The organism is Flavihumibacter sp. ZG627 (genome assembly GCF_000814325.1).
GTDB lineage: Bacteria > Bacteroidota > Bacteroidia > Chitinophagales > Chitinophagaceae > Flavihumibacter.
The window spans coordinates 115,343-173,013 of the sequence record NZ_JPHF01000005.1 but is presented as its reverse complement, the minus strand read 5'-3'; the positions used below and the strand labels follow the sequence as shown (position 1 = coordinate 173,013).

The 57,671-nt window shown below is 43.6% G+C and carries 46 protein-coding genes (2 of these 46 running past the window's edge); 22 read left to right on the top strand and 24 right to left on the bottom strand.

Annotated elements, in window-relative coordinates; genetic code table 11:
* Window positions 1-195: the end of a histidine phosphatase family protein gene (locus tag HY58_RS12430; protein ID WP_052324092.1), read on the top strand. 318 nt of this gene lie to the left of the window's left edge; the window shows 195 of its 513 coding nt (coding positions 319-513); its start codon lies off the left edge, out of view; the stop codon is at window positions 193-195.
* Window positions 196-207: 12 nt separating this feature from the next.
* Here HY58_RS12430 and HY58_RS12425 read toward each other — a convergent pair whose 3' ends face one another.
* Window positions 208-1,587, bottom strand: a complete 1,380-nt coding sequence (locus HY58_RS12425; RefSeq protein ID WP_039132418.1) for a dihydrolipoamide acetyltransferase family protein — start codon at window positions 1,585-1,587, stop codon at window positions 208-210.
* A 64-nt stretch (window positions 1,588-1,651) separates the two neighbouring features.
* A complete protein-coding gene (locus tag HY58_RS12420) occupies window positions 1,652-2,914 on the bottom strand; it encodes a competence/damage-inducible protein A (protein ID WP_039132417.1) in 1,263 nt (420 codons plus the stop codon).
* 75 nt (window positions 2,915-2,989) lie between these two features.
* Here HY58_RS12420 and dacB point away from each other — a divergent pair, with 75 nt between their 5' ends.
* The gene (gene dacB / locus HY58_RS12415) at window positions 2,990-4,384 is read left to right on the top strand and encodes a D-alanyl-D-alanine carboxypeptidase/D-alanyl-D-alanine-endopeptidase (protein ID WP_039132415.1); all 1,395 of its coding nucleotides are present in this window, start codon (window positions 2,990-2,992) and stop codon (window positions 4,382-4,384) included.
* Here the strand turns inward: dacB and HY58_RS12410 are convergent.
* Together HY58_RS12410 and HY58_RS12405 are read right to left on the bottom strand one after the other, a co-directional pair.
* Window positions 4,372-4,782 (bottom strand): thioesterase family protein, encoded by a 411-nt coding sequence (locus tag HY58_RS12410; protein WP_039132413.1) that lies wholly within the window; start codon window positions 4,780-4,782, stop codon window positions 4,372-4,374. The genes dacB and HY58_RS12410 overlap by 13 nt on opposite strands.
* Before the next feature lie 9 nt (window positions 4,783-4,791).
* Window positions 4,792-5,199: a DoxX family protein gene (locus HY58_RS12405; RefSeq protein ID WP_039132412.1), complete on the bottom strand. Its 408-nt coding sequence runs from the start codon at window positions 5,197-5,199 to the stop codon at window positions 4,792-4,794.
* 153 nt (window positions 5,200-5,352) lie between these two features.
* Between HY58_RS12405 and HY58_RS12400 the strand changes: the two genes are divergently transcribed.
* From HY58_RS12400 to HY58_RS12385, 4 genes are all read left to right on the top strand, one after another.
* Window positions 5,353-8,388 (top strand): tetratricopeptide repeat protein, encoded by a 3,036-nt coding sequence (locus tag HY58_RS12400; RefSeq protein WP_052324091.1) that lies wholly within the window; start codon window positions 5,353-5,355, stop codon window positions 8,386-8,388.
* A gap of 22 nt (window positions 8,389-8,410) precedes the next feature.
* Window positions 8,411-10,063, top strand: coding sequence for a hypothetical protein (locus HY58_RS12395; RefSeq protein WP_156123678.1), 1,653 nt, complete (start codon window positions 8,411-8,413; stop codon window positions 10,061-10,063).
* A 63-nt stretch (window positions 10,064-10,126) separates the two neighbouring features.
* Window positions 10,127-10,759, top strand: coding sequence for a hypothetical protein (locus tag HY58_RS12390; protein ID WP_039132408.1), 633 nt, complete (start codon window positions 10,127-10,129; stop codon window positions 10,757-10,759).
* A 14-nt stretch (window positions 10,760-10,773) separates the two neighbouring features.
* Complete coding sequence (locus HY58_RS12385) at window positions 10,774-11,667, top strand: class I SAM-dependent methyltransferase (protein WP_039132406.1); 894 nt, start codon at window positions 10,774-10,776, stop codon at window positions 11,665-11,667.
* Window position 11,668: 1 nt separating this feature from the next.
* Here the strand turns inward: HY58_RS12385 and HY58_RS12380 are convergent, their stop codons facing one another.
* Window positions 11,669-12,517: a glutaminyl-peptide cyclotransferase gene (locus HY58_RS12380; RefSeq protein WP_072037621.1), complete on the bottom strand. Its 849-nt coding sequence runs from the start codon at window positions 12,515-12,517 to the stop codon at window positions 11,669-11,671.
* A 208-nt stretch (window positions 12,518-12,725) separates the two neighbouring features.
* Here HY58_RS12380 and HY58_RS18925 point away from each other — a divergent pair, with 208 nt between their 5' ends.
* Window positions 12,726-13,958, top strand: coding sequence for a M43 family zinc metalloprotease (locus HY58_RS18925; protein WP_172644659.1), 1,233 nt, complete (start codon window positions 12,726-12,728; stop codon window positions 13,956-13,958).
* Window positions 13,959-13,961: 3 nt separating this feature from the next.
* On the opposite strand, the gene HY58_RS12370 is transcribed toward HY58_RS18925, so the two are convergent.
* The 3 genes from HY58_RS12370 to HY58_RS12360 all read right to left on the bottom strand — a co-directional run bounded on the left by HY58_RS12370 (window position 13,962) and on the right by HY58_RS12360 (window position 17,913).
* Window positions 13,962-14,702: a DUF3575 domain-containing protein gene (locus HY58_RS12370; RefSeq protein ID WP_039132404.1), complete on the bottom strand. Its 741-nt coding sequence runs from the start codon at window positions 14,700-14,702 to the stop codon at window positions 13,962-13,964.
* Between the two features lie 71 nt (window positions 14,703-14,773).
* Entirely contained in the window at window positions 14,774-16,177 is a 1,404-nt protein-coding gene (gene lpdA, locus HY58_RS12365) for a dihydrolipoyl dehydrogenase (protein WP_039132403.1), read from the bottom strand.
* Window positions 16,178-16,248: 71 nt separating this feature from the next.
* On the bottom strand, window positions 16,249-17,913 hold the full coding sequence (locus tag HY58_RS12360; RefSeq protein ID WP_039132401.1) for a DEAD/DEAH box helicase: 1,665 nt from the start codon (window positions 17,911-17,913) through the stop codon (window positions 16,249-16,251).
* Window positions 17,914-17,965: 52 nt separating this feature from the next.
* On the opposite strand from HY58_RS12360, the gene bshB1 reads away from it, so the two are divergent.
* From bshB1 to HY58_RS12340, 4 genes are all read left to right on the top strand, one after another.
* Window positions 17,966-18,703: a bacillithiol biosynthesis deacetylase BshB1 gene (gene bshB1 / locus HY58_RS12355; protein ID WP_039132399.1), complete on the top strand. Its 738-nt coding sequence runs from the start codon at window positions 17,966-17,968 to the stop codon at window positions 18,701-18,703.
* 106 nt (window positions 18,704-18,809) lie between these two features.
* A complete protein-coding gene (locus tag HY58_RS12350) occupies window positions 18,810-19,877 on the top strand; it encodes an acyl-CoA desaturase (RefSeq protein WP_039132397.1) in 1,068 nt (355 codons plus the stop codon).
* Window positions 19,878-19,934: 57 nt separating this feature from the next.
* Window positions 19,935-20,810 (top strand): carbon-nitrogen hydrolase, encoded by an 876-nt coding sequence (locus HY58_RS12345; protein ID WP_039132395.1) that lies wholly within the window; start codon window positions 19,935-19,937, stop codon window positions 20,808-20,810.
* On the top strand, window positions 20,800-21,870 hold the full coding sequence (locus tag HY58_RS12340) for an agmatine/peptidylarginine deiminase (protein ID WP_052324088.1): 1,071 nt from the start codon (window positions 20,800-20,802) through the stop codon (window positions 21,868-21,870). The genes HY58_RS12345 and HY58_RS12340 overlap by 11 nt, the downstream gene beginning before the upstream one ends.
* Here the strand turns inward: HY58_RS12340 and HY58_RS12335 are convergent.
* Together HY58_RS12335 and HY58_RS12330 are read right to left on the bottom strand one after the other, a co-directional pair.
* Entirely contained in the window at window positions 21,849-22,202 is a 354-nt protein-coding gene (locus HY58_RS12335) for a hypothetical protein (protein WP_039132393.1), read from the bottom strand. The two genes, HY58_RS12340 and HY58_RS12335, sit on opposite strands and share 22 nt — an antisense overlap.
* Complete coding sequence (locus HY58_RS12330; RefSeq protein WP_253271560.1) at window positions 22,186-22,797, bottom strand: methyltransferase domain-containing protein; 612 nt, start codon at window positions 22,795-22,797, stop codon at window positions 22,186-22,188. The genes HY58_RS12335 and HY58_RS12330 overlap by 17 nt, the downstream gene beginning before the upstream one ends.
* A 138-nt stretch (window positions 22,798-22,935) precedes the next feature.
* Between HY58_RS12330 and HY58_RS12325 the strand changes: the two genes are divergently transcribed.
* From HY58_RS12325 to HY58_RS12305, 3 genes are all read left to right on the top strand, one after another.
* Entirely contained in the window at window positions 22,936-24,090 is a 1,155-nt protein-coding gene (locus tag HY58_RS12325; protein WP_039132391.1) for an acyl-CoA dehydrogenase, read from the top strand.
* 838 nt (window positions 24,091-24,928) lie between these two features.
* On the top strand, window positions 24,929-25,600 hold the full coding sequence (locus tag HY58_RS12310) for a YggS family pyridoxal phosphate-dependent enzyme (RefSeq protein ID WP_039132385.1): 672 nt from the start codon (window positions 24,929-24,931) through the stop codon (window positions 25,598-25,600).
* A 67-nt stretch (window positions 25,601-25,667) separates the two neighbouring features.
* On the top strand, window positions 25,668-27,347 hold the full coding sequence (locus tag HY58_RS12305) for a glutamine--tRNA ligase/YqeY domain fusion protein (protein ID WP_039132383.1): 1,680 nt from the start codon (window positions 25,668-25,670) through the stop codon (window positions 27,345-27,347).
* On the opposite strand, the gene HY58_RS12300 is transcribed toward HY58_RS12305, so the two are convergent.
* From HY58_RS12300 to HY58_RS12285, 4 genes are read right to left on the bottom strand one after another with little or no spacing between them, the layout of a single operon-like run.
* Window positions 27,344-27,904, bottom strand: a complete 561-nt coding sequence (locus HY58_RS12300; protein WP_039132381.1) for a GNAT family N-acetyltransferase — start codon at window positions 27,902-27,904, stop codon at window positions 27,344-27,346. The genes HY58_RS12305 and HY58_RS12300 overlap by 4 nt on opposite strands.
* Window positions 27,905-27,906: 2 nt before the next feature.
* Entirely contained in the window at window positions 27,907-29,247 is a 1,341-nt protein-coding gene (locus tag HY58_RS12295; RefSeq protein ID WP_039132379.1) for an amidohydrolase, read from the bottom strand.
* A gap of 34 nt (window positions 29,248-29,281) precedes the next feature.
* The gene (locus HY58_RS12290) at window positions 29,282-30,847 is read right to left on the bottom strand and encodes a methylmalonyl-CoA mutase (protein ID WP_039132377.1); all 1,566 of its coding nucleotides are present in this window, start codon (window positions 30,845-30,847) and stop codon (window positions 29,282-29,284) included.
* Window positions 30,848-30,875: 28 nt separating this feature from the next.
* On the bottom strand, window positions 30,876-31,400 hold the full coding sequence (locus tag HY58_RS12285; protein WP_039132375.1) for a hypothetical protein: 525 nt from the start codon (window positions 31,398-31,400) through the stop codon (window positions 30,876-30,878).
* A 144-nt stretch (window positions 31,401-31,544) separates the two neighbouring features.
* On the opposite strand from HY58_RS12285, the gene HY58_RS12280 reads away from it, so the two are divergent.
* Window positions 31,545-31,889, top strand: a complete 345-nt coding sequence (locus tag HY58_RS12280) for an iron-sulfur cluster assembly accessory protein (RefSeq protein ID WP_039132373.1) — start codon at window positions 31,545-31,547, stop codon at window positions 31,887-31,889.
* Here the strand turns inward: HY58_RS12280 and HY58_RS18920 are convergent.
* On the bottom strand, window positions 31,886-36,691 hold the full coding sequence (locus HY58_RS18920) for a kelch repeat-containing protein (protein ID WP_082022157.1): 4,806 nt from the start codon (window positions 36,689-36,691) through the stop codon (window positions 31,886-31,888). The genes HY58_RS12280 and HY58_RS18920 overlap by 4 nt on opposite strands.
* Before the next feature lie 174 nt (window positions 36,692-36,865).
* A complete protein-coding gene (secDF, locus tag HY58_RS12270; RefSeq protein WP_039132371.1) occupies window positions 36,866-39,988 on the bottom strand; it encodes a protein translocase subunit SecDF in 3,123 nt (1,040 codons plus the stop codon).
* 266 nt (window positions 39,989-40,254) lie between these two features.
* Between secDF and HY58_RS12265 the strand changes: the two genes are divergently transcribed.
* Entirely contained in the window at window positions 40,255-40,977 is a 723-nt protein-coding gene (locus HY58_RS12265; RefSeq protein ID WP_039132369.1) for a DUF4397 domain-containing protein, read from the top strand.
* A 57-nt stretch (window positions 40,978-41,034) separates the two neighbouring features.
* On the top strand, window positions 41,035-42,225 hold the full coding sequence (locus HY58_RS12260; RefSeq protein WP_039132368.1) for a pyridoxal phosphate-dependent aminotransferase: 1,191 nt from the start codon (window positions 41,035-41,037) through the stop codon (window positions 42,223-42,225).
* A 6-nt stretch (window positions 42,226-42,231) separates the two neighbouring features.
* Here the strand turns inward: HY58_RS12260 and coaE are convergent, their stop codons facing one another.
* From coaE to HY58_RS12235, 5 genes are all read right to left on the bottom strand, one after another.
* Window positions 42,232-42,834 (bottom strand): dephospho-CoA kinase, encoded by a 603-nt coding sequence (gene coaE / locus HY58_RS12255; protein ID WP_039132366.1) that lies wholly within the window; start codon window positions 42,832-42,834, stop codon window positions 42,232-42,234.
* A complete protein-coding gene (gene yajC, locus HY58_RS12250; protein ID WP_039132364.1) occupies window positions 42,834-43,172 on the bottom strand; it encodes a preprotein translocase subunit YajC in 339 nt (112 codons plus the stop codon). The genes coaE and yajC overlap by 1 nt, the downstream gene beginning before the upstream one ends.
* A gap of 43 nt (window positions 43,173-43,215) precedes the next feature.
* Entirely contained in the window at window positions 43,216-43,671 is a 456-nt protein-coding gene (locus HY58_RS12245) for a DUF1573 domain-containing protein (RefSeq protein ID WP_039132513.1), read from the bottom strand.
* A 23-nt stretch (window positions 43,672-43,694) separates the two neighbouring features.
* Complete coding sequence (nusB, locus tag HY58_RS12240; RefSeq protein WP_039132362.1) at window positions 43,695-44,618, bottom strand: transcription antitermination factor NusB; 924 nt, start codon at window positions 44,616-44,618, stop codon at window positions 43,695-43,697.
* Between the two features lie 72 nt (window positions 44,619-44,690).
* Entirely contained in the window at window positions 44,691-44,999 is a 309-nt protein-coding gene (locus HY58_RS12235; RefSeq protein ID WP_172644658.1) for a hypothetical protein, read from the bottom strand.
* A gap of 263 nt (window positions 45,000-45,262) precedes the next feature.
* Here HY58_RS12235 and groES point away from each other — a divergent pair, with 263 nt between their 5' ends.
* From groES to HY58_RS12210, 5 genes are all read left to right on the top strand, one after another.
* Window positions 45,263-45,544, top strand: a complete 282-nt coding sequence (gene groES, locus HY58_RS12230) for a co-chaperone GroES (protein WP_039132358.1) — start codon at window positions 45,263-45,265, stop codon at window positions 45,542-45,544.
* A 48-nt stretch (window positions 45,545-45,592) separates the two neighbouring features.
* Window positions 45,593-47,224, top strand: a complete 1,632-nt coding sequence (gene groL, locus HY58_RS12225; protein ID WP_039132356.1) for a chaperonin GroEL — start codon at window positions 45,593-45,595, stop codon at window positions 47,222-47,224.
* Window positions 47,225-47,340: 116 nt separating this feature from the next.
* Window positions 47,341-48,054 (top strand): glycosyltransferase family 2 protein, encoded by a 714-nt coding sequence (locus HY58_RS12220; protein WP_039132354.1) that lies wholly within the window; start codon window positions 47,341-47,343, stop codon window positions 48,052-48,054.
* Between the two features lie 13 nt (window positions 48,055-48,067).
* A complete protein-coding gene (locus HY58_RS12215) occupies window positions 48,068-49,375 on the top strand; it encodes a hypothetical protein (protein WP_039132352.1) in 1,308 nt (435 codons plus the stop codon).
* A 233-nt stretch (window positions 49,376-49,608) separates the two neighbouring features.
* Window positions 49,609-51,810 (top strand): sialate O-acetylesterase, encoded by a 2,202-nt coding sequence (locus HY58_RS12210; protein ID WP_039132350.1) that lies wholly within the window; start codon window positions 49,609-49,611, stop codon window positions 51,808-51,810.
* A gap of 86 nt (window positions 51,811-51,896) precedes the next feature.
* On the opposite strand, the gene HY58_RS12205 is transcribed toward HY58_RS12210, so the two are convergent.
* From HY58_RS12205 to HY58_RS12195, 3 genes are all read right to left on the bottom strand, one after another.
* Entirely contained in the window at window positions 51,897-52,481 is a 585-nt protein-coding gene (locus HY58_RS12205; RefSeq protein WP_039132347.1) for a hypothetical protein, read from the bottom strand.
* Between the two features lie 305 nt (window positions 52,482-52,786).
* Entirely contained in the window at window positions 52,787-55,834 is a 3,048-nt protein-coding gene (locus HY58_RS12200) for a PKD domain-containing protein (RefSeq protein ID WP_039132345.1), read from the bottom strand.
* A gap of 275 nt (window positions 55,835-56,109) precedes the next feature.
* Window positions 56,110-57,671, bottom strand: partial view of a PKD domain-containing protein gene (locus HY58_RS12195; RefSeq protein ID WP_039132342.1) — the 3' portion only. The gene runs 802 nt beyond the window's last position; 1,562 of the gene's 2,364 nt are visible here — the last part of the coding sequence; the start codon falls outside the window, past its right edge; its stop codon occupies window positions 56,110-56,112.

The following is a 57,671-nucleotide window of genomic DNA, read 5'->3' as shown; positions in this document are numbered from 1 at the left end:
AAGTTAAGATCACAAAAAGGCAATGTACTTATTGTAGGACATAGCAATACTGTGGATGATCTTGTTAATGGTCTAATGGGAAAAGAAGAGTTTAAGGATCTGCCCGATACTGCCTATGATAACCTTTTTATCGTTTTGGTAAAAGGAAAAAGGCTGACCTTTCTCCGGGAGAAATTTGGTCAGCCTTCACAATAATTATTATATCAATCATATACTCCTGTTGGGGTCGAAATTTTCGAGCTCTCTTGCTACCGCGGTAAGAAAAGTAGCACCCAAACTACCGTCAATGATCCTGTGATCATAACTCATGCTCAGGTACATCATATGGCGGATAGCAATTGAATCACCCTGTGCTGTTTCAATAACAACCGGCCTCTTCTTAATTGCACCCACGGCAAGGATGGCAACCTGCGGTTGTGGAATAATTGGCGTACCCATCAGGCTGCCAAATGTGCCTACATTGGTGAGGGTGAATGTTCCACCCTGTGTATCATCGGGCCTGAGCCTGTTATTGCGCGCATTCTCGGCCATTCCGTTCACCTGCTTTGCCAATCCCACCAGATTAAGCTGGTCTGCATTTCGGATTACCGGAACTATCAGGTTGCCATTTGGAAGGGCTGTAGCCATTCCTATATTGATATCCTTCTTTACTATGATCCTGTCACCATCAACACTGCTGTTGATCAGTGGATATTTCTTTATGCAACGAACAATGGCTTCTATAAACAGAGGGGTAAAAGTTATTTTGCTTCCTTCCTGTTTTTCAAACTGACTCTTTACTTTATCGCGCCACAATACAAGATTGGTAACATCCGTTTCCGTAAAACTGGTAACATGGGGACTGGTATGTTTGCTTTTGACCATATGGTCAGCAATCAGTTTACGTGTCCTGTCCATTTCAATGATCTCAACATTACCATTAACTGATGAACTCAATGGTGCTTCAGCTCTAACCGATGGTGGCTGAGGTGCTGGCTGTTGTGGTGCAGTAGTGCTGGGTACCTGAGGAGTTGAAATTGCAGGTGTTGCAGGTTGCGCTGCTGCAGGTTGATTACCCGAACGCTTATCCTGAACAAACTGAAGAATATCTTTTTTTGTAACCCTTCCTTCATTGCCAGTACCGGGCATAGCTTCCAACTCCACCATGGAAACACCTTCGCTTGCAGCAATATTCAACACCAGGGGAGAATAGAACCTGTTACCTGCTGCCTGTATTGTATGAGGTGCATCTGCTGGAACTGTTTCAGCATAATCGGGTGTATAGGAGGAGGGTTGTGCAACCTGCTCAACCGGTTGGTTTTCATTGAACACAGGTGTATTGCCGGAAGGCGAAACACTATCTTCAACGTTTGTACGCACCCGTGCAATTACAGTACCCACCGGAACCACATCGTTTACATTATATAATAATTCTTCAATGATCCCTTCGGCTGTGCTGGGAACCTCGCTGTCTACTTTGTCTGTTGCGATCTCCAGAAGGGTTTCGTCCTGTGTGATTTTATCGCCGGGATTTTTGAGCCACTTCAGAATAGTGGCTTCCATGATACTTTCTCCCATTTTTGGCATCAGAAGGTCAACAATCGCCATAAATATCTTATGATTTGTGGCCAAAGGTAAGGATTTGGCACTAATGTTAATGACTGTTAGTTTTTTAGATCTTCACCTGATCTATAATGAATTTTCGAAGGAGGTTTAAGGCATTTGCCGCTGCCATTTCAATATTTCTTTTCCTGTCATAGCGGAAATGGAATTTCTGGGTGATGATTTCATTGGCGTCACCAACGGCTATCCATACAGTACCAACAGGTTTCCCCTCGCTACCTCCCTCAGGCCCCATGATTCCGGAAGTTGCAATTGCAAAGTCGGTCCTCATTATTTCGAGAGCACCAAGCACCATCTGTTTAACTGTTGCTTCGCTTACTGCTCCTTCCTGATCAAGTGTTTCGGCAGGAACATTAAGGATTCGCTTTTTTATATCATTGGAATAACTGATAACAGAGCCGGAATAAAACCTGCTTGATCCAGACATTGATGTTATCAGGTGGGCGATATATCCTCCTGTGCAACTTTCAGCGGTTGCCAGGGTTTTGCCCGATGCAACCAGTTGACGCGCTATCACTTGTTCAAGTGACTCATCCTGATTCGTAACCAATACATCAGCCAGCTGCAATTGTAAATTATGGAATTGCTCATCAATCTCTTTTGTTAACTGAGCTGCATCATAACTGCTTGCACTCAACCGAAGCCTCACCATTCCATAATGTGGAAGGTATGCAAGTTTAATATGATCTGGCAAAGCCTGTTCAAATTCACTTATCCTTTCCGCAAGAAATGATTCTCCTATTCCGGAAGTAAGTAATGTTTTGTGCAGTATAACAGGACGCTTAAATATTTTGATCAGTTCGGGTATTACTTCCTCCGTCATCAGTCCTTTCATTTCATGCGGCACCCCGGGAAGTGAAACAACAATGCAGTTATTTTTTTCGAACCACATGCCTGGTGCAGTTCCCCTGCTGTTATGAAGCACTTTACAAACATCCGGTACTTCTGCCTGCTTAGCATTTCTTTCGATCATTGGTCTTCCCAGAACATTTTCAAACAGGTGGGTAACATGCGCCAGTACCCGCTGATCGGTCATCATTTTCCCCCCAAAGAATTTGCATAACAATGGCTTGGTTATATCATCTGCCGTTGGACCCAGTCCTCCTGTTATTAATATTATTTCAGCCGACCTCATTTCAGTTTCCAGGGTATTCCAGATGGCTTCCCAGTCATCGCCCACCGCTACTCTTCTGCTCACACGAATACCTGCCTTATTGAGTTCCTGGGCCATCCAGGCACTGTTGGTGTCAATTACCTGACCAATCAGTAATTCATCTCCAATAGTTATAATGGTAGCGTTGATATTTTGCATTGTCCTTTATATGGTTTCAAAGTTAATTCCATTTAATGATGCTGCTGCATCCGCAGGAAATACTAATTTCCCGCCATGCAAATAAACCTGTTCAAATACCTGCCTCTGTTCGTGATGGTTCTGACCACTGCCACAAATTCAGTTTATTCACAGCCATCCTCACTCGCGGCAGCGGCCAAAAAGTTTTCTGCCGATCCCCAACTTAAACACGCAACCTGGGCCATGGTTGTTGCAGATGCTTCCACAGGCAAAATAGTTTTTGATCACAATGGGCAGGTGGGATTAATGCCTGCCAGTACCCTCAAGGTTTTGACAAGTGTATCCGCATTTGAAATGCTGGGTAAAACATATCGGTATAAAACAATTTTCGGTTATAGTGGTACAATAGCGAACAAGTTGTTAGATGGCGATCTGATCATCAGGGGCAGTGGCGATCCGAGTTTGGGAAGCTGGCGTTATGAACAAACTAAGCCTGCCCGCATACTGGATATTATCATTGCTGCTCTTAACCGTAATGGCATAAAAAAGATAAAGGGAAACATCATTACGGATACAACGGGATGGAATCATGAAGCCGTTCCGGATGGATGGATCTGGCAGGATATCGCAAATTATTATGGTGCAGGTGCACAAAAAATTAACTGGCATGAGAACCAGTTTGATATTTTTCTCCGCTCTGGAAACCACGTTGGCGCTGCTGTTGAGATCGTATCAACTTCTCCCGCACTTAAAGGGATACATTTATCTTCCATGCTTCGTGCAGGGGCTAAGGGAAGCGGCGATAATGCATATGTTTATTTTATTCCAGGTACCAGTTCCGCTGTAATAAGGGGAACTATTCCCCCAGGCGAGAACCGGTTCTCTATATCAGGTGCGCATCCATTGCCGCCATTACAATTGCGGGAAGAACTGCATACAGCATTGGATCTGGCCTCAATTAAAGTTGAAGAAAGTATGGTGGAACATAATAAAGATCTTAAGGAATTATATATTCATCAATCACCGCCGCTTGACAGCCTGATTTACTGGTTCATGCGGAAAAGTATTAATCTTTATGGGGAAGCATTTGTGAAAACTATTGGGTGGAAGAGCAAAGGAGAGGCATCAACCAGTGCCGGTGTAGAAATTATAAAGTCGTATTGCGAGAAGAAGGGAATTTCCGCGGATGCCATCAATATTGTTGATGGTAGTGGTCTCTCTCCCCAGAACAGAATCACTGCCATGGCCCTGGTTCAAAGTCTGCAATATGCCCGCAAAGCAAACTGGTATTCCTCCTTTTATGAATCACTGCCCGTGTATAATGGCATGAAACTTAAAAGTGGTTCTATCAATGGTGCCAGGGCTTATGCAGGATACCATAAAGCAGCAAACGGTAAAGAATACACGATCTCCATCATGGTGAACAATTATTCCGGCAGCTCAGCTACGGTTGTAAAGAAAATGTTCCAGCTTCTGGATCAGTTAAAATAACCCTCCAGTTTTTCAAAGAGTTTCTTTGGCATGGTAGTTTTCTTCATGGTGCCGGCTTCTACGAAATATAATACGATCCTCCCAATGGTCAATAGTTTCTGATCATGGTTGAATACTTCATGATGAAACTCGATCCTATGATCTTGCGGTAATTCCTTTAACGTTGTTCGAATGGTTAAAAGATCATCATAGTGCGCCGGTCTTAAGTATTTAATATGTAATTCAACCAGCGGCATGATGATCCCCATTTTCTCCATATCCTTATAGGTGAATCCGAGATGTCTTATACTTTCGGCACGCGCCACTTCAAAATACTGGGCATAATTACCATGGTACACCACATTCATCTGGTCTGTTTCTGCGTACCTTACCCGAACCTGCGTTTCTGTTATGTACATATTCTATAATTATTTTCCCATCATACTGTCTATGCTTGCCTTACCCGCTCCGCAAAGTAAAATGGATATAAATCCGGTAAAGAATAATGCCGCCTTTTCTCCTTCATTAAAATCATGATTATGTGCCAGGAAAAAGGCTACGCCCATCGCTATAACAAGAGGGATGGCTGCAAGCCTGGTGAAGAGTCCGGCAATAAGTAAGATGGAGCAAAAAACTTCTGCAAAGATCACCAATAACAACGACCATTGGGAACCTATATTGAACGGATCACTGAATTTGTATTGAAGGTTTGGATATTTGACAAGTTTCTGAAATCCGTGATTTACCAGCATCAGACCGCCGAATGTGAGCCTCATCAGAAACATCATGGTGTGAAATGCCCAGTCCTGGTAGTTAGTGGAAAGTAGTTTCTTCATTAGATCCTTTTTCGCCAAAATTAATGGTTGGAGACAAAGAATTGTTAATCATTTCAATTATCCACAGTTGTTTGGAATGTTATTTGGTCACTATCAAAATAATTAAAATCTTTACTAGGTTCCATTGACCTTTGAAAATTAAATCTAATACAAGTGAGAAGAGTCGTCACAACGATAGTCTGCTGTTCGCTACTTCAGATTGCCCAGGCACAGCAAACAAGTATTTTCACTGATCCCCAGGTGGGGCTCAAACAGGCAAAAGAGTTTTATCAACGCGAGCAGTACAGTTTAGCATACCCCATTTTCAAGGAACTCAGTCAGCAGTTGAGACCTTCTGACAGAAGTGGCCAGGCTTTGAATTACCAGGATATCCGGTATTATACCATCGCATGCGGATTAATGCAGAATGAAAAGGGGGCGGTAGATCAGGCGGTTGAGTTTATTGATCTCGATGATAACCAGAGCCGGGTCGAAATGATGAGCTTCCATTTAGGAGAATATCATTTCAGGCAGAAAGATTATTACCAGGCTGTAACTTATTATGAAAAAACAACGGTTGAACACCTTAGCAATAAAGAAGTAGCTGACCTCAAATTTCACCAGGGATACAGTTATTTCAACCTTCAACGATTTGCGGAGGCTAAACCATTGCTGGATGCGGTGCGACAGATTCCAGATAATCCCAATTACGCAGCTGCAAATTATTATTATGGGTTCATTGCTTTTCAGGATAAGCAGTATAATGAAGCCCTGAAGTCATTCATGGTAGTGGAGAAAGATGAAGAATATGGCAAGGTGGTTCCATATTATATTGCAACCATCTACTATATCAACGGTGATCGGGAAAAAGCACTCAGCTATGCAGAAGACAAACTGAAAACCAGGAGTGGATTATATGATACTGAATTAAGAAAACTTGTGGGCCATGGATGGTTCGAAAAAGGAGATTACCAGCAAGCATTGCCATACCTCGAAGCTTATGCAGCTAAGTCGCCCTCTTTAAGCAGGCAGGACCTTTATGAACTTTCCTATAGTTATTATCATACCGGTAAGTATGAAAAATCTATTGACGGATTTAAGCAGTTGAGTGGTAAAGAAGATTCACTTGCACAAAATGCCATGTACCTCTTGGGTGATGCATATCTCAAAACCGGACAGAAAGCCAATGCCCGGAATGCCTTTTTGTTCTGTGCGCTGAACAGTAGCAATCCAACGCAACAGGAAATTTCAAAATTCAATTATGGAAAACTTTCCTATGAATTAGGATACCATGATATTGCACTTACTGAATTGCAGGATTTTATTCAACGCTACCCGGCTTCTGTTTATCAAAAGGAAGCAAGGGAAGTATTGATCGGGGTAATGACAAAAACAAGTAATTACAAAGACGCCATTGTAATGCTTGAGACCATTAAAAATCCTTCCGAACAGGTAAAGGCCTACTATCCACCTATCCTCTATGGCCGCGCTACAGAACTCATAAATGATGGTATGCTCAACCAGGCGGAGGAGTTATTGGACAAAGCATTAAATGCTCCGCAAAACCAGCAGGTTTTACCCCTGGTACAATTCTGGAAAGGGGAACTGGCCTTCAGGAGGGGAAGGTATGACGAGGCCATACGTTATTATCGCGAGTATCTTAGTTCGGGTACTGTTAATAGTGAAGTGAACCCGGCAAATGCAAATTATAATCTTGGATATGCTTACCTGAAAAAGGAAATGTATGCTCCGGCATTCACAGAATTTGAAAAAGTTGTAAAACTTCCTTCAGCCCGTTCCACTGCAGTTGAGCAGGATGCTTTCCTCCGCTCGGCCGATGCCCAGTATATGCAGCGTAGTTATGGAAAGGCTGATGTTATGTACGACCAGGTTATACGGATGGGCTGGGCCGCCAGCGATTATGCCAGTTTCCAGCGTGCAATGATTGCAGGTATCAAGAACAGTGCTGAAAAGATCAGGTTGCTACAACAAATGCAACGCAACTATGCTTCCTCATCTCTCGTGCCCGATGCAAATCTTGAGATCGCCAATACACTACTTTCCAATGAGCAATTCCGGGAGGCTATCCCATATCTTAATGCAGTGCTCAAAGATTCAAGAAGTGAAGCGCTTAAGCCGGGTGCCTACCTGAAGGCAGGTATAGCACATTATAACCTCGGTAATAATACAGAAGCATTATCGCAATACAATACCCTGCTGCAACAATATCCAAATTCTTCCGAGGCCGAAGAAGCGCTCGACAATGCCCGTTCCATTTATGTGGAAGAGGGCAGGAGCGGAGAGTATGTAGATTTTGCCAAGAAGATGGGACGCGATATTTCTGGTGCACAAGCCGATTCATTGGCTTATGCAGAAGCAGAAGTACAGCTTAGCAATGGCAACTTCACGAATGCTTTGCAGCGCTTTGATTCTTATCTCTCACGTTATCCGCAGGGACGTTATTTCATAGAAGCAAATTATTATAAGGCGGAGATTCATCTCGGTAGAAAAGAATGGCTAAAAGCTGCCGAAGCTTACCAGGCAGTTGCCGACAGGGCCCCCAATCGCTTTGGTGAGAAATCTCTTCTTCAGGCGGCAAGACTTAACTTTTTCGAATTGAAGAATTATGAAAAGGCAGCCACTTATTATACAAAACTCAAAGAGTTTGCAAGCTCTGAGGAGAACAAGCTGGAGGCAGCACGCGGCTTGCTGAGAAGCCAGTATCAATTGGAGCAGTGGGTGGAAGCAACAGCAAATGCTAAGGAACTCCTTTTAATGAAAGGTGCCAATGCTGATGATAAACTTCTTTCCAATATGGTTCTCGGAAGATCAGCTCAGAAAGTAGGGCAATATGATCTTGCAATATCTTATTACAAGGCAGCTGCTGCAGGCAGTAAAGGTGCATTGAGTGCAGAGGCAAGATATGAGATCGCCAACAGCCAGTTTAGTCAGTCGAAATGGAAAGAAGCAGAAAAGAGTGCCTTCGAAGTAATCAATAAAAGCGGCTCCTATGAATTATGGGTCACGAAAGCCTACATCCTGCTGGGCGATATCTATATGAAACAGGAAGATTATTTCAATGCCAAGGCCACATTCCAGAGTGTTGTAGAGAATGCAGCCATTCCTGAGCTGAAGGAAGAAGCGCAAAGAAAACTTAATGAAGCAACAGAGGCAGAACGCACCCAGTCAAAAGTTTCCGGTAATGATTGATCACACAATTGAAATGGTAGCTATGAAAAGCAAAAGATATTTCAGGTATTCATTTGGATTAATATTTTTTATTGGCACCTGTGGTATCACCCAGGCACAGGATACAAGCAAAAGGAAAACAATAGATATCACCTCCACTTATAAACCTGTTCTCAGAGATGCGGTTAAGCTAAATTTCCCGGCAGCATTGCCAAAGCTTGACACCACCAGGCCTTTATTGAATTACGATATTCCAAGGCAACAGGTAAGGGTACCTTATCAACCCGGAACCCTAAAACCGATTGCACTTGAAACAGATTCTATGCTCGCATGGAAAGATAACCAGTACCTCAAGATAGGTGCGGGCAATTATCACCTTCCTTATTTACAGGGTGCTGCAAGCTTTGGTGACGGTAGCCGCGCATTCATGAGCGCCTATGCTGAATATTACAGTTCAAAAGGTAAACTGCCCTTTCAGAAAAACAACCTGGGTGATTTCCAGTTAAGAGGTTCTTACAAAGTAAGTGACGATCATGAACTTTCAGGAAAGCTGGGTTTCAGAGGTGAAGACTATTTTTTATATGGTTACAAGCCTACCACCCTCGAGTTTTCAAAATCAGATCTTAAACAAAGATTTCAAACCGTTGATGGTTATATTGGATTTCGCAATACCAATCCAACAGAATATGGGATCAGCTATTCTCCCACACTAACCTTCGATGCCTTCGCCGGTAAGAATGATGGCAATAAATCAACCGAAAATAATTTTGTTTTCAACCTGCCCCTGCAAAAGACATTCGGCAAAATGTTTGGCTTTAACCTTGGGTTCATGGCCGACCTCACCCGCTATAAACCCGAATCGGGTGATGATATTAAGAACAACCTGATTACGATTTCACCTGCATTGCTTTTGAAGACCCCTAATGTATATATACATACAGGAATACTTCCTTCCTGGGATAACAAGGAATTTACCATGTTACCTAATATCATGGCTGAGCTTACAACCAATGATCAGCGTTTTTCTCTCCAGGGAGGATGGATCGGCTATTTCAATAAAGGATCTTACCAGCGTTTTGCCGGTATCAATCCATGGATTGCAGCACCGGATGAACTTCTTAACCACCGTATCCGGGAAGCATATGTTGGATTCAAAGGGAATCTTGCCAGTGGATTTATTTTCAACGCTAAGGCCGCTTATTCAGAACAGAAAAATGTAAATCTTTTTGTGAACGACCAGGTTGATGGTAAGACATTCTTAACCGTCTATTCTCCCTCAATGGAAGTATTGCAGTTTCATGGTGAGTTGGGATACCTGAGGGGCGAGGAGTTTAGTTTTACCACAGGACTAACCTATAACAACTTCACAAAAATTGGAGGACAAACAAGGGCATGGGGATTGATACCCCTCGAGGTGAAGGCGGCCCTGCGGTGGAAAGTGCTGAAAGATCTAAGCTTTAAAGCCGACCTTTTTGCCTGGGATGGCCCTGCATACAGAACTAAGGAAGGCAATGCCCGCAAGGGGGATAAGGCCTTTGATCTTAATGCGGGACTCGATTTCCGGGTTTCTAAAAAGCTCAATCTCTGGCTGCAGACAAACAATATCTTCAACAATAATTACCAGCGCTGGAACCAATATGAAGTGTTCGGCTTTAACCTGCTGGGAGGTGTCATCTTCCGCTTTGGCCAAAATTAGCCACCTTAATTTTGCCAGTCAGCATAAAATATGGTTCTTTTGCGATGGTCAACCGATTGATAGATGGAGATATTAAATAGTTATTTATTCCAGCACAAAAGTGTGAGCATACCCGGAATGGGTACTCTCCATATGGAGCGTATACCCGCACGTACTGATTTTGTGAACAGGCAATTGCTCCCTCCCGGTTTTACCTTTCGCTTCGATAAATATTTTGATGCCCCTGATAAGGATTTCTTTGGATACCTGGCTTCCCGTAAACGCATAGCTGATCATGAAGCAATGAAATGGTATAACGAGTTCGCTTATGAACTGCGCACTAGAATAAGAAATCGCGAAAAGGCAGAGTGGCCTGGACTGGGATTTTTTCATACGGATGATGATGGCGAAATTTTTTTTGAAGCTGATCAGGCATTGCTAAGGCCATTGAAACCAGTTTCTGCTGTAAGGATCCTAAGGGAGAATACTGAGCACCAGATTCTTGTAGGAGATGTGGAAAGAACCAATACCGAAATGCCCGAGCTTTTAACCGGTGTTCATGTTGAAAGAGAATCGTGGTGGACTTATGCCATCATCATTGCTGCAGTTGCGCTTAGCATTTGTTTCTTCCAGTTTTTTAAAAATGGTTTCAATGCGGCTGCTGCCGGAAATCAAACTGTTGTGCCCGCCAAAAAGATGCCTGAACTGAGTCGTTAATTCTTCCCCGTATTATGTCATTAACTCATTATCAAAATTGCCCTGTTTGCGGGGATGCAGCCATCCAGCCGGTGATGGAAGCAAAAGACCATACAGTGTCAGGAGAAATCTTTTCGATATGGCAATGTAACAACTGCAAGCTTCGCTTTACACAGGATGTTCCGGATGCAGGATCAATTGGTCCTTATTATCAATCGGAGAATTACATTTCACATTCCGATACAAAAAAAGGACTGGTTAATTCTGCCTATCATCTTGTTCGTCAATATACACTTAGGCAGAAGCGTAAGCTTGTTCAGAATACCTGTGGAAAAAATACAGGCAGCATACTTGACCTTGGCGCAGGAACGGGGGCTTTTCTAAACGAGATGAAAGAGCATGGATGGACGGTGACCGGACTGGAACCAGATGCCGGTGCACGAAAGCAGGCCCATGATCGCTATGGATTGAATTTTGCTGATGCAGATAATCTTTTTAATCTAAATGAAAAGAGCTTTGATATCATCAGCATGTGGCACGTGCTGGAACATGTGCATGACCTGCATGCTTATATCAATCAGATCCGCACCCTGCTGGTAGAAGGAGGATTATTTATCCTTGCATTGCCTAACTACACATCCGATGATGCGGCCCATTACAGATCACACTGGGCTGCTTATGATGTTCCCCGGCATCTCTATCATTTTTCCCCGCTTTCTGTAAGAACATTGCTGGCACAGCATGGCCTGGAAATAAGATCGATGCATCCAATGTGGTTCGACAGTTTTTACATCAGCATGCTGAGCGAGCAATATAAAAAAGGGAAACAGGGATATATAAGCGCTTTTGTAGAAGGCATCAGATCCAATAAAAAAGCGCTTTCAAATACTGAAAGCGCAAGCTCCATCATATACTGTGCATTCAAATAAATTACTGCAGCGTGATCTCAAATAGCTTAGGCCATAGTTTGCCTGTTATATAAATTTTACCCGAGGCTGCATCATATGCAATGCCATTCAGTACACCTTCCCCATTATTGTATTTATCTTCTTTTGCATTCTCCTTTGCATACTTTTCAAGAAGGCCTCCCATATCTGCCCTTCCCACCACCTGTCCGTTTGATGGATCAATTTTCAGGATATAATTCGATTGGTATTTATTGGCATAAATGTATCCGTTGATAAACTCCAACTCATTTAAATTATTTACCGGGCCGTTATTATCATTTACTCCCAGAATTTTTATGGTTGAAAAATCAGTTGGATTAAGATAATAAAGATTACTGCTGCCATCAGATACAATAAGATTTGTACTGTCTGTAGTAATACCCCATCCCTCAGTTTTCAGGGGGAATTCCTGGATCTTTTTCATGGTGGCGAGGTCATAAATAAAACCCTTTTTGCTTGTCCACGTAAGCTGGTAAAGTTTATCTCCCAACACCGTTATACCTTCCCCGAAATACTGGTTCTCCAGGGGAACTTTGCCGGTAACCTTGCCCGATTGCAGGTCAACCTTGCCCACCCACGATTTATAATGTGAATACTCCGGACTACCACCGGTTCCTTCATAGAGCTGGCCATTATGAACCATCAGACCCTGTGTGTAGGAGGTAGTATCATGGGGGTACACATTCAGTACATTATATTGAATAGAAGCCGGCGCTGCTACATTACCAAAATTATTGTCGCCCTGTGCTGTATTTCCCTGGTCAACCGTGTTGCAGGCGAGGATCATAAAGGCGGAAATGGCGATAAAAACTGTTTTCAGACTTGACTTCATGCTGATTTTATTAGGGTAAAAATACAATCCCTGGCTCTTGATATGACCAAACAAAATCAAAAATATTGTCAGAAGGCTTTGATTTATAAAGAAAAATATGTTGCTTTACCCTCTATTCACTGCAATATCCTACCGAAAGCGCTGAAATCTACCCAATGAATTACTGTTGATCCAGCTATGAATGGCCGTCCACCAAATGAAAATTTTAATGAGACGGATCATTGCAGTACTCTTTTCGCTTTTCGTACCCATTTTGATGAAGGCTCAAAAAACCTGTCATCAATCTGGCTCAATCCCGTACACTTACAACTCTAACGGAACGAATGCTGTTCCGTCCATCAGCAATACAATTTATTCAGGCAATTCGCAGTCAATTAATGCAAACCGGGAGATCATAATTCCTGTAGTAGTGCATATTCTTACCAACAGCATCACCAGCATTCCGGATGAGCAGGTGCATTCACAGATCGCAGCATTGAACCGCGATTTCGCCGGCCGCAATGCCGACCTCGCCAACGTTCCGGAGCGTTTCAAAGGAGTAGTTGGAAAAAGCCTGATCCGTTTCGAACTCGCCAAAATTGATCCTGCAGGTAATCCAACATCAGGAATTATTCGAAAGAAAACAAATATCTCCATGTTCAGTCTTGATGACCGTATCAAGTATAGCGCTAAAGGTGGTGATGATGCCTGGACAAATGATCATTACCTCAATATCTGGGTAGGCAGTCTTTTAAATAGTGTATTGGGATATGCTAGTGTTCCGGGTTCACCTGCTTCCACTGATGGTGTTGTACTGAATGAAATGGTTTTCGGCACCATCAACAAATTGGGTAGTTATAATATGGGTCGCGTTGCAGTGCATGAGATCGGGCATTGGCTTGGACTTAAGCATATCTGGGGTGATGGATATTGCGGTGATGATGGTATTGATGATACACCTTCCCAGAAAAGTTATAACAGGGGGTGCCCTTCAGGAGTTGTTCAAACTTGCGGTAATGATAAAAAGGGGGATATGTACATGAACTTCATGGACCTGACAGATGATGCTTGTATGTACATGTTCACGGAGGGACAGAAAAGAAAAATGCGCAGTCAGTTTGAATCAGGTGCACCACGCCAGGCATTATTATCTTCAGGTGCGCTGGGTGCGCCTGGAACAGTACTGGATGCTAACTGGAACGGTGCTTCAAAAGTTTCTGAGCTTGCCGTGTCTGCATTTAAAGTATATCCTGTTCCCGCTACAAGTGAGATCATTATTGATGTTTTATCTGGATCAAAAATTACCCGGCTCACTGTTTACAACATGATCGGTCAGGCCATGCTGACTGTGCCGGTTAATAAGGCCCGGGCTGTTGTTGATATTTCGGGATTACGCGCCGGACAATATATGATAAGGGCCGATCAGCCGGGAGCTTCAATTGAAAGATTTGTTAAGTTATGATCTTTAGAAGCGGTAACCAATAGATATTCCCGACCTGATACCCGGTAGCAAACCTTTATATTTTCCTGTTACTGTTTTGGTAGAACCATTCACATCCACTTCAATCTTTTTACCGATCAGCGGAATATCCTGAAGCACATCTTCAATATCAGCTTCTATCTCCGCCGCATCCTGTTCTGACCAGTCACTTGAAGTTATATCGCGGAAATTGCTGTTTATTTTTCCACTGTTCAATTCCGGTCCAAGCAGGAACCAGTCGAGCACAAGCTTCTTTCCAATAATGAACTGAACGCCAAGTTGTGCACCCAGCCCTATTCCATTATAGTCCGAATTATAATCGAGTAAAACAGATTTTGGTCCAAGTGTTCCTTCCAGAACGCCATCACCCTTGTGATTAAGATATTTGATAAAAGGTTCAATATAGAATCCTTTCATGTTCTGCTTTTTAAGATAGTAGCGATAACCTCCCATGATGGAAAATGTTTTTGAACCAACCTTGCTCACATCCTCATCAAAAGAAACATTACCTGTTTTATTGAATGGAACACCCACATAAAAAGTCAGTGATTTCCTTTCACTATAAACATATTCACCACCCAGCGATACTTTGCCGAACATGATTGCAGCAGGCGCTAATTTGATGGCATAGGTGCGCAGGGGAGGGCAGGGTACCCGCTCTACTTCCTGTGCGTAGGAAGCAATTGTTATCATGATCATCAGGGAGAGGAAAAGAATTTTTTTCATATGCTGACTATTATGCCAATAAAAAAGGTTCCATAAAAATATGGAACCTTTTTTCAATGCATATAAATTGTTTACAGGTGGATAGCTTCACCATAGGCAACCTCAATTGCATCTTTGATGCTTTCACTGATGGTTGGGTGCGGATGGATGCTGTTCAACACCTCATGATATGTTGTCTCCAGTTTACGCGCCACTACAGTTTCAGCAATGAGTTCGGTTACATTATAACCGATCATGTGCGTGCCAAGCCATTCGCCATACTTAGCATCGAAGATAACTTTTACAAAACCTTCTGTTGCTCCGGCAGCAGATGCTTTTCCTGATGCACTTAGTGGGAACTTGCCAACCTTGATCTCATAGCCAGCCTCTTTTGCAGCCTTCTCCGTGAAACCAACAGAAGCGATCTCAGGTGTACAATAAGTACATCCCGGCACGTTTCCATAATCAAGCGCTTCTGGCTGATGATTGTATTTCTTCTCATTGTAACCAATGCTCTCAACACAGATGATGCCTTCCTTTGAAGCCACGTGCGCTAGCGCTTGTCCAGGTACACAATCCCCAATGGCATAAATGCCCTGAACACTTGTCTGGTAAAACTTATCTACTACAATACGACCCTTATCAGTTTTTATTCCGGTTTCTTCCAGTCCGATTCCTTCAATATTCGCAGATACGCCAACTGCACTCAGAACAACATCTGCCTCAAGTGTGATCTCTCCCGTTGCTGTCTTCACCTTTGCTTTAACACTATTGCCAGAGCTGTCGAGGCTTTCAACAGATGCATTGGTCATGATCTCAATGCCCTGCTTTTTGTATTGCTTTTCCAGTTCTTTGGAGATGTCATCGTCTTCAACAGGAACTACACGTGGCATAAACTCAACGATAGTAACCTTAGTACCCATGCTGTTATAGAAATAAGCGAACTCAACACCAATGGCACCACTACCAACAACGATCATGCTTTTTGGTTGGGTTGGCAATGACATCGCCTCACGGTAACCAATAACTTTCTTTCCATCCTGCTTAAGGTTGGGAAGCTCACGGCTACGGCCACCCGTAGCGATGATGATATACTTTCCTTCAACAGTTTCCTTATTGCCATCCGCTTTTGTCACTTCAACTTTTCCCTTCGCCTTCACCTTTCCAAAACCCATGACCACGTCGATCTTATTCTTCTTCATCAGGAACTGAACTCCCTTGCTCATTTTATCGGCAACACCCCGGCTGCGCTTTATAACAGCTTCGAAATTGTGGGTGCCCGTGGCTTCAATTCCATAGTCTTTCGCGTGCTTCACATATTCCATAACCTGGGCACTCTTGAGGAGAGCCTTGGTTGGAATACAACCCCAGTTGAGACAAACGCCACCCAGACTTTCCTTTTCTATAATAGCTGTTTTAAAGCCAAGCTGGGATGCACGGATAGCAGCCACATATCCACCCGGACCACTACCTATGACGATAACATCGTATGCCATATTGAATTATTTAGTTATTTATTGATTTGAGTATTTGCGAATCTACTTTACCGACCTCAATTGGCCAAACCTCAACGGCTGCTGGCATCATTCATACGGATCCTGCGACCTTTGTAAGTTTTGCCATCAAGTGCTTTTATCATCTTGTTGGCAGAAGACTTATCTATCTCGATCCAGCTGTTCATTTCCTTCATATCTATCCTGCCAAGTGATTCTTTTTTGATCTCACTTAGGTCGAGGATGTATTGCAGGAAGCTGGCCTTATAGAAACCATCTTTCGTGCCAAGATTCACGAACAGCTTGGTATAATTTCCTGTTCCGGCAAACTCACGGCCACGAGTATCCCTTGTACGGGCCTGGTCGCGGCCAGCACCCTCACGCATTGGAGAAACCCTTGTTCTCTTATCATCACGGATGTTCAGGTCTTCCGCATTATCATAATATTTCAGGAAGCGGTCAAACTCCATCGCGGCAACACGCTTAAGGATATCTTCCTTACTGATGTCAGCAAATTTTTCTTCCAGCATCGGAACATAGGTCTCATAATTACCATGACTGATATCGGTCTGCAATAATTTATCCATGAAATAGAAAAACTGCTTGCGGCAAACATCCTTACCCGTTGGTATTTCCATTTTATGGAATGGTGCCTGGATAAGTCGCTCAATCTGACGGAGGCGGAATGTTTCACGGCTATGTATTATCGACATACAAACGCCTGTCTTACCTGCTCTTCCAGTACGGCCACTTCTGTGGGTATAAACCTCCATATCATCGGGAAGCTCAAAGTTGATGACATGGGTGATACCCTGCACATCAATACCTCTTGCGGCAACATCAGTAGCAATCAGTAACTGGAGGGTCTTATCACGAAACTGTCCCATTACCTTATCACGCTGGGCCTGGGTGAGGTCACCATGCAATGCATCAATATCATAACCTTCCCTGGTAAGCTTCTCGGCAATATCCTGCGCATCCAGCTTGGTACGGGTGAAGATGATTCCATACATACCCGGATTGAAATCGATAAGTCTTTTCAGTGCATCATAACGGTGCTGGGCACTCACAACAAAATACTGATGGTCAATGTCCTTGTTACCGGTGTTCACTTTTCCAACCTGCACTTCTTTCGGATCTTTCATGTACTTCTTGCTAACCTTTTTAATTTCGGTAGGCATAGTAGCACTGAATAACCAGGTGCTCTCACGCAGGGGCGTGTTCTTCAGGATGAATTCAATATCATCCTGGAAACCCATGTTCAGCATCTCATCCGCTTCATCAAGAACAACATATTTGATCTGGTCCAGGTTGATCGCTTTGCGCTCAATCAGGTCGATCAGTCGGCCAGGTGTTGCCACCACTATCTGAACGCCGCGCTTGATTTCGCGGATCTGTCCGCCAATAGGTGTGCCTCCATAAACTGCTACCAGGTTGATACCAGTCATATGCTTTTTAAAAGACTCCATCTCGTTCACGATCTGCATGCAGAGTTCGCGGGTTGGACAAACGATCAGGGCCTGTGGATATTTGTCGGTAGGCTTTATCAGTTGTAATAGGGGAAGTCCGAAGGCCGCCGTTTTACCGGTGCCGGTTTGGGCCAGACCGATAAAATCGGTTGTGCCGCTCAATAATACAGGAATTGCTTTCTCCTGTATGGTAGTAGGGTTAATGTATCCAAGTGCTGAAGTAGCTTTTACCAATCGCTCATCAAGACCTAACCCTTCGAATGTAATCATATATCAAAATTTGCGCAAAGGTAGGATAATAAACTCAGTACATTTGCACCCTATGAAACTAGATATTCTGGCAATAGGCGTACATCCCGATGATGTGGAGCTGGGATGCTCCGGAACCATCATCAATGAAATAAAAAATGGAAAGAAAGTGGGGATCCTCGACCTCACCCAGGGTGAACTTGGAACCCGGGGAACCATCGAAACCCGTTATGCAGAAGCAGCCGCGGCTGCAGGTATAATGGGTATCCATGTTAGGGAGAACCTCAAAATGAGGGATGGCTTTTTTACAAATGATGAAGCACACCAAAGGCACCTGATCCGCGCCATCCGAACTTACCAGCCCGATATAGTATTGGCAAATTCACTGGAAGACCGTCATCCTGATCACGGCAGGGCGGGAAAGCTGATCGCGGATTCCTGTTTTCTTGCGGGACTGGTAAAGATTGAAACCGTTGATCAGGATGGCAAGCCCCAGGAACGGTGGAGGCCCAAAAATATCTTCCATTATATCCAGGACCGCCTCCAGGAGCCTCATTTTCTAGTGGATATCAGCGATGTCTTTGACCAGCGGATGCAGGCTATTGAAGCCTATACCACCCAGTTCTACAATCCTGATATGGAGAATGAAGGTCTCCAGACCTATATCTCAACCCCCGATTTCAGGGATAGTGTGGTAGCGAGGGCAAGAATGCTGGGAAAAAGAATAGGGGTGAAATATGCGGAAGGGTTCAGGACACAAAAGACACTGGGGATCAGCAAGTTAGATGCTATTATCCAGAATGAAACTTAGTGTCCGTTTACCATAATACTGTCATAAATTAATCAAAACAGGGTTTTCTGCCACCATTGCCCTTAATTTCGCATCTTAATATCCAACAAGAACTCATTTAAGTCTAATGGTTACTCCAAAATTCTCCAATTCCGCTCAGTCATTTCATGCGGAGTTAAAAAAGCGTATCAACAATTATTTCGAAGAAAGAGGTAAGTCCACTACCGGAAACATGACACTCTATACCAAGGCCATCATATTACTGATCGCTTTTGTATTCGTGTATGTTCACCTGGTGTTCTTCACCCCTGTGATATGGCTTGCCGTACTTGAGTGTGTGGCACTTGGAGGAATTGTTGCCGCTATCGGATTCAACGTTATGCATGACGGAGCCCATGGAAGCTTCAGTAAATATAAGTGGATCAACAGGCTCGCAGCCCTCTCTCTCAATATCCTCGGAGGTAATCACTTTATGTGGAATGTGAAGCACAATGTTATTCACCATGCCTATACCAATGTGGATGGTATTGATGACGATATCAATATCCAGCCCTGGATGAGGATGAGCACTACCCAGAAGAAATATTCCTTTCATAAATACCAGCACCTTTATTTCTGGTTGCTTTATTCACTGCTTTACATCCTTTGGATATTTGTGCTTGATTATACCAAATATTTCCGCAGCAAGATCGGTAGCATGCCCCTTAAGAAAATGAAAGTTGCTGACCATATTACTTTCTGGTCGTTCAAGGTTGTTAACCTCGCACTCTATGTAGGCATACCAATTTATATGGTTGGGTTCCAGACCTGGCTGATTGGTTTCCTGATTTTCTCAACGCTTGCAGGTTTCATCATCAGTATAGTATTCCAGTTAGCACATACAGTTGAGCATACTGCATTTCCAATGCCGGATGCTGAAACGGGAAGACTTGAAGATGAGTGGGCTGTTCATCAGTTAAAGACAACTGCCAACTTTGCAACCAATAACAAAGTGGTGAACTGGCTGGTGGGTGGACTCAATTTCCAGGTTGAACACCATCTCTTCCCCAAGATATCTCACGTGCATTATCCTGCTATCAGTAAGATCATTCGCAATACCTGCATCGAATATGGTATTCCCTATATAGAATATCCAAAAACACGTTATGCCATCGCATCGCATGTGTCTTTCCTGAAGCAAATGGGCAGGGCCTAGTAAGTAGAGGGCTTACTTCATTCACAAGTCTTACATTTGGTGCTCAATTTGAGCCTTATGTCGAATGTTAAAGTAGGCCTGGTACAGATGAGTTGTACCGCCAATAAAGATGAGAATTTAGCAAAAGCCATCAGCGGAATAAGGGATGCGGCCTCTAAGGGTGCGCAGATCATTTGCCTGCAGGAACTTTTCACCTCTCTCTACTTCTGTGATGTGGAGGATTATGAGAATTTCAAACTGGCAGAGCCCATTCCGGGTCCCTCCACTGAATCACTCAGTACTGTTGCAGAAGAACTGGGCGTGGTAATAATCGCCTCCCTCTTTGAAAAAAGAACACAGGGTATCTATCATAATACGACAGCAGTTCTTGATGCAGATGGATCCTACCTGGGGAAATATCGCAAGATGCATATTCCCGATGATCCTTCTTATTATGAGAAATTTTATTTCACTCCCGGTGATCTTGGCTATAAAGTTTTCAAAACAAAATTTGCCACATTTGGCGTCCTGATCTGCTGGGATCAATGGTATCCGGAAGCAGCGCGGATCACTGCCCTGATGGGTGCTGAGATCCTTTTCTATCCAACGGCCATCGGTTGGGCCACCTCACAGCAAGAAGACACCAATACAGAACAATATAATGCCTGGCAAACAATACAGAGAAGTCATGCTGTTGCCAATGGTATACATGTTGTAAGTGTAAACCGTGTTGGATTTGAACAGGAAGGCGCGATGAAATTCTGGGGAGGATCATTTATTGCCAATCCATTCGGTACCATTCTTTATAAAGCCTCGCATGAGCAGGAGGAAGTGCATGTAATGGAACTTGACCTTGGCAAAACAGACCAGTACCGCACACATTGGCCATTCCTGCGCGACCGTCGGATCGATTCTTACCAACCCATCACTAAAAGATTCATCGATGAAAACTGATCCGTTCAAAGGTCTGCAGCAACCCGCACCCGCTGATGCGGGCTATTATTTTCCGGCTGAGTTCGATCGGCACGAGGCTACCTGGCTGAGCTGGCCGCATAAAGAAGCATCCTGGCCCGGAAAGATCGATACCATTTTTCCCTATTATGCGCAGTTCATAAAGGAACTGACAAAAGGGGAGCGGGTATGCATCAACGTTAATAACGAAAAAATGCAGGCCTTCGCTGTTTCTCATCTCCGGCAGACAGGTGTTGATTTAGATAAGGTTGAGTTTTTTATGCATCCTACCAATGATGCATGGTGCCGTGATCATGGTCCCGCTTTCCTCATTAATCCAACTGCCGATATAAAGAAAGTGATCGTTGACTGGAATTATAATGCTTGGGGAGGAAAATATCCTCCTTATGATTTTGATGATATAATACCAACATTGATTGCAAGGCATTATGATATTCCGGTTTATTATCCGGGAATTATCATGGAGGGAGGCTCGGTAGATTTCAATGGTAAGGGAACGCTTATAACATCTACTGCCTGTTTGCTTAATCCAAACCGAAACCCTGAATTAAAACAGGAAGAGATCGAAGAATACCTCGTTAAGTATTACGGCGTGGAACAGGTGCTATGGGTGGATGATGGTATTGTTGGAGATGACACCGACGGACATATTGATGATACGGTACGTTTTGTAAATGAAGATACCGTACTGGCAGTTGTGGAAGAAAATAAGACCGATGAAAATTATGAGTTGCTGCAAAAGAACCTTAAGCAACTGAATGCGATGCGACTTCTCAGTGGCAAGCAGTTGAATATTGTTGAGCTGCCTATGCCCGACCTCGTTATATACGATGACCAACGCCTTCCTGCATCTTATGCAAACTTCTATATTGCTAATAATTCAGTGATCGTACCAACCTTCCGTTCACCAAAAGATGAGAAGGCCATCAGCATCATAGCCGGTTGTTTTCCCGATAGGGAAGTAGTTGGCATTGATTCAACAGAGATCATCTGGGGACTTGGTTCTTTCCACTGTTTAAGTCAGCAGGAACCACTGGTTTGAAAGAAAAGATAATCAGCACAATGGCTGTCTCTTTTAGTGCCATCGAGGTAAAGACTGTCGTTGGTTTCATTGAACGACCATCTGCCCTTGTCAAATCCAAAAACTGTTGAATCACATCCCGATGTTGAATTGTCTTTGAGATCAAAACTCATCCCGGTATAAAGATGGATAGTTGCATCGTTGATACAAGGTTTCATGATAGAGCTGTCCTGCTCAGGATTCACCGTCCTCTTGGTTGTTAGCGACTGGATCTTCCACACTTTTGAGGAAAGGATTTTTTCATCCGGACTCAGGTTGTCGTTATCATCTGTAAGATCATTTATCCTTTTCAAAAATGATAAATAGTTCAGCACCTTTTCTCGGATCAATAGAGTTGTAACAAGGCTCCATTGATCTTTTATTGAATTCAGCAGAGAACAATTCCTCGTATTCGGCTCTGCTTCCTCCAAATGGTGGCCCCCCCACAAATTCACGATCAAATAATACACCGGCTATCTTCCCCCCAGGCTTAAGAAGGCGGTACATCGTTCTTACATAATCTTTCCTTCGATAAAGGGGAAGGGCACAAAAGAAGGTTTGTTCAAGAATGAGATCATAGCTTCCTGCCAGTTCAAAAAAATCACCGCTAATAATTGTTAGTCTCTTTCCTTCCTCCTCGCTGAATTTTTTACGCAGGCGGTCAGTCAGCAAAGAGGATATATCGATGGCCGTTATATTCCGGAAGCCTTTTTCGAGCAGATAGCCCACTTCATAAGCATTGCCACAGCCGGGTACAAGAATCTTAGTATCGAGGTCATGCAGTTGATCGATATAAGCCTTCATTGGTTCCGTTACCTTCCCGGTATCCCATCCTGTTTCTGCATTGCGGTAACGGGCATCCCAGAAAGCAGCATCCAGTCTGCTCATCTTTTCATCGTTTTCATTCATGCCAGCACATTTTAAATTGAAGCTAACCACAGTGGCTTAGGAATTAGTGCAATTGCACTATTTTTTTAAAATTTCCTGCTAACAGTTGTTAGTTGAATGGTGTTTTCGGTTATTTTTGCTCCACTTTAAAGCAGGCATATGCATTTCCAGTTAAGCGAAGAACATTTGATGATCCAACAGGCGGCGCGTGATTTTGCCCGGAACGAATGTTTGCCGGGGGTGATAGAAAGAGATGATAATCAGAAGTTTCCGCGTGAACAGGTGATGAAGCTTGCTGATCTGGGCTTTATGGGAATGATGGTTGATCCTAAATATGGCGGATCAGGGATGGATACCATCAGTTATGTGCTTGCCATGGAAGAGATCAGTAAGATAGATGCCAGTGTGAGTGTATGTATGAGTGTTAACAACAGTCTTGTTTGCTGGGGACTTGAAGCATACGGATCAGAGGAGCAGAAGCAGCAATACCTCACACCGTTGGCACAGGGCAAAAAGGATGGTGAACTCTATATAGGCGCATTCCTGCTCAGTGAGCCGGAAGCTGGAAGTGATGCAACCTCTCAGCGCACAACAGCCGAAGACAAGGGCGATCATTACCTCCTTAACGGCATAAAAAACTGGATCACCAATGGTTCATCTGCTTCGGTTTATTTAGTAATTGCGCAAACAGATATTAACCAGGGCTCTCACGGAATCAATGCATTCATTGTAGAAAAGAACTGGCCAGGTGTTTCTGTGGGCGTCAAAGAAAATAAAATGGGAATTCGGGGTAGCGATACGCATAGTATTTCTTTCACGGATGTGAAAGTGCCCAAAGAGAACAGGATAGGAGCGGATGGATTTGGATTTAAGTTTGCCATGAAAACACTTGCAGGTGGAAGGATCGGGATTGCAGCACAGGCTCTCGGAATTGCCAGCGGTGCCTATGAACTTTCGTTAGCCTATTCAAAACAGCGGAAAGCTTTTGGCAAGGAGATCATGCATCACCAGGCCATCCAGTTCAAGCTGGCTGATATGGCTACAAAAGTTGAGTCTGCACGTTTGCTATGTCTTAAAGCAGCCTGGGAGAAAGACAACAATATCGATTATACCATCAGTGGCTCTATGGCCAAGGTGTTTGCTTCAGAAGCGGCCATGTGGATATCAACGGAAGCAGTACAGGTTCATGGAGGCTATGGTTATGTAAAAGAATATCATGTTGAACGCCTGATGCGCGATGCCAAGATCACACAGATCTATGAAGGAACTTCAGAAGTGCAGCGCATTGTAATCAGTCGCTCCATATTAAAATAAGTTTTTGGTTTTGCTTGCTTGACTACCTCTCCGAAAGGAGAGGTTTTTTTATTTCATTTTGATAATTTCCTTCTATATTAGTTTCAGAACAAGTAGCAAGAAGTGATTTCTCAATCCTGTTTAAGGTATAAGGCCTGATAGATTTTTTTATTAAAAAAATGGAAGATCCGGACTAAACCGGTTTCAACAAAATGTATCTGGTTCGAAATCTGTCCCTGACGTAGTACAAATTCTTTCGACTTAAAAGTATTGTGCGAAAATGTTGATTCGATAATTTCAACGTCGGCCTCAGATAATTTACAGTAGGTATTGATCTGGTTCACTAAGTTTTCAATGCTCATTTTGGCCAAGGTTTTGTTTCGAACTTTTTTCTCCGCGTATAAAAATATTTGAACGCATTCATTCCATCCAATTTCCACCTGCAGGAAAAACCTCCTGCGCCAGTTTTCATACCTCCCGCGCATCAATTTCTACCTCCCGCGAATTTTATTTGGATCCTTTAAATCATATCCGTATTGTTGTTATAGAAAAACAATTGTTATCTACGCAAAGCCAAAGACCTTAAGGGAGCAAACCCCAAAGCCCTCAACACCAAACCCCGTCAGAATGCCTTGAGAGTGCCTTGATTCCTTAGATAGTGCCTGAAAACCCTGCAAAAACCCTATAAAAACCCCTTGGAAACTACGGTGGGAGTCCTGTAGACTGTCACGAATAACACCCCCCCGTATGGCACGAATCACCTGTTTTTCCCGATTTTTCATCTCTTTTTTCCAGTTCCACCGCGGACATCTGTCACGAATGACCTTCTTCTCAACGGGATTTCGGCCTAAATTGCACCATGTCTGTGAACCTGGCCAACTTCAAAAATATCCTTGACCGCTGCCAGCAATCCAATGCCAAACTGGTTGCCGTGAGTAAGATCAAACCCATTGCTGATATCCTCCACCTGTATAATGCATCGCAAAGAGATTTTGGTGAAAACTATGTGCAGGAACTGATTGATAAACAATCGCGGCTCCCGGCTGATATCCGCTGGCATTTTATCGGCCACCTGCAGAGTAATAAGGTTAAGTATATCGCGCCCTTTGTGCACCTTATCCACGGGGTCGACAGCCTCAAGCTGCTGAAAGAAATTAGCAAACAGGGCCAGAAGAATAGCCGCGTCATTAACTGCCTCCTCCAGGTTTTTATCGCCACTGAAGAAACCAAATTCGGACTCGATGAATCAGAACTGGAGGAGATCATCCAGGCCGTCCACAACCACCCCGGGTCATTCAGCCATGTGCATATCCGCGGACTGATGGGCATGGGCTCTTTCAGTGATGACCTCACCCTGGTTCGGAATGAGTTCAAAAAGCTGAAAGCATTATTCGACCGCAGGAAAGAAAGCATCCCTGCAAAACCATGGGATATTCTATCCATGGGCATGAGTGGTGATTACACCATCGCATTGGAAGAGGGCAGTACTATGATCAGGGTCGGCAGCCTCTTATTTGGTGCGCGTTTATGAGCCCTAACTGTTGCAGGGAAAGTTTTTGAAAAGGTAGTAAATTCGCCATTCCAAAGGATTCAACAGTATGAGCGAACACAAAAAGGAAGAAGAGAAAAGCCTCAATTTTATAGAAGAGATTATAGAAGCCGACCTGGCAGCAGGAAAATATGATCATATCGTAACAAGGTTTCCGCCCGAACCTAACGGTTACCTGCATATAGGACATGCATCCAGTATCTGTCTCAATTTCGGACTTACAAGAAAATACCCCGGATATACCAACCTCCGTTTTGATGATACCAACCCGGTTACGGAAGAAACTGAATATGTTGAGAGTATCAAGGATGATATCCGCTGGCTTGGATTTACCTGGAAGAATGAATTATATGCATCTGATTATTTTGGCAAGCTCTATGATTTTGCTATTGTCCTGATCAACAAGGGACTTGCCTATGTGGATGACTCCACATCAGAGCAGATCGCATCGCTTAAGGGTACACCTACAGAACCCGGGGTTAATAGTCCCTTCCGCGATCGCAGCCGCGAAGAGAACCTCGATCTTTTCATGCGAATGAAGAATGGTGAGTTCCCCGATGGTAGCAGAACATTAAGGGCTAAGGTAGATATGGCGCATCCGAATATGATCATGCGTGATCCGATCCTCTACCGCATTAAACATGCCCATCACCACCGCACCGGCGATGAATGGTGTATTTACCCGATGTATGATTTCGCACATGGACAAAGTGATTCTATTGAAGAGATCACCCATTCCCTTTGTACTATGGAATTCATTCCGCACCGCGAACTCTATGACTGGCTGATCAATAAACTGGAGATATTCCCTTCCCACCAATATGAGTTTGCGCGCCGTAACCTTAACTACACGGTTACCAGTAAACGAAAACTGTTACAGCTTGTAAATGATAAACATGTAACTGGTTGGGACGACCCAAGAATGCCAACCATCACCGGTTTGAGAAGGAGGGGATATACGCCGGAAAGTATTGTTGATTTCTGTGACCGCATAGGCATCGCCAAAAGGGAGAACCTGATCGATGTATCGCTACTTGAATTTTGTATCAGGGAGCATCTGAATAAAATTTCGCACAGAAGGATGGTGGTGTTTGATCCGCTTAAAGTTATCATCACGAATTATCCTGAGGGGCAGGTGGAGATGCTGAAGAGTGAGGACAATCCCGAAGCGGAAAAGGTTGAGTACCGCGATCTTCCTTTTAGTCGGGAGCTCTATATTGAAGCGGACGACTTTATGGAGGTTGCGCCGAAAAAATATTTCAGGCTTGCACCCGGACAAATGGTGCGGCTGAAGAGTGCATATATCATCAGATGCGATGAGGTCATTAAAGATGAAAACGGAAAGATCACCTCATTGCACTGCAGTTATATTCCTGAAAGCAAGAGTGGTGAAGACAGTTCCGGCATCAATGTAAAGGGAACCCTGCACTGGGTTAGTATAGCCCATGCCGTTACTGCCGAAGTAAGATTGTATGACAGGCTATTCAGGGTGGAAGATCCTTCCAGTGAAGACGGCGATTTCAAGGATTATATCAATCCTGATTCATTGAAAGTAGTTGAGACCGTATTTGCTGAACCTTCTTTGAAGAAATCCCGATTTGATGACAGGTACCAGTTTTTACGCAAAGGATATTTCTGCCTCGATAAAGATTCCAATGAGGAGAAATTAATTTTCAACCGGACTGTCACCCTCAAAGACGCCTGGGCTAAAGAGCAGAAAAAAAATTAAGCATTATCATTCCAATCCCATAACACCACTAACCAATCATCCGTTTGGTCGTGGTGTTTATGGAGGGTCCTGAATCCGACCCTTTCATGGGCTCTTATAGATCTTGTATTGTTGACAGATATCTCTGTGATCACAAAATCATAGATTGGTGAGAACAATCTCTTATGCATGTTGTAGAGTCCATCAAAGACGCCCAGACCGCGGTAATTACTGTGTACACAAACCTGTCCCATTACATAATACCTGTAGGAACCCAGCGGCTTGTCTTTATATTCCAATGTATCGAACTGGCTGAACATGGGTTCCAGCATGGGGATCAGTTCTCTCGCTTCAACAGGCATCACCAATGCATAGCCGATTACTTCATCATGTTCTGCAGCTATCACAGAAGGGCAGAGATCATGCATTGCCTGGAGTGTAGCCAGATCATGTTTGATAGTAAGAAATCCTTCCCGGCTTTTAACCTCAGCGGGAAGATTATCTTTTAAATTATTTTCCTGCAAAGCCAGAATACCGTTCAGCTCATCAATATTTGATACTGACCTGTACTCTATCATTTTCAGAATGCTTTCTTTGCTGCCGCGGCAGGTTTCATTTTAGCGTGCTGGCTGGCATAATCTAATACGAGATAACAGAATGCTTTAACACCTACATCAAGCTGGCTGTCGTCGATGGCAAATTCAGGTGTATGATGGCCAGGTGCTTTGGCAGGATCCATTCCTTTGGGCATACCACCGAGGTTAAAGAATAGGGCAGGGGCTTTTTCGCCAAAGAAAGAGAAGTCTTCAGCACCGGTGGTCCAGGGCTGGGTGCTAACATTTGAAGCACCTGCTGCTTTTGCAAATGATGGCGCCATCAGGCTGGTAAGTGTGGAGTCATTTGATGTAACCAGTGTTTTGGTATCGATGGATACTTCTGCAACTGCACCAGAGGCCTCAGCAATGCGCTGTGCAGTATTTTTGATACGCTGGTGCACATCCTTCTGCATATTGCCGTCAAGGGTCCGTATGGTGCCTTCCAGGATGGCTTCTTCCGGAATGATATTATTTCTTACACCACTATGAAACTTACCGACGGTTATTACCACGGGTCCTTTGATGATGTTTGACTGGCGGCTCACAATGGTTTGTAGTCCACCAATGATCTGGGTTCCCACAACAATCGGATCTATACTTCCCCATGGTGAAGATCCATGCGCCTGCTTTCCCTTGATGCGGATAGTAAACCAATCGGACGATGCCATGAATGGTCCGGGCTTATATTTAATGGTACCGCTTTCGGTAGTAGAGTTAATATGCAGTCCGAAGATGGCATCCACACGTGGATTATCCATCACGCCTTCCTTTACCATCAGGGGTGCGCCACCTTCCTCATCACCGGGAGGGCCTTCTTCAGCTGGTTGAAAAATAAATTTGACAGTTCCTTTCAGGTCTTTTTTCATCGACGCCAATACCTCGGCTGTTCCCATCAGGATGGCAACATGACTATCATGGCCACAGGCATGCATAACCGGAACAGTGCCCCCCAGGTATTCTGCTTTAACTGTTGATTTGAAGGGAATATCAACACGTTCCTCCACAGGCAACGCATCCATATCGGCCCTGAGCGCTACAACCGGGCCAGGCTTATCGCCTTTGAGCAGGCCAACAACACCGGTTTTGGCAACATTGGTCTGAACCTCCAGTCCAAGCTTGCGAAGATGCGCGGCGATAAATTCCATCGTTTTAGTTTCCCGGTTGCTTAGCTCGGGATTTTGATGAATATGCCTCCGCCACTCGATTACACTGGGGAGAATAGCTTTTGCCTTCGATTCAATTAATGGATTGGAAGCGGTTTGGGCCACGGCTATGCCATGGAAACTGGCGAGGAGCACCAGCATATAAACCAGACGATATAGCATATAAAAATGTTTGTAGCAGGAAATTAACTAAAATCTAGCGATGCTCACCATAAACACTTCGTAGTTCATCTGCAATTTCTCCCAGGGTGCATTTATTTTCAACGGCTTCAATAACAACCGGCATGATATTTTCGTCGCTCGATGCCCTGTCGTTAAGGGTTTGAAGCACCCTGTCAATGATGGCCGGATCACGCCGGTTTCGGAGCGATGCCAGTTTTGCCGTTTGTACCTGCCTCAATGAATCATCTATACGGAACACAGGGATCTTCGCTTCATTGTTAACCTGGAACCTGTTAACACCCACAATGATCTTTTCTTCCCGTTCTATCTGCCGTTGGTAATCAAATGCGCTTCTTGCTATCTCGTCCTGTATAAAACCTGCTTCAATAGCACTTACACTTCCTCCCATGCCATCTATACGCGCCATGAGTGCCAGTGCCTGCTTTTCTATCTCTGCGGTAAGTGATTCTATAAAGTAAGATCCTGCCAACGGATCTACTGTTTCTGCAACGCCACTTTCGAATGCTACGATCTGCTGGGTGCGCAGTGCGATTCTCGCGGCTTCTTCGGTAGGCAGACCCAATGCTTCATCATAACCATTGGTATGCAGTGATTGAGTTCCTCCTAATACTGCTGCCAGCGTTTGTACGGTAACCCGACTAATATTATTCAGGGGCTGTTGTGCTGTGAGGGTGCTTCCTCCCGTTTGGGTATGAAAACGGAGCATCATAGCCTTTGGATCTGTGGCGCCTAACGACTTCATGATCTTCGCCCACATACGCCGCGCAGCCCTGAATTTGGCAACTTCTTCAAAGAGGTTGTTATGGGCGTTGAAGAAGAATGAAAGCCTTCGGCCAAATTGATTGATATCCAATCCACGTTCCAGCGCGGCCTGCACATAGGCCTTACCGTTACTAAGCGTGAATGCAACTTCCTGCACCGCCGTTGACCCGGCTTCCCTGATATGATAACCTGATATGCTTATTGTATTCCATTTGGGAAGTTCAGCACCGCACCATTCAAAGATGTCGGTGATAATGCGCATGGAAGGTTTTGGTGGATAGATATAAGTACCCCGGGCAGCATACTCTTTAAGAATATCATTCTGAATGGTGCCGGTTAATTTCTTAAGGTCAGCTCCTTGTTGTTTTGCCAGCGCCACATAAAGACTAAGCAGTATAAAGCCCGTGGCATTAATGGTCATGGAAGTGCTGACCTCATCCAGTTTTATGCCCTTGAACAGTTCCTGCATATCCTCGATGCTGTCAATGGCCACCCCAACTTTTCCCACTTCCCCTTCTGCAAGTTCATGGTCGCTGTCGTACCCGATCTGCGTGGGAAGGTCAAATGCCACACTCAGTCCGGTTACGCCCTGCGACAATAAATAGTGATATCGCTTATTACTTTCTTCTGCCGTGCTGAAGCCCGCATACTGCCGCATGGTCCAGGGTTTTCCCCGATACATATCTGGTTGCACCCCACGGGTAAAAGGAAATTCGCCGGGTTCCTCCTGCTCATTGTATGATGCGGGAAGGTTCTCCTTTTTATAAAGTCGCTTGATCTCTATACCACTGTCGGTAAAACATTTTTTCTCAGACATGACAATCGTTTTGCAATGAACCCGGCGATCAGTTCATTAGTTTTCGGGCCTCATAACTGAGGGCTTCCTGTACCATGGTATGCATGGAACCCTGCGGCTGATTCATGATGAACTCAACGATCTTCTTATTCATTTCTATGCCCGATATATCTTCCGGTAGTATAGTAGCTACCTGGTTGATGATATGGATGTTTTGTTCTTTCAGGTTGCGGATGGCTTCCCAGGCTTCGGGACTAACATAGATCTGCTGCGAAAGATTATAATCAAACTCCTGCTTAATGGCAGCAGTTAGCAGTTGCTGCATATCCCTTTTACCGAGAGAGGGTTCATTATTCCTGCTGATAACACTTGGGAGCGAGATTCTTTCTGCCAGTATCACCAGTCTTTCATAAGCTTGCAGACGGAGTTGCTTTGAATGAAGATTTTCATTTTCGGCGCCACCTGTAGCTACAGGCAGACTCTCCTTTTTATCCTTATTGTAATAATAATAATAAAGTCCACCGATAAGGCCAAGAAGTCCGGCTGCTACTAAGATCATGGTAGTTGTATCCATTCTGGTAAGATTAGGTCAGCAAATTTAACGGCTACTGATTCTTAACAAATTTTTTTATTGATTATAGCGCCATAATTACTGCCACCAACCCACCATTAAACCCTTTTGGTGGGGAATTGTTATTTTTGCATAAATCAGGAATCAATGGAAACTACTATATCTGCTCCCGTTCAATTAACTGAAACCGCTATCGCTGAAGTTCGCCGGTTGATCCAGGAACCTGGATTTGACAGCACACAACTCCTGCGCTTTGGGGTAAAGGGTGGGGGATGCTCCGGATTGAGCTATGTACTCGGCTTCGATACCCCAACTGCAGATGATGAGCATTTTGAAATTGATGGTATCTCCTGCATCATGAATAAATCACATGGTATCTATCTCGCAGGAATGCAAATAGACTGGCAGGATGGATTGAATAGTCGCGGCTTCACCTTCACCAATCCCAATGCAAGCAAGACCTGCGGCTGCGGAACTTCCTTTGCTGTTTAATTTATCAATATAGCTTTCGTGTATTGTTTACCGTTGATATCAACTACTATATAATATTGCCCGCTAATTAGTCCGGCTGGCTTCTGCATGGTGATCCTGCGTCCATTTACCATAGGTGATGAATTTGCCTGGATGATTCTTCCCGAAATATCAGTAAGTGCTATAGATACTTTATCGGCGCTATTATAACTTCCTAATTCGATATAATAAGTGCTTTCAAAAACAGGATTGGGATATACCTTCAGAAACTGCGTATTAGGCAAATTGAAATTGATTGGTACAAAAGCTGAATAACCAACCTGTCCATCTTTCTCTATCCATTTAAGTCTGTAATAGCTCTTCCCTGCTAACGGTTGCGGATCAATGGCAACATATTTATTTCCGCTACCATTTCCCTTTGATGGAATGTTCGCAACTGTTTCATAACTGCGGTTATCAACTGACCTTTCCAGCAGGAAATAATCTATATTTTCTTCTCTTTGCGTATCCCAGTTTGCAATCACTTTATCTCCTGATTGTCTTGCTGTGAATGATCCCAGGAATAAGGGAAGGGCAGAAAAATCTGTTTCTGATATTATCTCCATTCCGGAAATCTTGGCATTGTTTTCCAGCCTCTCCAGCGTAATGGTCATAAACCCATCGGTTACTGTAATGCCAGTATATTCAACCGTGTCGGCCAGTAAGCGGCCCCCACGTTTGGCTACTATATCATAGTTCAGTAAAGCCGCCTGGCCATTTTCTATATTCACATTAAAGATCCGCTGGCCTGGATTCTGGAAAGTAAATATCTCAGCAAAATGTAATCTTACTTTATAGAGGCCGTTTATCACGGGAACATTATAACTGAAATTACCCCATCTCTCTGATTGGTATAAAAGATCATTCAGGGTGTTATTGATAGGTTGACTTACTGAATAGGTGCTGCCCCCGGCAGTAAAGAACTGGTCGGCCAGCCAGTTCTGCCCATTAAAATTAATGGCCCCGCCACCGCTGTTGATCCTGGAAACCCTTATCAGGTTTACGATAATATCATAGCTGGTAGCATTACCATCTTCATCTGTTGCAACTATCGTTAGTACACTATAGCCAGCCTGTGAAGTTGCAAAGGAGAGGTTGAGTTTTTTATCGGTGATGGTGGCAGACGTTACCAGGGCGGGATTAGAGTTATTAGCAAGGGAGAGGCTAATATTGGAAGGGCCTTTATCATCAGCAAAAAGATTTGCGATATCAATTGATCTTCCGCCAGTATTAATTTCAATATCCTGTATAGAAAGAGGATTCACTACAATCGGTGCTCTTGATTCAAGAATGTTCAGATAGTCCCACGCCGCTGAAAATGAATTGATAGCTAGGCCTTTGCTGGCGATGATACCAACCGCCATCGCCTGCGGACCCTGCAGGGTGGCAAGTAAATTACCCTGGAGTTGAACCGGGTTACCGATATCCTGCAATTCAGCATTTATATCAGTTATATATTTCGGTTGTACTAAGCCGGTAGCCGGATCAACATCTATATAAATATAAATGCCTGATGCGGATAGAAGATTCGCTACCGGGTATACTTGTTCTGTAACAATGCCATTATTCTCCATTCTTACTACAAAACCAGGGTTACCATTATTGGCAGCCAGTGCTATCATGATATAATTATCCTGGTCACCATTTCCGATATAGACACCATGTGTCTGGTTTTGTAATTGTTGTAAAGGAAGTGCGCCAAAGAATGGTGAAAGAAGACTTGTTTGTATTGTAAATCGTGGTGTTGAAGAATTGATGTTCACGCCAAACTGGAATGCATATTCCTGGTTATTGGTAAGCGCAGAACCACTGGAAGCAGGGATGCTTGCCAGGCCAACTGCTCCGCCCATGATCAATCCTGAATTTTCAGCTTCATAAGCATTGTCGGGGTCTGTATTTCCATTAGACATGAGGCCGGTAAACCCAAGGCCGAATAGTCCCGTTCCCGGATCGGCATTGAGGAAAGGATATATTACCGGTAAGGTTTTCGTAGTTCCATTTGATGCATCGAGGTGGAAAACATCAGTGATATCGGGGATGCCGTCATTGTCATCATCCGGGTCGATCTTGTCTGATAATTTATCTCCATCAAAATCTGCCGGCTTACTCGATACCAGGCATCGGTTCGACTGGTTAAGTGTTTCATCACCGTTACTATAGCCGTCGGCATCATCATCAATGGTGAAACTATTGGGGTCGCCGGTACAACTGATGGATGCAAGATATGTTTCCATCGTAGCCAGTTCATTGCTTCCTCCCTGGGTACCATTACCTGATGCTATATAAATGGATGCATTATAAACCAATGCCTGTGTGCCATGCCTTCCTGTAATCAGGTTTTCTTTTTGCTCCCAGGTATTGGTAATGGGATCAAGCACTTCTGTTTCATTATGGGCCAGGCTCTGCTGGCTTTCTCCACCAATCACCCATACACGATTATCCAGTACAACGGTACTGGTGCCTGCCCTTGGTGTTGGAAGGTTTGCGGATGCCGGCAACGTTGACCATGTATTGGTTGTAATATCGAATACGTCAACAGTGGGTTCTGTATTACCAAAAAGGGTTCCGTCAAAATTTGTTCTTCTTCCTCCTGCGGCAAAGATTTTTCCATTTGTAACAGCAGCCTGGAAATGATCCCTTGCATGTGGCGCATCGGGTAAGCTGGTCCACTGTAATGTTGCCGGATCAAATACATCCAGCCAGTTTACCCAACCGTTAGTATGGCCATTGGTGATTCCTCCTACTATATAAATTTTATCATTATAAACAACAGCTCCTGTTGAGCCCCGTCTCCTGCCGGTGGGAATAGCATTTGGCAGTACCGTCCAGCTATTGGTTTCGGAATCAAATACATAAATATCTGCCACTGGTGTTTCAGTTGGATAGCCTCCTGTAAACGCTCCGATGATATAGATCTTTTTCTGGTAGGCAACTGCCTGGAAATGGTTGATCTCAATATTTCCAGGGAGTGGCGCAGCGGTGGTCCATGTACTTGTTTGCGGATTATAAACATTCACCGGCCTGCTGCCCCTGCCGCCAATTAAATAAAATTTGTCGGAAACTTCTGCAAAAGCACATTCATGCCGCGCCACAGGTACTGATGCATCAGCGCTCACCACTGACTGCCATGTATCCAGGTTTTCTGCCGGCTCAAAAATGAAAATATTGTTGGCAATGAAGTCTGCCACCCAGATACTGCCATCAAATATTTCGTTGTTACCCTGGGCGGTAACATCAAGGGGGATCTGACCAAAATTGGATGCCAGGATCTCTTTTTTTGTCACCTCTGTACCGGCATCATTCAGTTGCATTCTCCAGAGAATTCCATCAAATGAAACGGCCAGCAGATCACCTGCCATCTGGCCACCAAAAGCATTGGTGGAAGTATATTCTTTCATCCCGTTGGTGGATGCTGTAAAGGTGGTTAATGCCCCATCATTTACACCTGGGTTTCTATAATCCCCCTCAACCGGATTGGCCATTGAGAGGGGCAGGGGAGGCCAGTCGGTGGTTGGCGACAAACTAAAATTGGCCGTGCCGGTTATATTATCAAACCAATAGAGTCCGGCCCCTGAAGGATTTGCCCTCACAGGGTTTGGATGACCTCCATAAATAGGCGGTAATCCTGGCGCTGATACAAGATGCAGGTTATCGAGATTATTGACCTGTGCATCAGATACCCCCGGACCACTTGATCCCGGTTCTCCCGGAACATAATTATTTGTGACTGATGTTGTGAGCGGGTTTCCGGATGCTCCTTCATTTTGCGGATAGCCGCCCCAGCCAAGGTTGGGGCCATTATCGATGGTATACATCCTGCCTGCTTTACCCAGGGTTCTTGTAATTACAAGGTCATATGGATTCCTGTAACCGGGTGAATAGATCTGTACCGGCCCATCGGGAATAAGCCTTGCCTGGTTAAGTCCGTCATTTCCCCCGAAAGGGTCATTGATATCCATTGTGGGCGACGATCCCGGGAGGGCCGCATTATAATCGGGATTGGCAATATCAGCGCGGGCTGGATCATTTAAGGTTGGCAGGTCATATTTATATTTTGTATTACCTGATCCGCGGGTTGGTAATGATTCGATGAGATCAAGGTCAATGGAAATGATCGCCGCTGATAAAGTATATTCTGTTATGAAGGCAAAATTGGTGGATGGTGATCCAGCATTTGTATTGCCACCAATTGCCAGGTAGATTGTATTAGTGGCAGCATCAAGCTCCATTCCATTATTGGAATGGTTTTCCTCCGAGCGCGGCAATCCTCTTACCAGATCAGTTTTATCCCAGCTGCTGCCATTCCTGGTTATTTTTGATACAATACCCGAATTCGTATCCAGGTTAATATCGCCGGTAGTTGCACCGCCACCTATTCTTGGGTCACTTGAGCTGACATAGATTATTGGATTGGTGGCTGTTCCGGAAATAAGTATTCCTGTGATCTGCCGGTTGCTGGTAGCAGGTGCCGCTGAGCCGTTATCATTCCGGTTAGAAAGTTGCTGAACAAGAGTGATCACTTCCTTTGCAGTGACAGTATAATTTCCCGGAGAGGTTTTCTGAATAGTGAATATGTAGATGAGGCCAAATTGATTGGCCACATAGAGCCGGCCATCAGGTCCGAACTGAAGCGTGGTTGGGTTTATGAAATCATCTCCCACGCCGGAGAGTGTGCTCGTGTTGAATACCACCTGCGCCTTTACGTCATTAAGCCTAAACAATAATAACGAGAGTAAGAGGCAAAAAATTCCTCTATACTTTTTAAGTATAACATACCTGTTCATAACCCATTTTCGGATTGGTGAGTAATCTGCTAAAACGAAAGCCTGGATGGGTTATCCGTAGAGGAATTGAATAGTAAAACGATCAGATATGTTCGTGGTAAACGGGTTATGCAATATATAAAAAAAATGCAATCCTTTTTAGGGGATTGCATTTTTTAATCTGTAAAAACAGGTTTATGTTTTTGCCACTACAGGCTTAGCAAGTTTGCTGTCTTTTACATCGTCAATTTCGTGGGACTCACCCAGTGGTTTGTCTTTTGCAAAATCCATGAGTACCGGGGTAGCCACAAATATGGTTGAATAAGCACCTGTGATAACACCTATCAGCATGGCGAATGCAAATCCTTTTGTAACCTCACCGCCTACCAGGAACAATATCAGCAGGGTAAGGAATACCGTTACAGAAGTCATGATAGTTCTGCTCAGTGTATCGTTGATGGATTTGTTGATGATGGTTGCTTTGCTGGCGCCTTTCATCAGGTGACTGTTTTCACGGATTCGGTCAAATACGATAACGGTATCATTCATAGAGAAACCAATTACCGTCAGGATCGCCGCAATGAAGTGCTGGTCTATTTCCAGTGGGAAAGGAACAACATTTTTCAGGTAAGAGAAAACGATGAGTGTTACCAATGTATCGTGCAGCAAGGCGAAGATGGTACCGATAGAGAATCTCCAGTCGCGAAAACGGATGAAGATATACAATGAGATCACAAGCAGCGACCAGAATGTAGCCCACTTGGCACCTGTCTTCAGGTCATCAGAAATGGTAGCATCTACTTTCTTTGAACCAAGCATATGCTTCGTATCAAAATCCTCTGCGGAGATGCCTGCGGGAAGGAAAGGTTTCAATCCCTCGAATAATTTAACCTGCACTTCATCATCCACTTCCACGCCTGATTTTTCAATCAGGTAATCGGTAGTGATATCAAGTTGGTTGTTACTGCCGTAAGTCTTGATGATAGGTGATTTACCAAAGGTTTTATCAAGCGCATTCCTGATCTCTTCAATAGGTGCGGGCTTATCGAATTTCACGATATAGCTGCGACCGCCACTGAATTCAACACCCTGGTTAAAGCCGTTGAAGAAAGTGCCAATACCCAGCAACAGTATTACTGCAGAAAGCATGTAAGCATACTTGCGATACCTGATGAAATCGTACTTCGCGTTCTTGAAAATGTTGCGGCTTACGCTTGTGAAATAATTAAAGTGACGCTTCTTGTTGGTCCAGAAATCAGTAACCATGCGGCTGAGCAGGATACCGGTGAAGAGGCTCAACAAGAGACCGAGTATTTGAGTGGTAGCGAATCCAAGAACAGGACCGAGACCAAAATAAAACAATATGATAGCGGTAAGTAAACTGGTGATGTGACCATCCATAACAGGTGCAAGCGATCGGCTGTAACCATCGTTAACTGCCTGCTGGTAGGTTTTACCACGGTTGAGTTCATCTTTGATCCTTTCAAAGATCACGACGTTTGTATCTACCGCCATACCGATGGTAAGTACAAGACCCGCAATACCTGCTGCAGTAAGGGTTGCATTGAGTGCACTTAATACACCGAGCGTAAACAGGAGGTTGAGGGATAATGCAATATTGGCAACCCATCCCGCTGTATTATAATATATCAGCATCAGGATGAAGATCACTGCAAATGAGATCAGGAATGCAAGGGTACCGCCCTTGATGGCTTCATTACCCAGTGTTGGTCCAACTACCTGCTCCTGAACAATTTTAGCCGGAGCATCCAGCTTACCACTTTTCAGGATATTGGAAAGATCCTGTCCTTCCTGAACAGAGAAAGATCCTGATATCTGGGAGTTACCACCGCTGATTGGTTCGTTCACATTAGGAGCGGAATAAACGATATCATCCAGCACGATAGCGATGGCCCTTCCAACGTTATCGCCGGTCATTTTAGCCCAGATCTTCTCACCCTGCTTGTTCATGGTCATATTAACCGTAACCTGGTTGGTAACCGGGTTGAAGTCCTGGTAAGCATCAGTGATATACTCACCTTCAAGTTTAGCCTTATCAGTTCCCGGAACTTTTTTGATTGCATAAAGGGGGACAAAATCAAGCACTTTACCATCCTTATCTTTTTCAGCCATTCCATACAGGAATTTCACATCACCGGGCATATTGCCGATAACTGCAGGGTTGTTGAGATAAGATGATACAAGCGAAGTATCTTTTGTTGGAACATAACCAAGGTTGGGTGCATATTCCGGACGACCATCCTTATTAGCATCCTGGGGAGGAATGAACTGGATGACGCTTAATAGCGGGTTTGCATTTTGAGCAGCAGTAGGTGTTTGGCCAAGTGTTTTACTTGTATCAGAACCTTTGAGAACGTCGGCAAGTGATTTGTTGGCAGTGTCGGCAGGTGTCTTCGCTGATGTTGTGTCAACAGGAGATGGCGTTGGCTGGGGGGCTGCAACAGTATCACCTTTAAGAACAACCGCTAATGCCTTATCAGAAGCTTCGAGACTTCTGTCGAGTTCACCAATTGTATAAACTTCGTAGAACTGGAGGTTGGCAGTAGACTGCAGGTATTTACGAACCCTTTCAGGATCGCTGGCGCCAGCAAGTTCAACGGTAATGATACCTTTATTTTCGTCGAGACTGATATTTGGCTGAGCAACTCCGAATTTGTCGATACGCTTTGTCAATACATCATAGGTCTGCTTCATCGCTGCATTTGCCTGCTCGCGGATATAGCTCACTACACTCTCATCACTGGCATCAACTTTCAATTTGTTGCGGGTGCTATTGGCAAACAGGGGAGCCATTTTAACGCCGGCGTTCACATCTTTGAAAGACTGTGCAAACAGGGTGATGTAATCAGCATCAGAGTTCACTTTTCTTCTTGTGGCTTCGTCAACGGCCTTCTTCAGGTTGGGGTCATTGGGATTATTACTCAGCCCTTTGATCAGACCATCCAAAGCAACGTCCATGGTTACGTTGATACCGCCCTGAAGGTCGAGTCCCAACAACAACTCATTCTCTTTTGCCTTCTGGTAGCTATGTCCCCACCAGGTGATCTTCTGATCGCGTGTACTGTCCTGTAATCTGCTAACCCGGGCCTTCTTTATTTCGTCCAGGGTATCCTGGTACAATAACTGCATGTCTTTGTTACCGGCATACTTTTGTTCGGGTGTAGGGTAGGACTTCACATACCGCATTGCCTTTTCTTCAATCGACTTCTCGTGTTTGTTGACAAACCAGGTGAAGGAAAGCTGGTATAAAGAAATCATAATTAGGATAGCAGCAAAAATGCTTACCAGACTTCTCATCGCAATACTTGTTTCGTTTTATGTTATTTTTTAAAGAGTGGCAAATATAGGATTTACGATTAAATATTAACAGGATGGTTTGTGAATTGTAGTAAATGGCCGCAATCCTTATGCCATCTGCATTATGGCCGGGAGGAGGAGGATTTGGGAGACCATGAAAACCAGGCTGGTATGATATAAACGGGCAATATGTTCTATACTGCCGGAAGGAGTGTTGCAGAGCTATGGTCGGAAATTTGCTAACATTGCGATGAAAACCACAAAAAATGCCCAATAAATATATTCCAGGGATCATTGTTCTGCTTTTGTTGTCAGCGCTCGCGGGCTGCCTCAAGCAGGATGATGACACCAAAACGGGTCCAAGGGCACAAATCGCCATTATCAATGCCTCGTTGGATAGTGAGCCCCTTTTCCTTCTGGTGGATGGAGCTAAGGTAAATGAGGAAGGTGTGGCTTTTGCCGAGGTGAGCGGAACTGCATCGAATGCTTATATCCCCCTTCGTCCCGGGGTTCGGAATACGAGCTGGATGATGGGAGCCGACCCGGCACCGGAAGAAAAGCTATTCCCCTGGGAACCCGGAGCCTACTATACCATGATCCAGTTTGATACTGCAGTAAATAACCAGGCGCCAACCATCCTGTTCAAGGATGTACTGAATATAAATGACAGTGTTGGGCGGGCAAGGTTTTTCAATACGGTTGCCGGAAATGATTCACTAAGCCTGGTAGCGGTAAGAACAAGGGATACCGTTCGGATCGGCAGCAGGCAGCCTTTCATCGCAAATGTTTCCTCTGTAACAACCAATTTTGCCAGCACCCTTCGTGCCGGAGGATGGCGGCTCGACCTGTTGAATAAAGACAGCGTGGTGATCTTCACCAATGAAATCCTTATTGAAGAAAATACGGCCTATTCATTTATTGCAACCGGGGAAACAGGAGGTGTTGGCGAAAAGGCTCCTTCTCTTTTACAGGTGGTTCACCGTAAATGATTATTTTTACTGGTTGTCAAGCAAACGTTTAAAAAACCAACCAATTTTTACAAAGAAATGTCATTATCATCGCGATTGCAGCGTTTCGCCGAACCCGAAACATTGCGTATGGCCAAAATGGGCCGTGAATTAAGAGCCAAGGGATTTGATGTGATCGACCTTAGTTTGGGAGAGCCGGATTTCGATACTCCCGAGCATATTAAGGAAGCCACCAAGAAAGCAGTGGCAGAAAACTGGAGCCATTACCCCCCCGTGGCTGGATATCCTGAATTGAGAGAAGCCATCTGTACTAAATTAAAGAGGGATAATAATCTCGATTATAAACCCGAAAACATCCTGGTATCAACAGGTGCAAAGCAAAGCATCGCGAACCTGATCATGGCACTCGTAGACACTGGCGATGAAGTAGTGATCCCTACACCATATTGGGTATCCTATTCAGAGATCGTGAAAATGTCGGAAGGTATTCCTGTTATGATCCGCACCACGGCTGAATCGGGCTATAAGGTAACGCCGGCGCAGGTTGAGGCTGCCATTACTCCCAAGACCAAACTATTCATGTTCTCTTCTCCCTGTAATCCAACAGGAGCAGTATATACAAAGGAAGAGTTAGCCGGACTGGCAGGGGTATTCAAGAATCATCCTGAGGTTTATATCATGAGTGATGAGATCTATGAATACATCAACTATGTTGGCAAACATGAGAGCATTGCACAGTTTGATGAAATAAAAGACAGGGTGGTGATCATCAACGGACTCAGTAAAGGTTTTGCCATGACGGGATACCGGCTTGGTTATATTGCCGGTGCTCCTGAAATAGTGAAAGCCTGTGAAAAGATCCAGGGGCAGATCACCAGTGGTGCAAATGCTGTAACACAAAGAGCTGCCATTACCGCTTTAACCTCAGACCTTTCTTCCAGCAAGGCGATGGTAAAGGAATTTGAACAGAGAAGAAACGTTATCCTGGAGCTATTGAAAGATATACCAGGTGTTTGCTGCTATGAGCCCGATGGAGCCTTTTATGTGTTTCCGGATGTGTCGTCCTATTTTGGAAAATCTGATGGAACAACTACCGTGAATAACTCGGATGAGCTTTGCTTTTATATATTGGAGAAAGCCCATGTTACCACGGTAACAGGAAAAGCTTTTGGCGAGGATAAATGTATCCGTATTGCTTATACTAACAGCCTTCCCAAGATCAGGGAGGGGATGCAGCGAATTAAAGATGCATTGGCAAAACTTAAATGATAAATATTAAAAGCTGCTCTTATGGGCAGCTTTTTTTAGCAGCTCTTCGTGAAGCAGGAGTACCTGTGGTATTACCAGTTGCGCGTCATCGTTGATGATAACGTGATCGCATAAACGCATTTTGATGGTCTCACTGATCTGGTTATTCATTCTTTTCAGCACATCTTCCCTCGTTACATTATCGCGTTGTATCACCCGTTGAATACGGATATGCCTTGGTGCCGATACACCTATCACCAGGTCGAGATGAGATTGGGTGCCGCTTTCAAAGATCAACGCCGCTTCCTTGATGGCATAAGGGCTCTCTTGTTTTTTCATCCAGGTTTCTCCGTCGCGGATGGTGACAGGATGCACCAGTGCATTGAGCGCTTCCAGTTTTTGTTGGTCTTTGAAAACAACAGATGAAATATAGGAGCGGTTGAGCTTTCCATTCAGGTAAGCATCTTCACCAAAAAGAAAACTGATGGAAGCCCTGAGTTCAGGGTCATCTTCCATCAGTCTCTTTGCCGCGGTGTCAGCATTATACACCGGAATTCCAAGGTTTTCGAAGACCCTGGCTACGATAGATTTACCACTACCGATTCCACCGGTGATGCCTACGCGTAGCATTATTTTTTATCAGCGATGGTGGCAGCTGCTTTGTTGATATTCTGTGTCCACTCAAGGGAGATAGCAGATTTTTCGATCTTCATATAGCTACCCGGACTGGTTTCCAGCATCAGTGTACCGTCTTCGTTCACCTTATTAATTGTACCGTGAATACCGGCGATGGTAACGATCTTGTCACCTTTCTGCATATTTTCCTGGAATTGCTTGGCAGCTTTTGCTTTTTTAGCCTGGGGGCGAATCATGAAAAGCCAGAATACGAGGATCATACCACCTAGTAACACTAATTGCGTGGTTGCCGCAGATCCCCCGGCCGCCTGTAAGAAGAATAGATTGGTCATGTGAATTGTTGTTTGAGATATAAAGTTATTGATTTGGAAATAGTCAGTTTTTTTCTACTTCTACTTTGAAAACGAGGTTATGGTTGGTGGTTCCGAAAGTATTTGTGTTAACACCAATCGATTTTTGGTTTGTACCAACACGGCCCTTGCTGTCAAAGCTCGCATTAATTACACCTTCCGCACCTGGCAGTATGGGCTCTTTCGGTGGCTCTGCTGCCGTACATCCGCAGGCTGGATTTACAGAATAAATGATAAGAGGTTTTTTGCCGGTGTTCCGGAACCGGAAGGCCACATCTACTTTCTGGCCTTCTTTCACTTTGCCAAGGTCAAGATCATTGTCGAGCCATTCAATTTTTGTGAACATCGAGCTGTCCTCTGAAACAGTGGCGGCATTTGTGGCCATGGGAAATTTAGGTTCATTTGAGGTTTCATTCCGGGTGATCTGGTGGCATGAACCAAGCAGGGCCGCCACCATAAATGATAAGATCAGTTTACGCATGGGTTTGATCAATTTTAAGGTCACTATTTTTTATATGTTACTTTTTGAAATTTGTCATCGCGCAGCAGGTCTTTATGTATGCTGTCTAATATACCATTGACAAATTGTCCGCTTTGGGGTGTGCTGTATTCCTTTGCCAGGTCGATATATTCATTGATGGTGACCTTGGGTGGAATGGTTTCGAAATAGAGGAATTCGCAAACCCCCATTCTCATCAGGATCATGTCAAGCGTAGCGATCCTGTCGGGATCCCAGTTTTTAAGTTTGGGTTTGATAAGATCCAGTGTGAGTGCGTCTTTATCGAGAACAGTTTCTACCAGGCTTTTGGCGAATTGCCATTTGTCAGCACTGAGGATCTCATGGAAATTATAAGTGCCGGGTTTGCTGAGGTAGTTCTGAACAAGAAGGTTGACCATCTCGCAATCATCATCCCAGTTATTGAAATGTTCTTCGAGGTGGCTGGTGAAGGCCTCGTTGGTGATAAGTAGGTTACTATAAATATAATCTATCAGTGCCTTCTCCGTTTTTGGATCACGACCCTGTTCAGAAATATATTCTTTATATATATCTGAATCGGCGAGCTGGTGGTATATTTTCCGGATAAGTTCTTTGTCGAGATATCTGTCAACCATTTCTTCTTTCACTGCACTGATGAAAGATTGGTCTTCAAGTATTTTCCAGAGCAGGGAGTTGCCAGCGATCTTGGTATTAACAACCAGGTCGGCAGCGCTGGGAAGGTGTTTTGAAGCGCGGTTCCTTGAATCGGTTTCAGCATATCGGGCAACTTCAGTAAGGAAATGGATCACATATACAAGTAATTGTCGGGTCTGGTCAAATTGTCTTTTCAGTAACCTGACCGGTTCTCCGGGTTTTGCGGCCTGGTCCATCGAATCCAGTGCATAGAGGGTTTGCATTACTTTTACCCGGATATTTCGTCTGCTGATCATACCTCTCAAGAGCTTTGTTGAAGCGGCAAATCTACAGGATTTCAGGGCAGCGACCAAACAGATTGAAAAGCCTTATTTGGGACGGATATTCAGGATCCTTACCTGCTCAAGGCCTGTGCCCTGTTCAACAGGTGATTTTCTTCCCGTTTTTTTATATTTGACAATTACTTCAGCATCGTCTTGTTGAAAATTTTGGGGAAGGGCGTCAGCTTCAAAGGCCGTTCCATTTTCCAGCAGCAGCACCCAGGCGGCAGCCTCACAGGAAGTTCCGCAACTATAACGCCACCATTGGATGGTCGCATCCTCTTCATTGATGGTAAGGTTGGGATCATCTGCAACAGATTTGCTGCAGGAATACAGGGTAAGGGCTGTAAAAGCCATCAGGATGTATTTCATGGTATGGGATCGGATAGGAGATAAACATACAAAAGGACTGTCGTACTTACAAGCACACCGGAAAAATTGGCACAACCAAACAGGCATTTTTCGATAAACGGACAAAAGGAGACCGACAGAAGGTGTTAAAACTGCAAATATGGCTTCTCTCAACGTTTTTTAACGTATTGGCATATAATTCGTTCTCTTTGCAATCCTTGAGGAGCAACGCTCCAATTAATAATTCACTTAATTTAAAACCAAATAATATGGCTAAGAAGTTGAACATTACTCCTTTGCATGACAGGGTGGTTGTTAAACCAGCCCCTGCTGAAGAGAAGACCGCAGGTGGAATCATTATTCCTGATACTGCAAAAGAAAAGCCCCAGCGTGGAACAGTAGTAGCTGCCGGTACTGGCAAAAAAGATGAGCCCCTTACTGTAAAAGTAGGTGACACAGTTTTATATGGCAAGTATGCCGGAACTGAACTCCAGGTTGATGGAGGTGATTACCTGATCATGCGTGAAAGCGATATTCTCGCCATCGTATAACACCAAATTCCAAATAACAATCCGCAAACAATTTAATATTATATAGTTATGGCAAAACAGATATTCTTCGATATCGAAGCACGTAACCGCATGAAGAAAGGGGTTGATACCCTCGCAAATGCGGTGAAAGTAACGCTTGGACCAAAGGGTCGTAACGTAGTTATAGAAAAGAAATTCGGCGCACCACAGGTTACTAAAGATGGTGTTACCGTTGCAAAAGAGATTGAACTGGAAGATCCTATCGAGAACATGGGCGCCCAGATGGTTAAAGAAGTTGCCAGCAAAACTGCTGATGTTGCAGGTGATGGCACAACCACCGCTACTGTTCTTGCTCAGGCCATTATCACTGAAGGGTTGAAGAACGTTGCAGCAGGTGCCAATCCGATGGACCTGAAGCGCGGTATTGATAAAGCTGTTGAAAAAGTAATTGTTGCGCTGAAAGATCAAAGCCAGACTGTTGGAAACGATACCAAAAAGATCGAGGCTGTTGCAACTATTTCTGCAAACAATGATCCAGCAATTGGTAAACTGATTGCTGAAGCAATGGCGAAAGTTGGTAAGGATGGTGTTATCACCGTTGAAGAAGCAAAAGGAACTGACACAACAGTTGAAGTTGTAGAAGGTATGCAATTCGATCGTGGTTACATCTCTCCATACTTTGTTACCAACAGTGAGAAAATGGAAGCTGAGCTGCAGAGTCCTTATATCCTGATCTACGACAAGAAGATCAGTGCTATGAAAGACATCCTGCATATTCTGGAGAAAGTTGCACAGGGTGGTCGTCCGTTGGTGATCATTGCAGAAGATCTCGAAGGAGAAGCATTAGCTACATTGGTAGTGAATAAACTTCGCGGTACGTTGAAAGTGGCTGCTGTAAAGGCGCCTGGCTTTGGTGACCGTCGTAAGGAAATGCTGCAGGATATCGCGATCCTTACAAAAGGCGTGGTGATCTCTGAAGAGCAGGGTTTCAAGCTGGAGAACGCAGACCTGAGTTATCTTGGTCAGGCTTCTTCCATCACCATTGATAAGGATAACACTGTTATCGTTGGTGGAAAAGGTAAGAAAGAAGATATCACTGCACGTATCAACCAGATCAAGGCCCAGATCGAATCAACTACTTCCGATTACGATCGTGAGAAGTTGCAGGAGCGTCTTGCAAAACTAAGTGGTGGTGTAGCTGTTCTTAATATTGGTGCAGCCACAGAGGTTGAAATGAAAGAGAAGAAAGACCGTGTGGATGATGCCCTTCACGCAACACGCGCAGCTGTTGAAGAAGGTATTGTTCCAGGTGGTGGTACTGCATTCATCCGTGCTATCAGTGCCCTTGATGGTTTCCGCAGCAGCAATGAAGATGAGAAACTGGGTGCACAGATCGTTCGTCGCGCGCTGGAAGCTCCTATCCGCATCATTGTTGAGAATGCCGGCCTTGAAGGAAGTGTTATCATCAACAAAATCCGCGAAGGAAAAGGTGATTATGGTTTCAACGCCCGCACCGAAGAATTTGAGAATCTCTTTAAATCAGGCGTAATTGATCCAACTAAAGTTGGTCGCGTAGCGCTTGAGCATGCAGCTTCTATTGCTGGTATGTTGCTTACAACAGAATGTGTTGTTGCCGACAAACCTAAGAAAGAAGATGCTCCGGCAATGCCAGGTGGTGGCATGGGAGATATGGGTTATTAATAGTCTCAGCCATTTTTATAGGAGCCCCGTTGCTTATGCATCGGGGCTTTTTTGTTACCAAAACTTGCACCGGTTAAATAGTTTTTATTTATTTGCCCCGATAGATCCCAGAAGTAATGAGAAAATTGTCGATAGTAGTTCCGGCTTACAATGAAGGTCCAACCATTCACCTGATCCTTGACAGAATTAAAGCAGTAGAACTATTGAATGGCGTTGAAAAAGACGTCATCCTTGTTAATGATTGTTCAACTGATGATACCGAACAATCAATTTTGAGGTATATCGAAGCAAATAAAGATCTTCCCCTTACCTATATAAAACACGAGGTCAATAAAGGCAAAGGGGCCGCACTGCATACTGGCATTGCAAAGGCGACCGGAGATTACCTGATTATCCAGGATGCCGACCTTGAATATGATCCGGAAGAATACAACCTGCTGATAAGTACTGTAAACAGGAGTGGAGCTGATGTTGTTTTCGGATCAAGATTTATGGGAGGGCATCCCCACCGGATACTTTTCTTCTGGCATTCATTCGGGAATAAATTCCTGACCTTTCTTTCCAATATGTTTTCCAATTTGAATCTCACTGATATGGAGACCTGTTATAAAATGTTCAGGACGCCCATTATTCAGAGTCTCGATTTAAAGGAAAAGCGCTTTGGATTTGAACCTGAGGTTACTATGAAGGTTGCCAGAATTCCCAATGTTAAAGTATATGAGGTGGGGATTTCTTATTTCGGGCGTACTTATGCAGAAGGGAAAAAAATAGGATGGCGGGATGGCTTCAGGGCAATTTATTGCATCCTGAAATATGGGTTGTTCAAATAAATAAACTCAGTTTATGACGCATATAAAGCGGGGAGTTTTTGGAAACCCCTGGTTGGTTTTCCTTCCTTTTTTGTTATTATATGTCGTTATTGTTTTTCTTTTCCATCGTGATTCGTTAGAGGGGGATGAATTACGCTATTACATTTTTGCTGGAAATATCATTGATGGATCTTATTACAAGCCAGAAGGAATACAGCGTTTATGGAATGGTCCGGGTTATCCGCTGGTTATAGTTCCGATTGTTTTGTTCAAGCTGCCTTTTATTACAGCTGGATTGATGAATGCCTTTTTCCAGTATGCTTCAGTGGTATTTCTATATAAAAATCTGCGCTTACTCACGAAAAATAAGGTGGCGCTGGGGTTATCTGTTTTTTGGGGTTTGTATTTTTTAGCATATGAGGAGATCCCGGATATGTTAACTGAACCGCTTACTGTATTGCTGATAACATTGTTTATTTATGGGCTGCATAAGATCTACCTGCAACCACGAAGAAGGGATATCATTCTCACCGGACTTTTATTTGCCTTTTTGATTTTAACCAAGGTTATTTTTGGGTATGTATGGCTTTTACTACTGGGTATTTTTGGGGCAATATTTCTACTAAAATCAAAACTTGAGCCGGCCGCCAAAAATTTTAGTAACAATATTTTTTTCCTGCTTTTGGTCACATTGATTGGGATTTCCCCCTATTTGATATATACCTATACCATCAGCAGGAAAGTCTTTATGCTGGCCGATAGTGGGGGGATGTCACTCTATTGTATGTCAACCCCTTTCGAAAAGGAATATGGAAACTGGTTCAATTTGCCGGTGATGAGAACAAGAGACAGTTCTTTGATGTCAGAAGAGTACCGCGAATTATTACGGAATCATAAACCAGCGATGGATTATGTAGACAAATTTGAGGGGCTGGAAAGAGATGAGGCCTATAAAGAATTGGCGTTCAATAATATACGTAATCATCCAGTCAAATATGTGAGGAATATTATTTCTAATGCCGGTCGGTTATTATTTAATTTTCCGGTTTCCTACCAGGTACAGTCCGACAAAGCAATGATCAGGATCGTTATTAATTCATTTTTCCTGGTAAGTATTTTAGTTGCTTTACTCATATATATATACAGATTCAGATTATATGATCTGTTTGCCCATTTCCTTTCGATGTTTATTGTATTTTATTTTGGAATTACGCTGCTTTTAAGCGCCTACCCCCGTTTTTTCAACGTGATGGTCCCAGTTTTGATATGCTGGATTATGCTGGTGATCGGGAGGGGAATACATGTTACCTGGCGAAAGAAAAACGGGTCTTTAGTATCGTAAAAACTCGATCTGGATCTATTATTTGATTGCTTTCAGGAGGTTGGAACTGGTTGTATATTCTGCATAATATCCGGTAATAATCCAATTGTCAATAAATACTGAAAAGCTTTTCCTGTAAGGATTTCATAATGTGAAAATTAGATATAACTTTGTATGTCTGCCTATTTAATCCGTCCAACTTTCCTACCTGAATTCCATTAGCTTATTATTTGAAATTAACAATTGACATTAAGATGAGTCAGGTAAAATTTTTGTGCAGGTATCTATTGCTAACTGTACTTTGTTGCGCTGTTGGAGCAGGTGTTTATGCGCAATTTGAGGTGTTGGACAGCTTTCCAAAAACAAGTCAGTTATATCCACGTAAAACAACAACTAATAGGGCTACTGTTAGGGTTAAAGGAAAACTGGAGGTTGGATCTCCGTATGAATCTCTACGCTTGATCATTACTAAAGATAACAACTCATCTTATGATTTAGATAATTACGTAATTTCAGTTCAAAATATTGAGATTTCCGTTAATTCCAGCAGGGAATTCAAGGCTGAATATGAGTTACTCGCTGAACTCCAGAATTATCGTTTCCAATTATTCGGAATTGATAACAATGTTCAATCTACACTTCCTTTAATAGAAGCAATAAAAGTTGTTGCAGGTGATGTTTACATGATTCAAGGTCAGTCGAATGCGTCTGCATCAATTAAAAAACCCTTCTCCGGTGGTAACAATGCAAATAATGATCCTTTAGTTCAAACTTATCGCCAGTTTATTAGGGCGTATGGCAATTCATCCGATGTTAACCAATCAGGTTTTACAGATTATAATACAATGGTTAAGAAGTGGTACCGTGGAGACGGAAACGCAAACTTCAGAGATACCGGTAATGTTGGTCAATGGGGAATATGGATGGCTACAAAACTAATTGAAACAGAGAGAATTCCTGTTGCAATTATCAATCATGCTGTTGATGGAAAACCAATTTCATATTACATGCCACAAACTGACCATTTTGATGTAAACACCACATATGGTCGCGCCATTCACAGATCAAAAGAGGGGGGAGTATTTGAGGATATTCGTGCTATTTTTTGGTTTCAGGGTGAAAGCAACTGGGGTGGTGGGGGAGGTGTAATATTGAATGGAGATCAGTATAAATCTGAGTTAGAAATATTGGTCTCTTCCTGGAAATCTGACTATCCAGGATTGCAAAGAGTTTATATTTTCCAAACAAGATTCGGGTGTTGGGGAAATGAAGAGGATGCTGCAGAAATTGCTGATGGTATAAGAAGATTTGCTGCTAATCCTTCCTTTCCATATGTCACTTTAGTTTCAACAAATGGAATCCCACACGCATTTGAGGGAGGTACTTTAGGTAATTGTCATTATTATTTTCAGTCTGGCTATAAAAAAATTGGTGAACGTGCTCTCTATTTACTTTCGCGAGATTTTTATGGAAGAACTTATCCAGAAGGTACTATTGATGCCCCTATTCCCGTAAAATTTTATTTTTCTATTGAAAGTAATGGTGTTGCATCAGAACTTGTAATGGAGTTAAATAGTACTGCAGATTTTTATATTCAAGAGGAAGATAAGTTAGATACACTTTTTGTTTTGAATGGGGGCAACTACACTATTAATAATATTGAAGTTGATAACGGACCTTTAGGAAAAAATTCTATCCCAACTAAGATAAAATTGAAATTTACCCGTAATACTGGAACCCTGACTAATCCTACATCAGTCTCTTTTCGTTCATATAAAGGTGGATTTACTGACCCAGCTACTGACCCGGATCCTTTAACGCCCGTACCGATTGTTCCAGCTATCGTAAATTCAAATGGAATTGGGCTTGTGAGTTTCAATAACCTTCCAGAGAATTTTTCAATTCTCCCCGTTGACCCGTTATCCTTATTTGTTAGGCGCACCGGCAACACCAATAATGTAAAGTGGGATGTGGAAGAGAATAGTGATTTCGTTCGCTTTGCAGTGGAGCGTAGTACAAACGGAACTAATTTCAGCATGTTAACGGAATTATTCGGGAAGGCTACCAGTGGTAAGGAAGTTTATAATTATGCAGATGTAAATATAACCGGTCAGGTATTTTACCGGATCAAAGCGACCCGCAAAACAGGTGGTGTTGTATATAGCCAGGTGGTTCGGATCAATGATAATGGCTCACTCAGACCAGGTTTGACGATCTCTCCAAACCCCGTTATTAACCAGGCATTTATCAATGTGACCGTTGCGGAGAAAACATCGGCTTCTATTCAATTATTTAATCTGCAGGGTGCAAGGGTTTCTCAAAGAAATGTTGAACTCCTGAAAGGCTCCAATAATTTCTCACTGGGTGAAATGCTCGATCAGTTAGCCGGAGTGTACATGGTCAAAGTTGTTACACCGCAAGAAGTATTTACTTCCCGGTTAATAAAACTCAGGTAAGAAGTTTAATTATAAAATCAGAAGGCCGTCTCAAATAGTTTTGAGACGGCCTTCTGATGAGTGACAAAAATATTAGAAGATGGTATTTATATTTTGACAGGCTCATCTAACAGTAGAAGAGCGACGGTTCTATTACCAGGTCGATCAAAGGCTTCTACCTGTACCTGATTTCCAGAGACAGATAAAATGTCTTTCCGGGCTATATATTTCCATTGATTTTCTTTTTCGGCAGGGATGGCAAGGCCGGTTTCCAGTGAAATTCCGTTAGGATCCAGGATAGTAAACACAACCTTCATAACCTGGAAATTATCCGTTGCAATTGCCATCAGGTTTTGTCCCGCAAGTCCGGTATAACCATTCTGATCAATGGACTCAATTGTTGGTGGCACCATTCCGTCAGCAATGGCCATAACATATTCACTTTGTTTCAGGGTTTCCCTAAAAGGAGTGTAGAATGCTTTACTGGCCGGGTCATGTACCACACTACGTGCATAAATATTAACATCTTTAAATCTTAATTGATTTTTTTCCTCATTGGGCTTTTTCTTGTGACCTCTACGGTCGGGATTCCGTTTTAGGTATTGCCGGTCGCCTCTGACCTGGAGATAATGCGATTTGAGGTATTTTCCACTAAAGCCGTCAATTTTCTTGTTAGAGATGTTTTTAGGCATTTTCTTACAGGTTTTGGATTAAGAGAGTTACCGAAATACTTAGCTATCTCCAAGCTAGAACCATACTCGGGGTCCCTATCTGGTCCCTATCTGGTCCCTATTTTATACCCCTTTGGGTAATTGAAAATGGCTCCCGAATTCCAGTAAAATGAAATTTACTAAAAGTCATATTATCAACAAAAAATATGCCATGTTTTTATAATATATTGAATAATACAGGATTGATGATCTGTGGAGGTGGGCTTAAAAAAAAGAGGCCGTCTCATTCATTTGAGACGGCCTTTTCTTTAAGAAAAACTTTTTTATCAGAGTTTTTCAATCTTAGTTGTCATAGGTGCATCACGTTCGGTAGTAGCCTTTAAAACATACATTCCCGGTATCAATTTCACGAGATTGATCTTCTTTGTAATACTTATCTGGTCTTTGTTGAATACTTCCTGGTGAACAAGCAATCCAACCATATTATATACCTGGATTGTAGTTTTACCTAAAGAAGGTGTATTCAACAGTAAAGTCAGGTTATTATTGAATGGATTAGGATAAGTCTTAAACTGAGTGGTTGTATTAACAGGTGACGTTACAGTGGTGCCGGTTGTGGTGGTACTTGTTGTTGTGGTACTTGTCTGCTCCATTCCCGAGGAAACTGAATTGTTAGAGCTTGTGGTGCTTGACCTTACAATTATGCTCTTGGTATCTGAACTAGACATTCCTTTATCATCTGTTACCGTTAACCGGAAGGTATAAGTACCTGCAGTTCCCAGTGCACCTGCTGCAGTTCTTGCCTGGTGATCATCCGTTATAGAAGCAGTTGATGGTCCCGAGATCTGGGCCCAGTTATAACTTACAATAGTACCATCAGAATCAAAGGAACTTCTTCCATCAAGGTATGCCCAGTTTGTTGGCAATGTGATGCTGACATCTGATCCGGCATTCGCAACCGGGGCTTGTCCGCTTACAATATTGGAAGGAGCGGCAAGAACCGAAACACTAACCTCTGCCGATGCTGTGGCTCCGCTATTATCGGTTACAGTCAACCGGTACGTATATGTGCCCACGGTTGTTAGGCCGGTAACATTGGTAGCAGAGTTTGATGGAGACTGGATAGAAGATCCGCCTGGACCAGATACAAAACTCCATGCGTATTTACTGATTGATCCATCTGAATCTGTTGCTGATCCTATAAGTGTAATTGAACTGGTTGGCTGTACAATGCTGACATTATTGCCAGCGCTTACTGTTGGTGCCTTATTGGCCGTTCCTGTACCGTTTACTACGAGAGTAAAACTACTGGTACCAGTACCGCCATCATTATCTCTTACAGTTAATTGGAAGATATAGGTACCCACAGTTAGGAAAGATGCTGTAGTGCGCGATGCATTTACATCACCAATCTGTGCTGTATTAGGACCTGAAATCTGGCTCCACTGATAAGACGTTACCGTTCCGTCGGGATCATAAGAAGATCTGCCATCAAGATAGATCCAGTTGCTGGGTGAGGTGATGGTCTGGTTGGGACCAGCTACAGAAACCGGGCTGGCATTGCTAGAGAGTGCCTGTGCAACATTTATCTGAACATCATCAGTTGATGTTGCATTGTCGTTATCCTTAACGGTTAACCTGTAAACATAAGTTCCTGCCGTAAGGCTGGAGATAGTGGTACTGCTGGAAGAAGGTGATTGAATGGTACCACCCGAAGGTCCTGATATTTTAGTCCAGGTATAGCCTGCAATAGTACCATCTGAATCAGTTCCTGAACCAGAAACGGATACAGAGCTGGTTGGCAGGGTAACTGCTTTATCGGCACCGGCATTTGCTGTTGGTGCATTATTAGCTACCACCGTTTGGGTGCCTACTACAATAGTTGTGGTAGCAGAGGAAGTTGCTCCATCATTATCCATTACGGTCAGCCGAAAGGAATAGGTTCCATTTGCCAGTCCACCTGCTGTTGTCCTCACCTGAGTGGGCGATGCTATTGATGCTGTGGTTGGACCTGATACCTGTGACCACTGGTATGAACTGATGGTTCCATCCGGATCACTTGAAGCACGGCCGTCGAGATAACCCCAACTTGTGCCGGTCGAAAGATTCTGGTTTACCCCTGCATTTGCGATAGGGGCCAGATTGCCGCTTGTGGTGGAGCTGGAAACTATAACCTGAACATCATCTGTATCAGTTGCACCAGCATTATCTTTTACTGTTAGACGATAGACATATGTACCAGCGGCAAGAGATGTAATATTTGTACTTGCACTGGAGGGGGACTGAATAGTTCCGCCTGTGGGGCCAGACACTTTGGACCATGCATATGATGCAATACTCCCATTCTGATCAGTTCCACTACCCGTAAGTGTGGTAGATGTAGTGGGGAGGGTTACAATTTTATCAGCTCCTGCATTAGCTACCGGGGCAGTATTGGTGGTTGAGGTTGATCCGCCAGCAGGTGAAACATCTGCAAGGGTAGCTGTGCTGTTTCCAATTTTAAATTCGTCCACATAAACAACCCTGCGTTTGGCAATGGTATTTCCCCAGGAGGTATTCCAACTTGCAAGCCAGGGCCATTTATATATACCAACCTTTATATATGGTACTTTGGAGAAATTACCACCATACCAGTTGGGGCCGGTATAATTGACAACAAGCTGGCCATTCTTATAAACTTTTACAAAACCGTTATCTGCGGTGGTCCAGTTACGGTTAACTGCCCAGTCTGTCCATTTGTCTGTGTCTACCGGTCCAAGATCATATTCAATAGACTTGATTGTACTACCGGAATTTGCCTGCACATCTCCCTTATCATAACTGATAACGCAGATCCAGCGGTTGTTTATAATTCCAATCCGCATTGGATTTGTCCACTTGGAATTTGTACCACAAGGAAGGGGTTTATCATGAATATTGAAACCAATGCTCTCTGGGGCACCTTCAGGGTATTGATAGCTCCATTTAGGTATATATAATGAAAGCGCGATCCAACGCATATCAAGGGTCTGATAATTGCATGCATCATTCCAGATCAATTCAGCTCCCGCGTGTTGACGATATTGATCATAGGGAGAATAGGGTTTGTCAAGTTGAAATCTTGCGCTGTAAGATCCGGCACGTTTAAACGAATCACTACGGATCATTTTGCTAAATGGCTGAGAAATACTGATACTGTTAACTTCCTGCCATGATTTTAACCAACCGGTAGTAGGAACACCGGTGAGACTGGGAAAACTACTACTTTCAACATCGTCCTGGAAGATCAGTTTCTGAGCTACCACCGGTAATTGAAAGCAAAAGATAAAAAAGAGTAAAAAAAGCTTCAAACCCACAGGACGGGCTTTAGAATTGGGTAAATTAATCAGCGACATAACCTGGTTTTTATAGGAAAAGCCAGAAAAAGGCAAAACTCATGCCACCGATTTTTTTTTATTGTGTATGTGAATAACTTGTGTAGTTATTTTCAATAATTTTATAATGTATTCTTATTCACTAAATTATAAAATGAACCATTGATAATGTACATATAAAACATTAACAGTAGTTTAGCACTTATATTATAATAATAATTAATGTTGCGACGCAAAAAGGCCTGATTTCTGGTGAAAAATCAGGCTTTTTCCATTTTAGAATAAGAAAAAACTCTTTAGAGCTTTCGTATTTTTCCGGCTATGGGTGAGGGTTGATCATTGATCCTGACACTTAAAAAATAAGTTCCCGATTGCAACGATCTTATATCTACAGGTCTGGAAATAAGGGCTGTTTCTTTAGTGAATACTTCCTTATATAATAATACCCCTGAAACGGCGTATACCAGTACCTCACATTTACCCGTGGCAGGAGTTTGTAATTTAAACTGGAAGTTGCCATTATTTGGATTGGGGAATAACTTAAGCTGATTGTCATTCATAGAACTTACAGCATATAACACAATATTTTTATCAGCTGTAGCGCCGAGGTTATCTGTTACCGTAAGGCGGAATGAATAGTTTCCGGCCTGCAGACCACTCACTTTAGTCTCCTTTGCTGAACTCTCATGTACTAGCGCCTGGGTTGGTCCTTCCAGCAGATCCCATTTGTATCTGACAATTGTTCCATCTGGGTCATAGCTGGCACTACCATCAAGTGTGATATCATTTATCATGCTTATATCTGCCCTAAAGGTGGAGGGCATCATAATCTGAGGCTTTTTATTGGCAATAGCTTCCGCCCATACTTCCACCGTTACATCCGCACTTGCTGATCCTCCGCGATTATCTGTTACCGTCAACCGGAAGGCATATTTGCCACTATTTAGGCCGGTAATATTGGTAAAAGATGAGGTTGGTTTTTCAATTTTGGCATTATTAGGACCATTCACCTGCTGCCAGTTATAAGTGTTGATGGTTCCATCCGGATCTACAGAAGCCGATCCATCTAAAAAAGTATGGTTCTTTGGCAAAGCAATAACCTGGTTCTGCCCCGCGTTTGCGAGGGGGTTTATATTGGCCGCAACTGCGTTTATGGGGTCTACCAAGATGCTGACTGTATCACTGTCTGCTGCACCATTATTATCCTTTATAGTTAAGGCAAAACTATAGTTTCCTTTTAAGGGGAAGCTAACGGGTGATTTGGCCTGGCTGGTATTGGAAATTACCGCGTTGGATGGTCCGGCGATCTGTGCCCACAAATAGGTGGCTATAGATCCATCCGGGTCAGAAGATGCAGTTCCATCGAGGTATGCAGTTGCTGCAAGGTCATTGATGGTCTGGTCGTTGCCTGCATTTGACACAGGGGGGAGATTCACCACAGTAGCATTTAGTACTGTTAATTTCACATCATCACTTGCTTTGCCTCCCTGGTTATCTGTAACGGTGAGCCTATAAGTGTAGGAGCCATTTACGAGGCCGGTAATGGAAGTGGAAGCGTTGGTTGGGGTAGCGATTATAGACCCGGAAGGTCCTGTGACTAGTGACCATGTGTAGGAACTGATACTGCCATCTTTATCATTTGCTGTTCCGGTAAGGGTTAAATAGTTTTTGGGTAGTTGGATTGTTTGATCGCTACCGGCATTAACAGAAGGTAAGGAGTTGGGCGTTGGAGCCACCTGATCGGTATAGAGAAAATCCTGCAGCGTAGCTTCGCTTGTACCCATTTTTATATCATCAATATAAATCGCTCTTTTGCGCGAGATCCGGCTTCCCCATGCTTCATTCCAGCTATTTAGCC

Coding starts and splice junctions, on each gene's coding strand:
- HY58_RS12325 (WP_039132391.1), top strand. CDS start 22,936: ATGCATTTCCAGTTAAGCGAAGAACATTTGATGATCCAACAGGCGGCG.
- lpdA (WP_039132403.1), bottom strand. CDS start 16,177: ATGGCATACGATGTTATCGTCATAGGTAGTGGTCCGGGTGGATATGTG.
- HY58_RS18925 (WP_172644659.1), top strand. CDS start 12,726: ATGAGACGGATCATTGCAGTACTCTTTTCGCTTTTCGTACCCATTTTG.
- HY58_RS12280 (WP_039132373.1), top strand. CDS start 31,545: ATGGAAACTACTATATCTGCTCCCGTTCAATTAACTGAAACCGCTATC.
- HY58_RS12405 (WP_039132412.1), bottom strand. CDS start 5,199: ATGAAGAAACTACTTTCCACTAACTACCAGGACTGGGCATTTCACACC.
- HY58_RS12390 (WP_039132408.1), top strand. CDS start 10,127: ATGGAGATATTAAATAGTTATTTATTCCAGCACAAAAGTGTGAGCATA.
- groES (WP_039132358.1), top strand. CDS start 45,263: ATGGCTAAGAAGTTGAACATTACTCCTTTGCATGACAGGGTGGTTGTT.
- HY58_RS12285 (WP_039132375.1), bottom strand. CDS start 31,400: ATGGATACAACTACCATGATCTTAGTAGCAGCCGGACTTCTTGGCCTT.
- secDF (WP_039132371.1), bottom strand. CDS start 39,988: ATGAGAAGTCTGGTAAGCATTTTTGCTGCTATCCTAATTATGATTTCT.
- HY58_RS12265 (WP_039132369.1), top strand. CDS start 40,255: ATGCCCAATAAATATATTCCAGGGATCATTGTTCTGCTTTTGTTGTCA.
- HY58_RS12370 (WP_039132404.1), bottom strand. CDS start 14,702: ATGAAAAAAATTCTTTTCCTCTCCCTGATGATCATGATAACAATTGCT.
- HY58_RS12260 (WP_039132368.1), top strand. CDS start 41,035: ATGTCATTATCATCGCGATTGCAGCGTTTCGCCGAACCCGAAACATTG.
- bshB1 (WP_039132399.1), top strand. CDS start 17,966: ATGAAACTAGATATTCTGGCAATAGGCGTACATCCCGATGATGTGGAG.
- HY58_RS12385 (WP_039132406.1), top strand. CDS start 10,774: ATGTCATTAACTCATTATCAAAATTGCCCTGTTTGCGGGGATGCAGCC.
- HY58_RS12395 (WP_156123678.1), top strand. CDS start 8,411: ATGAAAAGCAAAAGATATTTCAGGTATTCATTTGGATTAATATTTTTT.
- yajC (WP_039132364.1), bottom strand. CDS start 43,172: ATGACCAATCTATTCTTCTTACAGGCGGCCGGGGGATCTGCGGCAACC.
- HY58_RS12345 (WP_039132395.1), top strand. CDS start 19,935: ATGTCGAATGTTAAAGTAGGCCTGGTACAGATGAGTTGTACCGCCAAT.
- HY58_RS12210 (WP_039132350.1), top strand. CDS start 49,609: ATGAGTCAGGTAAAATTTTTGTGCAGGTATCTATTGCTAACTGTACTT.
- HY58_RS12295 (WP_039132379.1), bottom strand. CDS start 29,247: ATGCTATATCGTCTGGTTTATATGCTGGTGCTCCTCGCCAGTTTCCAT.
- HY58_RS12300 (WP_039132381.1), bottom strand. CDS start 27,904: ATGATAGAGTACAGGTCAGTATCAAATATTGATGAGCTGAACGGTATT.
- HY58_RS12200 (WP_039132345.1), bottom strand. CDS start 55,834: ATGTCGCTGATTAATTTACCCAATTCTAAAGCCCGTCCTGTGGGTTTG.
- HY58_RS12330 (WP_253271560.1), bottom strand. CDS start 22,797: ATGAATGAAAACGATGAAAAGATGAGCAGACTGGATGCTGCTTTCTGG.
- HY58_RS18920 (WP_082022157.1), bottom strand. CDS start 36,691: ATGAACAGGTATGTTATACTTAAAAAGTATAGAGGAATTTTTTGCCTC.
- HY58_RS12420 (WP_039132417.1), bottom strand. CDS start 2,914: ATGCAAAATATCAACGCTACCATTATAACTATTGGAGATGAATTACTG.
- groL (WP_039132356.1), top strand. CDS start 45,593: ATGGCAAAACAGATATTCTTCGATATCGAAGCACGTAACCGCATGAAG.
- dacB (WP_039132415.1), top strand. CDS start 2,990: ATGCAAATAAACCTGTTCAAATACCTGCCTCTGTTCGTGATGGTTCTG.
- HY58_RS12360 (WP_039132401.1), bottom strand. CDS start 17,913: ATGATTACATTCGAAGGGTTAGGTCTTGATGAGCGATTGGTAAAAGCT.
- HY58_RS12245 (WP_039132513.1), bottom strand. CDS start 43,671: ATGCGTAAACTGATCTTATCATTTATGGTGGCGGCCCTGCTTGGTTCA.
- coaE (WP_039132366.1), bottom strand. CDS start 42,834: ATGCTACGCGTAGGCATCACCGGTGGAATCGGTAGTGGTAAATCTATC.
- HY58_RS12220 (WP_039132354.1), top strand. CDS start 47,341: ATGAGAAAATTGTCGATAGTAGTTCCGGCTTACAATGAAGGTCCAACC.
- nusB (WP_039132362.1), bottom strand. CDS start 44,618: ATGATCAGCAGACGAAATATCCGGGTAAAAGTAATGCAAACCCTCTAT.
- HY58_RS12340 (WP_052324088.1), top strand. CDS start 20,800: ATGAAAACTGATCCGTTCAAAGGTCTGCAGCAACCCGCACCCGCTGAT.
- HY58_RS12380 (WP_072037621.1), bottom strand. CDS start 12,517: ATGAAGTCAAGTCTGAAAACAGTTTTTATCGCCATTTCCGCCTTTATG.
- HY58_RS12310 (WP_039132385.1), top strand. CDS start 24,929: ATGTCTGTGAACCTGGCCAACTTCAAAAATATCCTTGACCGCTGCCAG.
- HY58_RS12205 (WP_039132347.1), bottom strand. CDS start 52,481: ATGCCTAAAAACATCTCTAACAAGAAAATTGACGGCTTTAGTGGAAAA.
- HY58_RS12290 (WP_039132377.1), bottom strand. CDS start 30,847: ATGTCTGAGAAAAAATGTTTTACCGACAGTGGTATAGAGATCAAGCGA.
- HY58_RS12305 (WP_039132383.1), top strand. CDS start 25,668: ATGAGCGAACACAAAAAGGAAGAAGAGAAAAGCCTCAATTTTATAGAA.
- HY58_RS12350 (WP_039132397.1), top strand. CDS start 18,810: ATGGTTACTCCAAAATTCTCCAATTCCGCTCAGTCATTTCATGCGGAG.
- HY58_RS12425 (WP_039132418.1), bottom strand. CDS start 1,587: ATGGCGATTGTTGACCTTCTGATGCCAAAAATGGGAGAAAGTATCATG.
- HY58_RS12215 (WP_039132352.1), top strand. CDS start 48,068: ATGACGCATATAAAGCGGGGAGTTTTTGGAAACCCCTGGTTGGTTTTC.
- HY58_RS12410 (WP_039132413.1), bottom strand. CDS start 4,782: ATGTACATAACAGAAACGCAGGTTCGGGTAAGGTACGCAGAAACAGAC.
- HY58_RS12235 (WP_172644658.1), bottom strand. CDS start 44,999: ATGGCTTTTACAGCCCTTACCCTGTATTCCTGCAGCAAATCTGTTGCA.